Here is a 53985-nt window from a genome sequence, read left to right on the forward strand (position 1 = left end):
TCAGATGCGCGCTCATCGGCAGATCCGTATACCTGCCCGGAGGCAAGCGGTCGCGACCGCTTCTACGGAGAGTGATTGACGCCGCGTCTGGTGTCGGCATTAGGACCCGAGTGAGGCGCGGAAGGCGGCGGTCTCACGGAGTCCACGCGGAGCACGCGAGGCCCGTTTGGGAAGGTGTAGACGACCGGGCGTTCCGGCGCCTTGCCGATGATGGGCGATACTTCCCCGATCCGGTCGTCCGCTCGATGGGATCGTCGTCGGCCTCGTGGACGCCGCGCCGGTGGTGATTTTCAGCGTCGCCCAACAACCGGTGTAGGCAGCGGTATCAACAGCGTGACGATCATCAGAGTTCGCGCTTGTCGTGATCAGGAGTCTCCAGCGGGACGGACTCGGCGGTGGCCGGCGGTTCGGTCAAGGACGGGCAAAGCCGATTCGGGTCTGCGAAGGGTGTGGGGTCCGGTGGGGTCGACCAGTCGAAGACCTCAAGCAGGTAGCTCTGGTCGGCGTCGCCGTCGAACAGCACGTAGGCGCAGTCGTGCTCGCGGGCCAGCTTCATGATCGGCAGCAGTTCGGGTGGCCAGTCGTGGGCGCGGGCGAGGCCGGTTGCGTCCTGTGGGGCGTACATGAGCCAGCCGTAGGTGGTCTGGTACGCGATGACGCCGGGGTAGCTGTCGAGTTCGTCGCAGGTCTGCGGTTGCAGGTGCGCGGTGGACAGGTCCAGGAAGGTTCGGATCGTCGGGTCCGCGGGCCGATAGTGCCGCGGCGCGGTGCGCGTCAGCCGCGGCCAGCGCCGGGCCCATGCTTGTGCTGCGTGCCGAAGCCGCCGGCGTGGCCGGTTCACGAGCGCCTCCGGCGGCCAAGGCAGCTCGCACATCTCATCAGCGTCAGGTCGACCGCGGGCAGGTCCCAGCATCCCTCGCACAGCGGTGCGGTGTCCCACCCCTGGCCGTAGGTCATCTCGCCGGCGTTGTTGACCTCGACCGAAAGGGGCAGCGTCTGCTGGTCGCGGTCGTCGCGGATGTCCTCGACGTGCACGAACAGATCGCGGCTGCGGCCGCGGACGCTGACGTCGACCCCGTGCACGGTGACGACGACCTGTTCCCGTGTGTCATCGCCGTCGAGCGGGAATGCCCGCAGGTCGAGCAGGGTGATCAGTGCGGCGGCGTCGAGCAACGCCTCGCGGGTGGCCTGGGGGTCGAGCGTGCCGGCCCGGGCTCGCTCGGCGGCGTCGCGGACGGCGGCGAGGGCCTCGGTGATGCTTCTGTTGGTCGTGGTCATCGTTTCTCCGAAGGGTTGGTCATGGGACTGGGTTGCGTGGTGAGGTGATCCGGTGATGGCGTCGGTCGTGGCGGGCGGGACAGCGGGGTTTTGCGCAGGAGCGAGGTGCGCCAGCGCAGGGCGAAGCGGCGGCAGTTGCCGCAGTGGCCGCGGTGGGTGCAGCCGGGCAGCGGTGGCTGGTGGCGGGCCGTTCGTGACCAGGCGAGGGAGTCGCTGGAGGTGATGCGGTCGGCGAACCGGGCGAGCCCGAGCGTTTTGACGCCGTAGGTGTGCAGCCGGAGCAGACCGTGCCGGTGCAGCAGGTCGACGATGGTCTCGGCCTCGGCGGTGCCCTGCCGGCGGCAGAGGGAGCCGACCGCAACCAGGGGCAGCGTGCGCAGATCGACGTCGTAGCGGGCGTAGAGGTCGACGCAGTCGAGGTAGTCGCCTGGTCGCCAGCCCTGCACGGCGGGCACGATCGGAAGTCCCGGGTCGATCGTCGTGAGCTCGAGATAGTTGATGACGGTCAGGTGCTGGTGGCTGCGGATGTCGAGGCCGGTGCGGGCGAGCATCGGTGGTTCGCACATCCAGTCCTGCGCGGACGCCCAGTCCAGACCGCCGATCTCGTCGGCGTAGCGGCGGATCCGGGCGGCGTACTGGCGTGGGGTCGGCCCGTCGGCCCAGCTACCGGAGCGGGTCAGCTGGCTGAAACCGCCGGAGTCCAGCGCCCACCGGCAGACCGCCCGGGGCAGCCGCCGGCGCTGGCGCAGGGTGGTGTCGGAGACGAACAGCGGCACCGGGCAGTCACCCAGCCATGCGGGGCGGTGGGTGCCCAGGTAGAAGACCTCCACCTGCTCACCCCGTGAGCCCGCAGCCCGATCCGGCGGTCAGAGCCGGGGGAAGGCCGGCGGGCAGCGGCTGGAACGCACCGTTCACCGGTCGGCTCTCTGCGCGCGGAGGGTGCAGTAAACGTCAGCGAGGCCGGCGACGGCGCCGACGACCGTGGCGAGCAGGAACTCGACCGGTTCGATGTCAGAGGGCGCAACCAGTGGCACCGACATCGGTGCGGAGCAGAGCGTGAACGTGTCGGCGAAGGTGACCAGCAACAGCAAGCCGCCGTCACGGTCCGCGCCGGCGCTGGTCGCCACGAGACGCACCTCGGTCACCGGTTCGTGCAGTCGCAGGACACGATGGGTCACGCAGGCGGCGACCAGGTCGGCTGCGGCGCTGCCGAGCGTCGAGGACTGCGGATCGAAGCGTTCCGCGAGTTCCGTCAGCCCCCGAGCGGGCCCCGCGCCTGATTCGGGGACGGTGGTGAGCCGATGCAGCAGGTTCGTGTCGATCTCGATGACCGGTGCTGCGCTCGGCCGGTCGCGTAGCCGCGGACCGTGCCGGTCCTCAGCGGCCGGGTAGGTCATACCAGGCCGGAAGATCACCGCCGGCAACCCGTGGTGCCGCGCGTAGTGCAGGGCGATGTCCGCCGCCCGCAACGGCCGGTCGGACAGTCCGGCTGGCGGCAATGATGCGCCGAAGACCGCGCTGAGCTCCACCTGACCGGCCCCCTCGGGAAGGGGCGTAGGCACGGCAAGTGCCCGCTCGACATCGGCGATCACAACGGCTAGATCAACAGCGGTGGCGGTCGGTAGGAGCAGGGCGAATTCGTCGCCGCCGAGCCGGGCGGCCACCCCGGCGTGCCGCGCGGCGATCCGGTCGAGCCGGGCGGCGACCTGCCGCAGGAGTTCGTCGCCGGCGTGGTAGCCGTAGCGGTCGTTGACCTCTTTGAACCGGCGCAGATCCAGCAACAGCACCGCCAGCGGTGCCACGCGGCGGGCGAAGGCGGCGCTCAGCCCACGCCGATTCGCCAGCCCGGTGAGCTCGTCGGTGCGCGTCGCCCGGGTCAGCGCGGCAATGCGGCGGCGCAGCCGCACCAACGTGACCAGGGCGGCGCCGATCTGCAGGACCTCCAATGCTGCCCACGCAGCGGTAGACGAAGACACGATGGATACCTCCAAAGCACACGGAAAAGGGGCTCACCTGGCGGTGATCCCCTTCGGGATGGGGCGGATGATCACGGGGTGCTGTGGGCGCAGCGTGATCCGGGCAGATCACGGCCGGGGTCGAGCGATCCGGCGGGTAGACGATCCTGGGGCCGCGCCTGGTGGTGTTGTGGTGCTCGGGTACGGACGACCGGCGTAGGCGATCACGGTCTTACGCCGCTGCCGTGGCCCGCCGACCTTGATCAGGTATCGGTGATTGCCGGGGTGGCGGAGCCGGATGGCGCCGATCTCGGCCAGGGCATGCGGCAGCCATGCCGCCGGGTGTTGGCCAGGAGGTGGCGGCGGCGCGCCGAGCGCGAGGAGGCGGGCCGTCACGCCGCGTGCCCCGCGCTCACCGGCGGTCAGCTTCGCGGCAGCGCGGGCAGTGAGCACCGTGGCGTCGGGCAGCATGATCAGCGTGCGGGGCGTGGCGAGTCCGGTATAGAGCGCGGAACAGGCCTGATACAGCACCCCGATATGCCCTGGCTTGACCAGAACCCACCCGTGGGGAGTTTCCCGCCACCGGGGTACCGGGTCGGCGAAGGCGACAACGCCGCGTACCCCGAACTCGGCGGCGCGTCGCAAAGCCTGGGTGATGAACCAGCTCTCCCCGTTGGGCGCGACCGTATCGAGCAAGGTCACCCGCGACAGCTCCAGGCTTTGCCGGTACGGCTCCAGCAGCGGAAACGGCCCGGTCAGCACGGCGGAGTGCATCGGGATACCGAGCACGATCAGCCCGCAAAGTCCACCGGTGTCGCGGTCGATCATGCCGTACCTCAGCCGTGTCGCCGGCCACGATCGGGCGTAGTGGTGGGTCAGGCAGAACGCTTTCGCGTCCGCCTCAGGTAGAGCCACCACCGCGTATCGGTTCCGGTCGAACCCACCGTCGCGGCGACGGATCCACCGCTGCCGGCCGGCCTGGGAACGCTGGCAGACCGACGCCGCGTGGGGAAGGACGCGAGCGACGGCGGTCACGGCGTGGGCTCGGCCGGTGCCGGCCGTATCCCGGGGGCGGCCTCGGTGTCGAGGCCGCTGAACGCGGCAACCGCCGCAGGGTTACCTCGCTGCGCGGCACCGTGCAGGGCGTCCAGAACCGCAGAGGGGCCGGTGACCAGTTGCGCGGCGCCGTCGGCAATCAGCTGATGGCAGCCCGACCACAAACCACTGCGGACCGGGCCGGGAGCCGCGCAGACCAGCCGTCCCGACTCGGTCGCGGCGCGCGCCGTCAAGAGGCCCTGCGGCGTCGACGATGCCTCGATGACAACGGTGGCCGCGCTGAGCATTCCCAGCAGCACACTGCGGTAGTCCCACCGCCGTGAGATGCGGTCACAGCCGGGCGGGAACGGGCTGATCAGCGCCGACATGCTGGCCGCGCGGTCGGCCAGGTTCCGCAGGGTGAGGCCGGCAGGCTGGTCCAGGCCGCCGGGGTGTACCAGCACCGGCGGTGTCGTGGAGTCGAAGGCGGCCGCGGCCACGGCGGCGTCGACGCCGGCCGACAGCCCGGTCACGACGGTCAGCCCCGCGTTGCCGAGGCCGAGCCCGACCTCGGCGGCGAGCATGCGTCCGTCGTCACTGGCCGCGCGGCTGCCGGTAACGGTCACGGACCGGATGAGGGCGGCATGCAGGTTGGGGTTGCCGCGTACCCACAGACAGGGCACCTGGCCAAGGTCCGCGTGACCCGGCCACCCCGTGTCGCCGCGGATCAGCAAGGCGATGCCTGCCTCGTCGGCCCGCTCCCGCAGCGAGCGCCCCAGCGTCAGCAGCGCCGCCGCGCGCTGTCCCGCACCGATCACCTTCAGGACTCGCGTCCGGTAGGCGCGCGGCGCCTCTCCCGGCCGGTAGTGGTGCAGTTTTTCCAGGTCTGCAAGATGTTCCGGTGGGTGTTTGCCCAGGTAGTAGGACAGGGCCGCCAGGACGTTACGAACAGGGTCATCGTCGACGGTCATCGTGGACCTCCGAGTCTCGGACGAGTCCCGGCGGCGCGTCGGTTCGGGGCGCCGCCGGGGTGGACGGCACGATCCGGCCCACCCGGGGCCGAGCCCGGGGCAAGCCCCGGGCTCGCGGCGCCCGATGAACGCGCAACTGCGGCCTTCGCGGCCCTGCCCTGACGCAATGCCGGGTGGCTTGCCCCTGGCCGGCCCGGATGGGACCGTGTCCGGTCCTCTCCCGGGCGGTGCCCAGCCGAGCCCCCCAGCCTGGGTGTGACACCCCGGCTAGCGGCGGGCCCGTCCGGCACCTATTCGGATGTCTGGCCGGCCGGTTGGTGTAGCTGGCCAGCCCGACCGTCGGTCACCTCAGTGTTCGCCAGCACGGGGCGCCCTCGACAGACCGACAGGTGACCGGCGCGTCGCGGCCACGGCGGCTGCATCTCCTACGTGGTAGGAGTTTTCCCGGGCGCCGCATCGATGACCTGGGCCCGCTGGTCCGACACCGGCCCTGGCTCACGCGGCAGGTCGGCAGCTGAAGCCTCGTCGCGGCTGAGGGTTTCGAGGACCTGCGCCGGACCGGTCACCAGCGTCGTCTCGGTGTGCGAGCGCAGCAGCTCGTGGCAGCCCACCGACATGGCCGAGGTGACAGGCCCGGGGACCACCATCGCGGGCCGGTGAAGCGCCAAAACCCGGTCCATCATCTGGAGGCTGCCGCTGCGCGGCGCCGCTTCGACGAGGACGGCGCCCGCAGCCACGGCCGCGACGATGCGATTGCGGATCAAGAAGCGGTGTTTCAGGGGCTCGGATCGAAGGGGCCACTCGCTGATCAGAACTCCGGAACCGGAGTCGACGATCTGCTCGAACAAGGCGGCGTTGCCGGCTGGGTAGGGCCGATCGACGCCGCACGCCAGCACCACCGCGGTACGGCCGCCCACGGCCAGTGCTGCCCGGTGAGCTGCCGCGTCAACACCAAACGCTCCGCCAGCGACGATCGTCCAGTCGTTTTCGGCCAGTGCTGCCGCTATGTCGGAGGCGACCTGCCGGCCGTACTGCGTCGCGGCACGCGCGCCGACCACCGCGACCGACCGCCGTGTCAGTTCTCCCAACTGGGGCTGCCCGCGCACCCACAAACACAACGGCGGCACCTGCACGTAAGCGGCGAGAGGATCGCTGCCGACAGCGGCCAGATCATCGACCTGTGCGGGCCACTCGTCATCGCCGGGTACGACCAGACGGGCGCCAAGCCGTTCGGCGTGCAGCAGCATCGCCTCAGCGTGCCGTCGCGGGTCGCCACCGGCGACAATCTTGGCGGTCACCGAGCCGTGCAACGACCGGTCCGCGATGTCGTCGCGCAGCAACCGTTGCAGTGTCAGCGTCGCCCCATCGGCCTGCACCATGGCCCAGATCAGTGGGTTGCCGGGCTCAGCAATCCAGGTGAGGGCAACCCGGGCGGCACGGTCTTGTTGCTGGTTGCTCGGACGCTCAGGCATGGGTCTCTCCCATGCGCAGCCGCGGTTCGTTGCCTGCACAGCCGGATAGACGCGCACGCACGTCGTGACGTGTTCTCTTCTCCATGGTCATCGTGGGCCCCTGAGTCTCGAACGAGTCCCGGCGGCCGCGCTGGTCGGGCGCCGCCGGGTAGGACGGCACGAACCGGCCCACCCGAGGCCGAGCCGGGACAAGCCCCGGCCGGCGGCGCTGACGAGGTCAACCATGGGAGCCCCGGTGGCCGTTTGCCGGGTGGTCGGGCCGGTTGGCTTGTCCCGGCCGGCCCCTGGTGGGATCGTGTCCGGCCCCATCCCGGCGGGCGCGCTGGCGCTGCCTTGGCCGGCGAAGTGGGCTGGGCTCGCGGATCGTCGCTATGACGTGGTAGGTCTGCGCGCTGGGTTTGGCCGCCGAATGGTTGCGGCGATGCTGCGCTGCTCCGTGGCGAGTCCTAGCTGGTACGTCTGTCGACGGCAACCGCCAAGCCCCGCACCTCGCTCGTGGTACTGCAGCGGGCAACCGGGCTGAACTCGTCGTCGACCCGAGGCTTGTTACGCAAGGACTTGCGCCGTGTCGTGCGGTCTGAGTGATCCGGCACGTCGTGGGCAGCAATGGCAAGCGCTGATCGCCAGCCGGCCGGTGTCATGCGGAGCAGGCACGACGTATGCGTTATTGGCACGTCGATCACTGCGGCCGGGGCGCACGCGTTCTGCTTGAGCAGAGCACGACCGTGTGCTTGCCGGTGATCTCTTGTCGGCTCAACCCCGTTGATGCGAGGTGATCCCCATGATGCTTCCGACTTCACAGACACCGATCCACCGTCCGAGGCGACGGAGGAGGTTCCTGCGTGATGCGCCCAGAACCACCGTGCCTCCCGTCGACCAGTGCAGGCGCTCGCCACGCAGCTCGCAGGCGGCGCGGCCAGGAGGAGGCCCGTCGTGCGGGTCCTGATGCTGAGCACGAACTACCACCCGGTTGTCGGCGGCGCGGAAAGCTACTGCCGTGACCTCGCGACCGGGCTGGTGCGGCGGGGACACGACGTGACGGTCTTCACCGACGGCCGTGCCTGCTCCCAGCCGCCGGACTCGACGGAGTACGGCGTGCGGGTGCTGCGGGAGCGGTCGTATCTGCCGCGCCTATCGGATCCGGACGTCTCGGCCTGGGAGCAGATGGCGTTCGGCCTGCTGCCGGCAGTGTCGAGCATGTTCGACGTGACGAGGGTTGACGTGCTGCACGCCAACAGCCAGGACACCGCGCTGTTGGGGACGGTGCTGAAACTCCAGTACGGCATTCCCTTGGTGGTCACGTCGCATGAGGTGCATCGTGAGCGTGGACCCGCCGGTGCGGGCAGATGCCGGCTGGTGTTCGGATCGTTGCCCGTTGATGCGCATATCACGGTCAGCGGCTATTACGAACGGGTGGCCCGCAGTTTCGGCGCAGTGAATCTGCACCGCATCGATCTCGGTGTCGACCTCGGACGCTTCGCGCCAGACGATGGCCGGGCGGCGCGGTCGCTGTTGGGCATCGCCGACGACGAGGCGGTAGTCACGTGTGTGGCTCGGTTCAAGCCGCGTAAGGGCCTGCTGGAGTTGATCGACGCTGCCGGCGACGTGGCACAGCGGGTGCCGCGGCTACGCCTGCTGCTGGTCGGCACAACCAGTTCCGGCTCCGAGGAGTACGCCCAGTTGATGCGGCAGCGGATCGAGGAGCGGGGACTCACCGGCCGGGTCCAAGTGATCGAGACGTACGGACACGAGCAGATCGCTACGGTGATGCACGCGAGTGACGTCTACGTGCAGCCCAGTCATGTGGAGGGGTTGGGGTTGGCGGTGCTGGAGGCGATGGCCTGCGGCGTGCCGGTGGTGGCCAGCGACACCGACGGTCTGCGGGAGGTCGTGGTCCCGCAGGATTCCGGCCTGCTGGTGCCGGTGGGTGATTGCTCTGCGCTCGCCGGGGGCATCGTGCGGCTGCTGTCCGAGCAGCCGCTGCGTCAACGGCTGATCAGCGGCGGGCTCGCCCGAGCCCGCGGACGCGGCATGGACGCGATGGTCGCCCGGACGGAGAGTCTCTACCGGTCGTTGCAGGTGGCGGCACCGTCAGCGCCTAAGGTCGGGTCGGTGGGTTCCGGCTTGGTAGCGGCAGGAGAGGGGCGGGCATGACCGAGGCGATGGATCGTGGCCGCTTCTCCAAACCGGTCCGTAACGGCGACGTGGTCGAGCGGGTACTTGGCCCGGGCCGGAGCAACGTGCATGCCCTTCTCGAGCACCTGCACGAGCGCGGCTTCGACCTTGCGCCGAGGTTCCTCGGTGTGACCAGCGACGGATCCCGGGAACGCCTCAGTTTCCTTTCGGGTGACACCGGCTATCCACCGCTGGCCGCCGCGCTGCGCTCCGATGCGGCACTGGTCGACGTCGCGCGGGCGGCCCGAAAGCTGCACGACGCCAGCGAGGGTTTCGTCGCCCCTGAGCCCGGCCGCTGGAGCGGGCATGACTACGCCGGGCCGGTGCGACCTGACTGCGTCGGACACCTCGACCTGGCCCCGTGGAACATCACCTTCGACGGCGAGCAGGTGACCGGGATCATCGACTGGGACTTCGCCGCCCCGACCAGCCGCATGTGGGACCTGGCGTATGCGGCGCATCAGTTCGTGCCGTTGCACCCCAGCGAAGCCCTCGCAGCGTGGGGCTGGGACACCGAACCCGACCGGGTCGCCCGGCTGCGCATGTTCGCGCAGGCGTACGGGGAGCCAGCCACGCCGGCCGAACTCGTCGACCTGGCCGCGATGCGGCTGCTGAGCATCGGCGCCCACATCGAGGACCGTATCCGCGCCGGTGACCCCGCGTTCGCCGTGCATCGCGACGAGGACCACGGCAGCGGCTACCGCACCGCGGCCGCCTGGATCCTCACCCACCGCGCCGAGCTGCTCGGCTAACACCAGCAAGCAACCACTTTCACGTCTCGCCCTGTCGTAGGCGGGCCGGTAGATCCCTGCGCCCTGCCGCGGATCTCAAGCCGAGGCACGACATGCCCCGCACGCCCTTCTTCGTTCGAAAGTGAGGCTCCACCATGCGCCAAGCCACTTTCCGGCAGCCGGACCAGCATGACTGGGGACTGCCGCCCTTCACTAATGCCGACATCTGGCGCGACCTGCGCGACAGCGCCGTCCAGCTGGCCCACCACCTGTTCGTCCACCGCCGCGAAGCCCGCCGCCTACGCCGGCACCTCGCCGCCCGTCCGGGCCCGGTGCTGCTGTCGATCGGCTCGGGCCGCACCGTTCCTGCGGGCTGGGTCGGTATCGACCTCAAGAAGGGCGACCGGGTCTTCCGCTGCGACCTGCGCAAACCCCTTCCACTGGCCGACGCCAGCGTGGACGCCATCCTCGCCGAGCACGTCCTGGAGCACTTCTGCCCGGACGACCTGCCGAGCATGCTCGCCGAAATGCGGCGAGTGCTACGGCCGGGAGCGCCGCTGCGGATCGTGTGCCCGGACGCCGGTATAGTCGCCGAGCTGCTGCGCGGGCAGCAGTCGCCGCGAGTACGCGATCAGGTCGCCTTCGACACGCGCGTGCACGGCTGGGACCCTATGGAGCCCCTGCTGCCTTGGCGGATCGCGAACCGGCTGACCTACCAGTTCGGCCAGCACCAGGTCCTGCTCACCGCCGCCAGCACCACGGCGCTACTGGAGGCAGCCGGGTTTACCGGCGCCCGCAGCATGGCCATGACCGAGACGGCGTACTTCGACCAGGTCCCGGGCACCCACCTCGCCCGGTTCCCGGACAGCGCTCACGAGGCGTTCACCGTCGAAGCGACCTGCCCCACGACCGCGGCACCCGCCGCCGATGGCCGCGAACCGGCCACCGCCGCGAGCCAGCCATGATGATCATGTTCGTGGTCGATGACATCGACGCGGTCGGTGGTGTCCAAACGGTGACACATACGCTCGCCCAGCACCTCGCCCGCCGCGGTCATCCCGTGCACGTCGTCGGGCTCTACACCAACCCCGCCCCGGCCCCGGCGCCCGAGCAGCCCCTCTACCGGCGGACCGTCCTGGACGCTCCCGCGCCCGGCTCACCACCTGACCCCGCCAGAAACGCCGTCGCCAAACGACGGATGCGGCGACTGCTGGCGGCGACCGGCGCCGGTGTTCTGGTCATGGCGTCGGTGCACGTCAGCCTGTGGCTGGACGACCTCGACACCAGCCGGTGGGGACGCGTCGGGCACTACCACGGCTCCTACGAATACGCCCGCGGCCACTACCACCTGGGCATCATCTGCGCCCTGTGGGCCGGCTTCGACGCCTGCGTCTTCCTCAGCCCTGACGACGCCGCCGGTTTCGCCGCACACACCGCCCTGCCCGCCACCTGGATCCCGAACCCGCTGCCGGACCACGCCACAGCAGCGGCAACCCGCCCGGCGACCCCACCGCGCGTCCTCGCCGTCGGGCGACTCACGGCGATCAAACGATTCGACCTGGCCATCGACGCCTTCGCCCGGGCGGCGACCGCCGACTGGCAACTGCACCTGATCGGGCACGGCGACCAGGACCGGGCGCTCCGCCGGCACGCCGACCAGCACGGTCTCCTCGCACCTCGCCGAGGCCCAGAAGTAGTGCTCCGCGGCGGCCGGCCCACCGCGGCCATGCCGGCCGAATACGCCGCCGCACACCTGCTGATCGTCACCAGCGACCACGAAGGTTTCGGCATGGTCATCGCCGAAGCCGCCAGCGCGGGCATCCCCACCGTCGCGTTCGACGTCTCCGGCGGTGTCCGCTCGCTCGTCCGCCACGACCGCACCGGCCTGCTAGTCCCGCCGGGCGACACCACCGGCCTCACCCGAGCCATCCGGGCCTTGATGCTCGACGGTGATCGCTGCCGTGCGCTCGGCCACGCCGCCCGCGCGGCCGTTCATGTCCTGAACCCTCATGCCGTCACCGACCGGTGGGAGCAGTTACTCACCCACGTCGCCGAGCGTGTCGCGCACGAGGTCGCATCATGACGGCCGTCGTGCGTCTGGTGGTCAGCACCGACGAGCGGTACGCCATGCCGACCGCCGCGTGCATCCGGTCGGTCATCGACAGCCGCGATCGCACCGACCCGCTGCACATAACGGTGCTGGCCAACGCGGTCAGCGAGCGCACCCGGACGCGGCTGCTGCGATCCTGGCGCGCTGCCCGCTGCGCCATCACCATCACGCCAGTCGATCTCGGACGCTTCGCCAGTCTGCCCACCACCTCAGCGGTCGGCGCCACGGTCACCGCCGCTGTCTACGCGCCGCTGCTCATCGGTGAGCTTCTGCCCGCCGACTGGCAACGGGTGATCTACCTCGACTCGGACACCATCACTCGCCGCCCGCTGAACAGTCTGTGGAACACCGATCTTCGCGGCAGCAGCCTCGGTGCGGTCCGCGACGACTACGTCCCCACGGTCTCCAGCCCGTACGGGGTGCCCGGCTGGCGTGAGCTCGGCCTTGCCGCAGACCTGCCGTACTTCAACTCCGGTGTGCTGCTCATCGACCTCGACGCCTGGCGCCGCCAGCGTATCGGTGAGAAGGCCGTGCAATACCTGACCCAGCATGCCGGCGACATCCGCCTGTTCGATCAGGACGCCCTCAACGCGGTGTGCGCCGGCCGCTGGCATGAACTGGACACGCCCTGGAACGTCACCGGCTACTGGCGTAAACCCGAGCGTCGCACCGGCCGCTATCGCACCATCCTCGAGGATGCCCGGATCCGTCACTTCGCCGGCTACGGCAAGCCCTGGGACCCCGACCCACTGCCGGGTGTGACCGACGCCGGCCTGTTCTTCCACAGCCTGGCCCGCACTGCCTGGGCGTCCACCGACAGCCCGGAAGACGGTGACCGCCGATGAGGTGGGCCGCGGTGCTGGTCGACGCCGGACGCGTGCTCGTGCATCCCGACGACCAGCTCTTCCGCCAGGAGGCTCTGGCCGTCGGCTGCACCCTGGCCGCGGGAGCCGCCACTATCGCGCTCGGCCGCACCGTTTGGGAAGGTGCCGCGGCCAGCGACCCGATCGCTTTCTGGAACAGCACTGCCAAGATCGACGCCTGGTCGCGGCATGCCGGCCTGGCCACCCGCAGCGGACGTGCGGTCTGGGAGCGCGTGCACCGGCGCGATCGCGAAGACACGCCGCTGTGGTCGAAGCCTGACCCCGGCGCCGCAGTGGCTCTGCAACGCCTGCGGCAGGCCGGCTACCTCATCGCGGTCGTCAGCAACAACGACGGCCGACTGCACCATCAGCTCACCGCCAGCGGCCTGATCCACCACGTCAACGCGGTCGTGGACTCCGCCCAGGTCGGCCTCGCCAAGCCGTCACCCGAGATCTTCGACCACGCGGCAACACAACTCGGGGTGAGATTGGACCAATGCGTCATGATCGGCGACGACCCATACTTCGACATCCACGCCAGTCTGCACGCAGGCGCCGCCGCAGCCCTGCTGATCGACCCCGGCGACGACCGGCCCTGCACCTGGCCGACGATCGCCTACCCCGATCTGGGCGGCGCCGCCGACGCTGTACTCGATCGAGGGGCCGGACCCGCGGCATAGCCGTTTCGACGTCTGGTTGACGCCTGACCACCCCCGAACGCATCGACCCCTGCGCACGGTAGCCGTAGCCTGAACGCAGGAACCGACGCCGAAGAAAAGCGGCTGCCATGCACGGAACCGACTCGTTGTGGAACTCCAGACCAGCTCAAGAACTGGTCGCGGCCAAGGACATCGGTGGCCTCCTGCGATTCGCTCGCCGCGCCAAGCACCTGCGGCAGGCCGACGTCGGAGCCACCGTCGGCTATGACCCGTCAGCCATTTCACGCCTGGAGACCGGCCGTCGTCGCGCCAGCGATATGGACCTGCTGCGCCGCATCGCCGCTGCCCTGGAGATTCCCCCGCACGTGCTCGGCGCGCTACTGGACATCGCCCCCGCAGCTCCGGCTAAGGTGGCCGGAGCCACCGGCGACCAAGGGGACGATCCGATGCGCCGACGCACTGTGCTGGCCACCGTACCGGCCGGTCTGCTCGCCCGGCTCGACCACGCCCTCGCCGTGCCCGCCCCGCCCACGAGCACCGCTCAACAGCTCGGCGCCGCGGCGCGATACCAGCAGGCCCGCAAACTGTTCGACGCCGGCCGGCTCGCTCAGCTCATCGACGCGATGCCCGACCTGCTCGCCATCGCGCACGCCGACACCAATTCCCACGAGCCGGCCGCATACGCCCAGCTCACCGCCTGCTACACCCTGGCCAGCGAAACCCTGAACAAGGCCGGGGCACACGAAGCGAGCCGGCTGACCGCCGACCGAGCCGTCATCTTCGCCGACCTCGCCGAGTCGCCGCTGTCAAAGACCGTAGCCGCCCGCGCCCTGGGCATCGTGCTGCGCCACCAAGGCGACCACGCCCTCGCCGACGAAGTCGCGCTCACTGCGGCAACCACGCTCGAAGCGACCGGACTGCCGACACCCGAACACGCGGCCACCTACGCCCTGGCCCTGTGCACCTGCGCCTACAACGCCGCGCAGGCCGGGCGCCGCGACGCCGCGACCTCATTGATCAACGAAGCGCACCGCGCGGCAGCCGGCCTGACCGTGTCGACACGATCCGGGCACCCGGTTGCCCTAACCGCTGCCCAGGTCACCCTGTACCAGCTCGGTATCCACTGGGCACTCGGCGACGCCGGCGCTGGTCTTTACGCCGCCCGTGATCTGCGCCCGCAGCACTTTCCCAAACGCCGTGCCCGACTGCACACCGACCGGGCACGGGCCTGGTCGCAATGGGGTAAGCCCGCCGAAACGGCCCGGGCCCTGCTCAGCGCGCACGCGGAGGCCCCAGCCGAAGTACGCAACCGGCCGTCGATTCGCGGACTCGCGACGGACCTGATCCGCGGCAACCACGCCACCCCTGAGGTGCGCCTGCTCGCGGCCACGCTCGCGCGTTAAGGTGCCCGACGGCGGATGTTGGCGTCCGGGGCCGGAGCGGGCGCGCAGGATCGAAGCTGAGCCGTACTCCGCGCCGCGTGATGGGGTGGCGGAAGCCGGCTGGAAGCGATTGAAACGGCATAGCAGCGTGCCCGGCGAGTTCTCCCACAGGTTTCGGTAGTAACTTCCACCGAATTGTTCGCGTCGACGACGCACGGGTCGACCGCGCTAGCGAGACCCTCCTTAACAGGACTTTGAAGAGCGCCAGAGCCCATTGTGGTGACGCGCCGCCAATCTCCTCTGTGCGCTCAGCGTCTCTGAGGTTGCCGAATCACTCGGCCGCGCACGTCGCCCTGTAGCACTTCACGACAATTGACGGATAGGCGTTGCATCACAACCGGGCCGATCTTTGGGAATTCAGATCCGTTACGGCTATTCTTGTTAACAAGTATCGAGTCAGCTTGTTCTGACACGGAATTACTGGGAATGGGAGTGGCGTGGCTAAGCAAGTTATCACCAAACTGGTGGACGATCTGGATGGCGGCGAAGCCGATCGGACAGTGGAGTTCGGTCTGGATGGCGTGAACTACATCATCGATCTGTCCGAGAAGAACGCCGGCAAGCTGCGCAAGGCGCTGGATCCGTATCTCAGCGCAGGTACGCGGATCGGGCGTTCGGGTGTCGGCGGGGTCTTGCCTCGTGGCGCGCGCGGGAGTGGCTCTGCGAGCAACCGTGAGAAGAATCTGGCGATCCGCGAATGGGCTGTCAAGAACGGCCATGACGTGTCGGAGCGCGGCCGGATCCCGAGCAGTGTTGTGGATGCGTACAACGCGGCGCATTGAGCGGAGTACGGGGATGACATCCGTGGCGGCCCGACGACGGTGGCGGGCCTGCTGCGGACCCCCCGGAGGAAGCACGCGGCTGTGGTTTCGTTCGTAATAGCTGGGGCTCTGGCGCAAATTCCGTGATGGCGGCCGAATAGGCGTGTGCCTACCCCTCGCGGCAGGCGGCTGGCCTGCGCGAGCTTCGCGGCCACCGGCGCTCGATCAGGCCCGCAAAGATCATTCATGGAGTTAGCGCCAGAGCCAAAATCTAAGCCCCGATGTACGGCTGTTCCGGCACCGGGCATTGCGCCTTCTTCATGATCAACTTGCTTGAGGTTCGGTCCCACCTTGCAGACGTCGGCGGGTGGGCGCGAGCATTCGATCAGCCTGCCGGGTCCGTCTGTGATGTCCTGGGCGAGTAGGAGTGCGTCGAGCTCGAGGCAACCGGCCGGACCGGTCTTGGTGAAGTAGTCTTCGCGGATTGCACCGACATGCTGGCGCGCGAGTCCCGGCGTGGCTTAGTTTCGTGAGTACCGAACTCGCGTCGAAGCCATGCCGGTCGTCGAGGTGACCGGCCCAAGGTCGCCGTGTGATTCGCCGGGGGTCGAGTCGATCTTCCTCGGCTGGCAGCATGTGCCGAATGAGTAGCGACCTGATCACTTGGCTCCGCGCACGCCACGAAGCCGACCCCCTGCGGCTTACCACGCTCGCCTCTGAGCGCGCCGGTATGGGCCGGCCCGATGACCGAGTCATCAAGCGCATCGCCATGGACCAGGTTTCTACCTTCGCCGCGCAGAAGCAGGTCATTTGTGGCTGATGTGCGAACATGCCGGCCCTCCCCCGGAGCCGTCGGCGCGTGCATCCCACCGACGATGGTGCTGGTGGTCGGGTCTCTTCGGTCGATGGTGTGGGGCGTGTGGTGCTGCGTGGTCGGTGATGTCATGGCTGACCAGCACCGCGGAACCTGGCTGCATCGTCGATCTTGTCCCAGACGCCGGCCTTGCGCCATTGGTCGTACCAGCGCCTCACGGCGGTGGACGTAACATCGCGCAGGTCGATGTCGTTCCAGTCGCAGCGGGTGCGGACTTTCCACAGGACGGCGTCGATGACAGCGCGTTGGTCGGCGGCGTCCCAGGCGGGGTCCTCGGAGACGGGCAGCAGCGCGCGGATGTCGTGCCATGACGGGTCGGTGAGGCTGAGGTTGCGGCGGGTTCGGTAGCTGGTCAGCGCCGCGTGTAGGTCGTGCCAGAGCGGGTCGATCTCGGCGAGTTTCCTCGCCCGGTCAGAGCTGAGGGTGCCGTCGTCGAAGAGCTGGGCCTGGCGCCGGAACCAGAAGCGCAGGGAGCCGTGGGGCACGTTGATGTGACCGTGAGTCTTCTGGAAGGCGGCGAGTTCCTGCAGCTGGGTCTCCCACTGGGATTGCCGGTCTTCTTCCTGGCTGTTCCACCGGAACCCGATCTCGTCCAGCATTTCGATCTTGGCGTCGTCGAGGCGGCCGGCACGGCGCAGAGCCATCTGCCCTCGGATCCACGTGGTCGCCAGCGAGCCGGTGGGCGTGCGCAGGTCGGTGGGGACGCGGAGGTGGCCGTACTGGCCGTGGAATTGTTTGAGCTGTTCGTAGGTTCGTTGCCAATCGACGTCGCGGCGGTTTTCGGTGCTGATCCCGATCGCGGCGAGCAACGCGATCCGTTCGGTGCTTTGTTTGTCGGCTTTCAGCTGCTGCACCTGGGTTTTGAGCCAGGTCCAGGGCCGTCACCGCACGGGTGGGCGGACCTGCCCGGTCTGTTCGTAGAGGGCCTTGAGGATGTTGTAGTTGGTCATCCACGCCTCGTCACGGCGTTGATGGCTTAGTCCGAGTTTGTGCAACGCCTGGGAGCGCTCGTCGCCGTCCGGCGCGTTTTGCAGGTATTGCTTCTGCCGGTGCCACCAATAGCCGAGTGCCAGGCCGGTGTCGGTGACGTGGTCGATGGGGATGCGCAGGTGGCCGTGTTCGCGTTGGAATGCCTGGGCGGCGCCGTAGCATTCGTCCCAGGTGCTGGTGGTTGCCCGGACGGCCTGCACGGTGATCGCGGCGGCGAAGTCTGCGTCGACATTGACCCCGGTCACCGTCAACCAGGTCGGTAACTCGGCCTCGCGGCCAACGGCAGGGGTCTTGTTGTCGGCCAGGGCGCGGCGGCGTTCGCGGAGTTCGGTGTCGAGTCGCTCGTCGTGATCGCGTAGCGCGGATAGGACTTGCCAGACGGGTTCCCAGCTGCTGCCGGACAGGGCGTCTTGCGGGGTTTGCCCTTCGGCGAGCATCAACGGGACCACGATCGTGGCGACCTTGCCAGCTTTGCCGCCGGTGCGCAGGGCTCGGCCGACTGCCTGGACCGCGTCGATCTCGCCGCGTGGGTGGGTGAAGACGACCGCGTCGACGGCTGGTACGTCGATGCCTTCGGTGAGGACTTTGGCGTTGCTGACCAGGACCAGGTGGTCGCCGGGTTCGGCGAGCCGGCCGATCACCTGTTGCCGGGTGGCGGCGGGTTGGCTGCCGGAGACGTGCCCGGCCCATACCTCGGGTGCACGATCGGGCATCAGCCGGGCGGTGGCCGGGAGTGTCGCCGCCCAGGCTTGGGCGTCGGCGACCCGTGGGTGGTAGCTGATCGCCCGGCGGGCCCCGAATTGGGCCATGGTCTTGAGCACGGCGATCTGGGTCGCCACGACGGCGGCGGGCATCGGCCGGCCGCCGACCTGGACGGCCGCGTTGCGGTCGTGGGTGAGGCGGTGGACCTCGTCGCTGGTGACGACGGGGACCACGATCCGGTAGTCGGCCAGCAACCCCAGTTCGATCGCCTGGGCGAACGTCAACCGGTAGGACACTTTGCCGAAAACGGTGGGATCGTCCATGGAGACGTGGTCGTCTGACTTGCGTTTGGAGATCTTCGGCGTCGCGGTCATGTAGATCCGGCGGGCGGCCGGGATGTGCTTGTCGTCGTGCACGATTTGCCACGGGCCGCCGGCATGGCCGGCAGAGCGGTGGGCCTCGTCAACGACCGCCACGTCCCAGCCGGCCAGACCGAGGCGGTGGGCCTCGCCGACAACAGGCAAGGACATGTAGGTGGAGAACACCGCGGCGTTTTTGCGAGAGCCGGCCACGTCGGCGAGCAGCTGTGCGCTGGTCGACACGACGACCTGGTCCGCGACGTCGTGCAGCTCGTGCTGCTGGGTGACCGTCGCGTCGCAGCACATCGCGATCACGGTGAGGGCCGGGCCCGCTGCCGCGGCCAGGTAGACGGGCAGGGTTTGCCGGAGTAACTCGATCGTGGGCAGCACCACGAGGATGCGCCCGGAGCCCGGCAGCCGGCCGACGGTGGCAGCGCCGATACGCGTTTTGCCGGTGCCGCACGCGGCGACCATGGTCGTGCGGCCGCCACTACGGACCGCGGCCGCGAGCGCGTCGACCGCGTCGACCTGATGCGGCCACAGCGACGCCCCTTTAGCAGGACTCATGACGTGCTCCGTCCGTCCGCGAGGACGGACAGATCATCGGAGAAGGCATTCGGATCGGTCGCGAGCAGTGATGGAGCAGAACGCACGGGCAACTCCGCACAGGAAAGTGTGGTCGATGGGTTCGAGGTGCTCGGTTGACGGGGCGGCGGTACTCGACGATCCGGCCCCGGCCACCGGCCGTGAGTGAGCAAGCGGCCCGTAATGGTGAGTCGCACGTCTACCGTCGCGTCGCCGATGCCGGGAACGTGCCGTGCCGGTCGCTGTTGGCGTCGTCCTGGCCGTGCAACTGCACGGATCCCGGGTTTGCCCCGTCTGGTGCCGGTGCCTGCGGCGGGCCAAGGTGGCGGTGATCGTTCCGATCATCGCTACGACGATCGTGATCATGTCCAGCGCGATGCCGGTCGGGTCCGGGCCTGGGCCGGTCACGGTGGTGGTGGCAGTTGCGGCCACGGCGAAGGCGAGCCGACGCCACGCGGTTCGTACGGCCCGCCGCATCGTCCGGGTCGGGGTGGTGGCCGCGGACTATTCGGGCCAGCGCCGCTGCGGCGGCGAGATAGCCTGGCAGGCCCAGCAGTGAGCTACCGGCGAGGACCGCAAACGGCGCGGCGTCGGCGGCGCTCCCCCACCCGCGCAGGTATTCGTCGACGACTGCCGCACCGCGCGTGATCAGCGCGATGCCGCGGGCGAGCAGCATGACGCTGGCGCCGGCCATGGCGGACGCTTTCCACCGGTCCCGGCCGTTGACACCGCTCACCGAACCGCCTGCGGGGCCATATTGGGCGTCGGCAGGGCTGCTGGGTCGGGCTGGACCCGTCGTGCGGACGGGTTCGGCAGCATCTGGCGGGGCCGGTGAGAAGAGGCAGTCAGCCGACCGGTTGGCCGGCAGGTCCGCTGAGTCAGCCGCCTGGCGGAACAGAGCAGAAGGTGGCCGGGGCGGTGCAACCGCATGGCCGGTGAGGTGTTGCCGCATCCGACGGCGATCACTTTGGCGGCCCTTTGGCCGCAGCCGTGATCGGCACGTCTCCGGCGCTTGGGTTGGGTGGTCATGCGACGGTAGGCAGGTCGATGTCGGCAGTGACGAGGCGGTGGTCGGACGGCCAGCGGTCACCCTCGGGCAGGTGGACCTTGTAGCTGGCCGGGATCACGTACGGGCGCATAGCCTCGTTGGCGAGCAGGTAGTCGATAAGCAGGCCGCCGCCTTCGCCGGGCTTCGGGTTGACGGTCGGCAGCAGCTGCTGTTCGGGATGTTCGCGCCAGGCGAGTTCGGCTACAGCGTGGTAGCCGCTGCCGCCGACCCGGCGCTGCCGGGCGGGGTCCCAGCGGCCGATGAGGTGGTCGACGGCGTCGGTGTCGGGCACCCACCGGCCCTCGGGGGTGCCGTCGTCGGTCCATCGGCCTTTGTGGGTTTTTGCGTGCCAGTCCGCGGCGTGCCAGTCGCGTTGCGGGAGGTGGTCTCCACTGGCGCTTGAGTTCAGGTCGCCGCCGCCGATGACTGGCAGTGGGTCGGTGCCGTACCGGTCGAGCAGCCCGGCCTCCTGGCGGCGAATCTGCCCGGATCGTGGGTCGAAGTGCGCCACCCAGGCCAGGAACTCGAAGCGAACATCCGGCATGACGCTGCTAGCGGTGACCGCGAACCGGGCAACGTTGCGCTGGTCGTCGAAGACGTCCGGGTCGGACGGACAAGGCCAGCCACGCACGGTCAGCAGATCGGCGCGATAGAAAATCGCGGGTGGGATCGGCCCGCGGTCCAGGGTGCCGGGCAACCCGATGTACGGCACTCGCAGGACGTCGCTGAGCGCCTCAGCAGCCGCGAACAAACCCCTCTGCCCCTGGCCGCGATAGCCCTTGGCCTCGCAATACAGCACCACGGCGGGCGCGCGGTCGAGCAGGGCGAAGGCCTCCTGCAGGCCCTTCATGTCGAACCCGTGGCCGCTCCGGTTTCCGCCGGACTGGTAGTTGAACGTCGCCACCTTCAAGATCATTTGCGAGTTCCTTCGTGAAGGACCACCCAGCGGACTGGTCGGCTGGTGCGGTCGACTCCCCGTCGGATGGCAGAACGCAAAGGTGCCGGTCCTGACGCAGATCGCCTCGGACGGGCACAGGTGATCACGGTGCACCGGCCAAGTCGGCCAGCGCCTGGAGTGGCGGCGAGGTTTGCGCGGAGTACGCGATGGCGATGGCGGCCCGCAGCCGCACCGAAGGTCTTGGTGACCATCTGGTCCGGGAGAAGGGGTCGCGTGGCGTCCGGGGTCGTCATCGCTGCTGCACGGTGTCGGTGTGGCCGCGCGCGACGAACAGGGTGTAGGAGACGACGGCGGGCTTACTGATGCCTAGGGCGCCGGGATCGCGGAGCGCGGCTTGCTCGTGGGCGAGCAGATGACCGCTGGCTGGGTCGATGATCAGCAGTTCCCGCTCGACGCTGTTGTCGCTGGTGGCGGAGACCGCGACGCCGGTACGGCCGGCGCGGTCGACGACCGTGCCTTGGTAGGTGAGGCCGTTGGTGTCGGCCAAGGCGCGTAGGAGGGCGGCGCGGGAGGGCGGGGTGGGTGTCTGCCATTGGTTGAGGTCGGCGAGAGCGGTCAGCGCTGCCCGAGGGCCGCCGGCCGCAGTGTTCCTGGCCAGGCAGGTGGTCGCCTGGGTCGGGTCGGTGGCTGCTGGGTCGGGGGTGGCCGGGCTGGTGCCGGGCGGAAACGAGTCGTCGCTGGGCGGGTTGTCGGTGGCCGGGGTGCGGGTGGTGACCGCGATCGACCGGCCGGAGCCGTTGTCGGCCAGCCAATGCTCGTACTGCGTTACCGCTGGGGTCAGCTCGGTGCGGCCGCCACTCGCGTGGCTGTCGAGCGCCCATTGCCGCAGCTGTACGTACGCGTACCGGCCGGGGCCGTCGCAGAGCCCGGTGGTGATGCCCGCGGCGATGTCCCGAAGTTGGTCCCGAGCTGGCTGTGTAGGGGCGGCCAGCGCGGTGGGTGCCGCAGCGGGCCAGTCGGCGAGGTCTCGTAGGTGGTGCAGGGTGAGCGGATTCGGCGGTGCGCAGGCGCCGGGACCGGCTGGCACGGCGCCGGTTGGCGGGCCGAACACGGTGTCCTCAGCGGCGGCAGGCCGCGCGGTCAGGCTGAGCCGGGCTACAACCGCGGCCCCGAGCAGTACGAGCGCGACGGTGATCGCCAGGTAGAGCGCGGGGCGCCAGCGGCGCGGCCGCTGCTGCGGCTGCGGGGTTTCGGTCATCGTGTTCTCCGGGTCGTTACGGCGGGGCGGGGTTCGGTTGGGGCTGGCCGGCGGCCCGTGAGCACTCGTTCGGCCGGTTCGTCGCAGGTCGGCGCCGGGGCCGCCGGTCGCTGCGGGCTTGGCCGTTGTTGCAGGCGATCGTGGTAGTCGGCGACGGACAGGCCGTGGGCGTCGCGCACATGCCCGGCCAGCTGGGGTTGGGTGGTTTCGCAGAGCTGGCAGCGGCGGGCGTCGCGGGCGGTGGAGTGGACACCGAACGTGCGGCGCCAGTGTTTTACCTGGTCACCGGTCTGCCCGAGCAAAGCACCAACCTGTTTGATCGTCAGGTGCGTGGTGCGGCGGACCAGGTCTTCCAGGCCGGCGTAGCCGCGGGTTCGAGCGCGGGCGTCGAGGGCGGCACGGACAGCGTTGCCGCGGGCGCGGTTGCGGTCGGCGGTGGCTTCACTGAGCGCGGCCTCATACTGCGAGCGCGGGCGTTTACCGCCGACCATCGGGGTGTCCGGGGCGAGGCCGTGCCGCGTTCGGTAGGTGCGGCTGTCCATGCCGTGTGTCCGGGCAACGTGCTGGCGGAGGCTGGCACGTCGCCGCCCGCACTCGCGGCACACCAGCAACCCGTCGTCTGGCTCGCCACCCGCGGCTGCCCGTACCACCGCCAGCACCGCAGCGCCGGGCGGCACCGCTCCGCCGCCCGGCACTGCGACGTCGTACCGAGTCGTCGCGCCGGTGACCTGGCCGGTTGCGACGGTGTGCTCGCGGTGCGGCCAACCTCCGGCGTCGAGAGCCGGCCGAGCCGTCGTGGTGGCGACGCTCAGGTCGGACTGCCGACCGGTTGCCGGTGGCCGGATAGTGCCTGGCATCGCGGGGCGTCTCGTCGTCTCCCGCAGGCCGGTGGCCAGCGACGCGCGCCTCGCGGTGGACAGGATGTGGCCAGGCACCAGAGCCTCAATCATGAAAAGTCACCTCATATCCGGCTCGTTATGGACGCGCGGCGGCTATGGGTCAGGGCCGCTAGGCCCCGGTGTCGCGAATTGGTGTGCCGCGTCGCTGGTTACGGAGAGCTGGTCAGCTGGTTTTGCGGGCGAGACCGCCGTGCACGTTGACCTGTTCCTTCTTGGTCTGTTCGTCGGGTCGCCATTGGTTGACCTCGACGACCGGTTCGAGCAGGGTCAGACCGCCGACGGTCAGTAGCTCGTTGACCTCGGCGACGGTGCGGGCCGCGAACGGGCCGTGCGCGGCGCTGCCCGCCGCGTTGTCGATCGAGGCCTCGATCAGCGGATCGTCGATGCCGTCGCGGGTGAAGTGCGAGATCGCGACAACGCTGCCGGCAGGCAGTCCGGCAGCCAGTCGGGCGACGATCTGCTGCGCTTCGGCCAGGTCCTCGATGAAGTGCAGGACGGCGACGAGCAGCACGGCGACGGGCCGGGTGAAGTCGAGTGTTTCGCGGGCGGCGGCGAGGATGCGGTCGGTGTCGCGCATGTCCGCGTCGACGTAGGCGGTGGCGCCTTGCGCAGTGCTGGTCATCAGCGCGCGGGCGTGGGTCATAACGAGCGGATCGTTGTCGACGTACACGACTCGCGCCGCCGGGTTGAGCCGCTGGGCGACCTCATGGACGTTGGGTTCCATCGGTATACCGACACCGATGTCCACGATCTGGGTGATCCCCAGATCGGCGACCACATGCCGCACGCCGCGATGCATCCACTCCCGGTTGCCTCGGACATCCGGGATGATCTGCGGATAGATTTTCGTGATCGCGTCGCCGGATTCCCGGTCGACCGCGAAGTTGTCCTTGCCGCCGAGCCAGTAGTTGTACCGGCGGGCCGAGTGGACCACGCTGGTGTCGAGTTCGTTCATGGCGTGGCCTGTCCTGCCCCAGGGGCGGTCATCGTGGTGTGGTCGGGTAGCGGAGGGCGGCAGGTATGTCTGCCTGGCCGGGCGGTGACCCGCGAGCGCAGGTATCCGTACGCGGGGTGGTCGAGATCGGGGTGCAGCAGGCCACCGGGTGACGGCTGCAGCGCCCTGGTCAGCAAGGGGACGGCTTCGGAGGGCGTGCGGCAGCGGCTGCTCATCGCGGACGCGCCGGCGAGGAGCATCCCGGCGAACGTCGCCGCGGCCTGGTGGTGGGCGCTGGTGATCGTGTCGTCGAGCAGGTCGAGGGCGTGGGTGCAGCCGCCCGTCTGGTAGGCGTGTACGGCGGTGATCGCCTCGGCCAGCAGAACCCGCCGGTGGTCGCCACAGGCCGGGGCGAGGCTGGCGAACAGCACCACATCGTCCTCGGCGCCCGGATCGGTGGTGGTGCAGGCGATGTCGGCGGCGATCTGCGCGGCCAGCAGCAGCCTGTCGGCGTCGACGGGTCGTTCCTGGCGGGCCGCGTCGACGGCGGCGCGGGCGTGCGCGTGTGCGGTGGTGCGTTGGCCGAGGCGCAGATGCAGTTCTGCGCGCAGCGCGTTGCGCAGTACCGGGTCGACGACGCTGTTGGAGTGGATGACCCGCACGGCGAGCCGCGGCAGCTCGAGCAGCGAGCCGCGTAGCCGTTCCGGGATGCTTGTGCCGCCGTGGGGAAGGGGTAGTTGCCAGACGTCGCTGGGCGGCGTCGGAGATTGCCCGGTCAACCTGATCATCGGCGGTCCTCCGTCGTAGCCGATCCTGCGCTGCCGTGTTCGGGCCGATCCCGCGACGAGCGGGCAGGGGCGCTGCCGGCGGGGTCGAGCAGGCCGGCCCAGACCTGTTCCCGGTTGGCCTGATCAGCCAGGGGTGGGGGTGGTTGGTGCAGGCAGCGGGCGGGGTGGGTGGTTTCGGTCAGCGCCAGCCAGCGGGCTGCGGTCCGGCGTGCGTCGTCGTCCAGCCCGGCCAGCACGTCCGGGTAGGTGCACAGCAGCCGAACTGCTCGGCTGGTCTGTCCGCAGCCGGCGGCGATCACCGCCGAGGTCAGCACGACGATCTGATCCGCCCGGATGGTGCTGGCGCGGGACTCGGCTGCCCATGCAGCAAATATGTTCCGGGACTGTTGGTCGGCGAGGTCGCAGGATCCGTCGGTGTGTAAGGCCGCGGCGAGACTGCATTGGTGGATCAGGAGGTCGGCCGGGTCGCCGAGCTCGCGGGCGACGTCCACGCGTTGTTCGCAGACGCGGACCACGTCGGTGCTCAGCCCTTGCTCGGCCAGGACCCGCCGGTAGACGGTGGCGACCGTCCGCCACAGCGGATGCAGCCGTCCGGTGAGGGTTTCCGCGCTGCGGTACGCCCAGCGTCCCCAGAGCAGCCGTTCCTCCGGATCACCCGTCCCTCCGCGCAGCCACGTCAGGGCTGCGGCGATCAGGTCGTAGTCCGGGGCTGCGGTGATCGGATCGTGGCCGGCCAGAGTCGCGGCGATGTCGCCCAACGATGACGCGTGGGGGTCAGCGGCGGGTCCGGTCGGTCCGGTCCGCTGCGGCCCGGTCACCGCACGCCTCCGTGGCCTCGGACCGGCGCTGCGCGCCGATGGTGGCGGCGCCCGGGCGTGGGTGGCCGGGTGGTCATCGCCCCCCTCAGAACAATGACGCACCCGGCCAGCGGGACAGCCCCATGCCGAAGCCGTCCCACATCACGGCGGGCGGACCGCCGAGCGTGCCGCCGCTCGCCATCGCGCCGGTGGGGGGAGCCGGTCGGGGCGGGCAGCGGGTGTGCTGCCTGCCCCGACCGGGCCGGCCGCGCTATATCGGGGGGAACCAGCGGCCGGACAGGGCAAAGACTGGTGAGACCGGCGGTCGCCGGTGGCGTGCCCGCGGTCATGAGGCGGCCCTCGGTGTGCGGCGCTGGCGGGGGATACGGCGGCCGTGGGCAGCGGCGAGGTCGGTGGTGAACTCGTCGATCTGGGCTTGTTCGATGCCGGGCATGGTGATGATCCGGCCGGTGGTGTGGTCGCCGCCGAGGACCCAGGGCCGGGGCAGCGGCTGGGTGGGTTGGGCGAGCCGGATGGTGAACCCGGGATGTTTCCACTGGTGGGGCCAGCTCATCCGGGCGAGCCGGTCGTGGGTGTAGGCGGCCAGCTCGCGGGCGGCGGTCGCGCGGGCCTGGTGCTGTTGGAGGCTGAAGCTGGTGAGCGCCCAGTGCAGCAGCAGCGGGGTGTGCCCGGACCGGGAGCCGGTGATGGTGGTGTCGCTGGCGCCGATGTAGGACACCGGGTCGGCGGGGTGTGATGCCGGGCGTTGGGGGTAGATGAGCACGGCGCAGGGCATCAGCGTCGACAAGAATTTGTGGCCGCTGACGACGATGCTGGTGGCGCCGGCACGGAACCCGATATCGGGCCGGTCATGCTCGGGCAGCAACAGCAGGGGAAGGAAGGCCAGCGCGGCGTCGACGTGCAGCCGTAGCCGGGTGATCCCGAGGTCTTGGCAGAGGGTGGCGATCCCGGCGATGTCGTCGACGGCTTCGTGTTCTGTGGTGCCGGCCGTGGCGACGATGCAGATCGGCCGGTCTTGGAACTCGGTCAGCCGCTGGCGTAGGTCGTCGAGCATCATCCGGCCCTGGATGTCGGCGCGGACCAGCACCAGCGGCGCCCGGACCATGTTGGCGGCTTTGGCCACCGAGTAGTGCGCTGCGGTCGAGGCGAAGATCACCGCGTCTGGGTAGGCGCGGACCGCGTCGTCCACGGCGTGCAGGGTGCCTTCGGACGAGCCGGTGGTGACGTAGCCCCACACCTGCCCGCGATCGCCGCCGGCCAGGGCGCCGAGCTGCCTGATGATCGCGATTTCATACGACTTGGTGTTGTTACGGCCGTGCCCGGCCTCGAACGGGTCCCCGACGTTGACGAGTTGCTGGTGGGTCAGGATCGCGGCGAGGTCGGGATAGACCAGGTCGGTGGCGCCGGGGAAGGCTAGGTGCAGCCGCTGATCGGCGGCCAGTGCCGAGCCGAGCAGCGCCGCGTGCACATGCCGCGGCATTGCGGCCGCGGCGGCCGGATCGAACAGGCCGTCGAACCCGGACAGGGGCGTCGCCGTCAGTATCATCGCTGCCCCCTGCGCCCGGTGGGGCGTCCCGGCCGATCCGCGGACCCGGCCCGCTGGTTCTGCGGGGTGGCCGACTGCGCACGCCGGTTGGCGGCGGTGATGTCGGCGGCGCGCAGTGCCTGGTCGAGGCGCCACATCGCCTGCAGCACGCGCGCGTGCGGAGAGCGCTGATACAGGTCCTCGAGCCCGACCGGTGAGTACGGGTAGGGCGTCAGGATCTGTGGTCCGCTGAACGCCCCGTACGAGTGGATCGTCACGGTGTCGTGGTCACGCGACGCCAGCCGCTGCGCGGAGAACACACGGTGATCCGCGTTGTTGATGTCCGCGCTCGGGTTCGCCACGAAGCAGAAGTCACCGGGAATACCGATCTTGTCGCTGTCGGCGGGGTGTCCGGTGCGCGCGCTGTGGCAGAAGTCGGCGAAGCTGGCGGCCGCGGTGTCCAGGGTGGAGAAGCCGAGGCCGAAGTAGGCCGCATCGGCGGGCATCTCGTCGCGGCGGATGGCCAGCTCGGTGCGCGGGTCCCAGATCTTGTCCTCGTCGGCGCCTGCCGGGTTGTGACCGGCGGCGTCGGATGGCGGTGGGCTGAGGACGTCGCGGATCGTGTTGGTGAACGTGGTGATCAGCGGGATCGGATGCTCGGATTCCGGTGCGGCGTGCCAGAGCCGGGTGGCCGCCGTGACCACCGGAACCACTCGCTCTGTCGTTCCCGGTTGGGTGTGTACGTACAGGAAGGCGAGGGCGTACGGGGCGAGTGGCATCCGATACCGGTTCTCCCACGCGGCGTACGCATGTTTGAGGCTGAACGCGTGCAGCCGGAAGAACGCGTTCCAGTGCAGGCTGCGGTGGTACTCGTCCTGCGCGGCGTCAGCCCTGGCCTTCCACCAGTCGGAGGTCGCGTCGTTGTCACCGCCGCTGGGGAAGTACCCCTCAGCTGTGGCTGCCGGCGACGTTGCGCGACGCGAGCCGTAACCGGTGCCGGGTTGTGGTCTCATACGTCGATCGCCCCCAGCCGTGCATCGTGGGGCGTCGTCACCGGATTCGGCACGCCGTAGCTGATGCCGGCATAGACATCGGCCCGGGCGTGGCGCAGCCATGCGCCTGCGGCGACCGCGATCAGCGCGGCCAGCACGAGCAGACCGGGGATCAGCCACGGCAACCGCGAGCCCTCGTCGGTGCCCAGCAGCTTGCCGAGGTTGCCGAGCATGAACAGCAGCACCAGCAGGCCGGCGATGCCGCCCGCGAACGGCGCGATCTGCCGGATCCGGGCCGGCTCGGCCCCGCCCCGCCCGGCCTCGAAGAAACTCCGCGCGGACCAGCACGCCGCGGTCAGCAGCAGCACCATGCACACCGCGCCGATGCTGGACAGCCAGGTGAACATCGTCATCGGCGCGGCTCCGCCGATCAGGAACCCGGCGACCACCACCACCGCGAGGGCAGCCTGCACCATCGACCCGCCCAGCGGGGCGCCACCCTCGATGCCACGGCTGACCAGCCGCCAGCTCGCCGGCAGGACGTTCTCACGGGCCATCGCGCACACGTACCGGGCGACCGCGTTGTGGAACGCGGTCATCGCCGCGAGGATGCTGGTGAGCAGCAAGCCCGTTGCCAGGGCCGCGATCTCCGGCCCGAACATGCCATCCAGCAGCGCCAGCGGCTGACCCGCGTCCTTGGTGGCCAGATCGAGATGGTCCAGGCCGATCCACGAGATGTACGCCCAGGCCACCAGCGCGTACCCGACACCGCACGCCCACACCGCCGCACCCGATGCCCGGGACATCGGCCGGTCCCGGGACATCGGCCGGTCGCCGACCGCCTCTTCCCCGTAGGACAGGACGGAGTCGATGCCGGAGAAACACGCGAAGGCGAATACCAGTGCCCCGGCGACCGCGCCCGGCACCAGCAGCCGCGACGGCGACCACACCGCCATGCTGATCACCCCGCCGGCCGGACGTGCGAAACCCGCGATGGTGAATAGGCCGAGCACGGTGATCTCCAACGCCAGCAGCACGCTGAGTACCTTCGCCACCCGCTCGCCGGAATAGTGGCCGAGCGCGAGGACCAGCAGCCACGCCACCGCCGCCCACCACCACCAGAACCCGCCGAGCAGCCCGACCGCGACGTTGCCGATCAACCCGTACAGGCTGATCTGCAACGCGTTGTAGCCGACCAGGACCCAGCCCGCCCCGACCAACCCTGCCGTCGGCCCCAGGCCGCGGGTGAGTTGGGCATAGAACGGGGCGGCGTGCTTCACGTGCCGGCCGACCGCCGTGTACGGCGTGATCATCAGACGCAGCAGGAACATCACCAGCAGGAACGCCAACGGCGTTCCGCCCACCCCGAGGACTCCGAGCATCACCGTGATGCCGCCGGTAAGGACCGCGAACGGCGAACTGGCCGCCACCGCGTTCGTGAAGAGTGCCCCGGTTCGCATCGTGTACCGCGGCAACGTCACATCGCTCACGCCGACACCACCACATCGACGACCGGGCAGTCCGGTGCCTTACAGTCCGGCCGATGCCTGGCGTGCAGCCAGAAGTCGCTCAGGCTGAGCTGCACCATCGACTGGTCCGGCCGGTACGGGAATCGCCGCCACTTCTTGACTTGGCGAGACAACAGCCCGGCCGCGGCCGGCAGATCGACTGCAGGACCAATGAACTCGTGTACGCCGTCCGGCCAATCCCACCGCACCGCCCACACCGCAACCATCGACGCAGCCGCAGGCGCAAGACGGGCCGCCGGCGCTGTTGGCACGCCGCGATCACGCAGGCCGGCCAGCAGACCGAGGAAGTGGCGCATCGCAGTAACTCCCCTCGAAGGATGTGGTTCTGACGGGCAGGTCGAACGCGGGGTCCGGCAGGCGAAACGCCAGGAAACGGGGGTCGGTGTGTCCGCGGCCGTTATGCGCGCGTCTGCCGATCCGTGCCTTGCACTCGCGGACGTGCAAGCGACACGTGCGTCCAATGTGGACATATGACTGACTGCGCAGGTCATCGTGGATTCCTCGGAGTGTCGGAAGTCAGATGAAGGAGGTGCCTAGCGGGCCTAGCCTGAGGTGTGCCGGTGGGGCCGCCGGTGCCGAGCCGGATCCAGGGGCGTGGCCCGGCGGCCGGGTGCAGGACGGCAGCCCCACCGGAGCCATTCCCGCTACGGCGGATCCACGACGCGGGCACCCGGGGGCAGCACCAGAGCATCGAGTACCCCGTGCGTGCCGCCACAGTGCAGGCACATCGGGCGCACCGCGTCCGGGAAGGTCTGGTCGGACTCCGCGTACTCGTGCGGCAGATACTGCACTTGCTCGACGACACCCACCGAGTGCTGGTGGGGCTGGAAGCCGTCGTGCCGCCGCCCGTTCGGATGCTCAAGGGCGATGTCAAGCGTGGCCGCCAGCGGGAACTGCCGATCCCGTACATGCGTGCAGCGCGGGTGATGCACGATCGGCGCCGGCGGATATTCGCGTTTCTCGGACATCACGCCACCGTCCTGGCAGGGCTGTCGCAGAAGGCGCCGAGGATGCAGAGCACGGCCTGCTCCTGACCGAATGTGCCGAGATGGTCGGCCTTTTTACCCACTCGCCGCACGTAGGCACCCCACTGTCCATCACAGCGGATATGGATGTAGCCGACGTAGACGCCCTGGTGGTGCACGCTGTAGCCGCCCGACGTTGACGCGACCAAACTGGCCTCGACGTATGTCAAAGCGGTAATCGCCTCTGTCAGCAAGTTCGTCACCTCCGCCCGGGGCACGCTCCGCTAGCGCAATAGTGTCGAGAGGGAACCTTTTACGCCCTGCAACATTGCGACCCCGTCGGGCAAACCAACGATGATCGCGTTGCGACTCGACGGTGCCAGGAATATCTACGTCGGTGAACTCGATAAACTGGTTCACTTCGCTGAATAGGGCAAGTGACTTCTCGGCACTAGTCCGTCTAGCGAGGGCAACAGATGTCTCCTCGCGGTCGCAAACCAAGGGTCGGCACTGCGTCTAGCGATACGGACACGGAGGGCGTCATCGTTGGACGAATGACTATCCATTCCGCAGCGGACACAACCAGGTCGTTGCGCTGTGCAAGTTCGGCACTTTAATCGGGCGCCTTCGACGGTTGTTTCGCTTCCACCCGCGGGCCGAGTTCATCGACGTTGACGTACCGGCGTCCGTCCCGACGGCCGACCACAGTCGCCGTGGAGAACAGGATTGGGGGGCGGCGCTGGCGCCGAACCCCCGCGTCTCTGCCCGTGTCGGCGTTACCCGCCCTCCGGGGTCGGGGCGGACGAGGAGTGCGCGAAACTCAAGGCCTAGGACAACGACGCCTCGCCGAATGAAAGGCGCCGAACTCGCCACTTGAGACAGACCATCGCGCACCAAGGCCGGACTCGAATGGCCACCAATAACCCGCCGACTGGCTTCCGATCAAGGTGCCGGTATCATCCCGTGTTCAGTGCCTGGTGGAAAGACGGAAGACAGGAGAGGTTTTGGGACGTAACGTGAAGTGCGTGCACATCGCTCTCTGCCTTCGGTCGGCTGCGGCTACCTATATCTACGCCAGACGGCATGTTGATCACCCGCTAGATAAGTGCGGAGCCTGTGGCTGAGCGTGTCGGCCACCTCGGGTCGGCCGAACAATCTATCCAGGACGCTTGTTACCAGTTGCAGCTCGCGAACATCGCGAAGCAGAGGCCATAAAGCCGAACTGCTCAAGTCGAAACCATAGGCGGCCGCAAAGTTTTCATATGGCTTGACCGGATCACCGAATCTGACCACGCTGTGTGCCAACGGCACCAGGTCCCATTCCCTGGGCCCGAGCGCAAGCGAGTCGAAGTCGCACAACCTTCCGGCGAGGAGATTCCCCACATGCGCGTCGCCGTGGATTACGCCCGGCCGGAGTTCCCAGATCGTTTCATTGACCCGGCCCTCAAGATCGTCGCAGCGACTTCTCAGAGTTTCAAGCAGTTCGTCAAGCGGCACTCCGACCCGCGTCCTCGACCAATTCTTTGTGAATACCATGCCTTCGCCGGAAAGCTTGCATACGGACTCCAAGCGTCGCCGCGCAGTTTCGATCGGAGTCCATGCCGGCAGAAATCCCGGCTTCTCCGCGATGGAGTGGAGCCGAAACAGCGGCGCTGCCAACTCGACTGGCTCGGGCCTGACCGTCGAGTGCGGCAGGTAATGCCACACCGTCGCGACCCAGTCGTTCACGGCAACAGGCTGAGCGATGTCATCGACTAATTCCACGGCTGGCACATCATGCCGGCTCAGCAGACCCATGCCGGCGACGACCTTCTCGGCCCGCTGCTGGGCCACCTCGCCGCGGGCGAGCCGAATCACCCGAGAGTCGAGGTGATAGACGGCATTGATGGTGAATCGCATCAGGCGCGCGTCTCCAGCGGTAAGTCCCGCACGCTGGCGAACTGCCGCGAGACCGCGAGCCAGTTCAGCGGCGGCCTCGGCCGTCAGGGTGGTCGACACACATTGATGCTAGGTCACGCATTGGCCAAGATCCTGATCTCGTGGACCAGTTCACCTAACTCGTCATCTTTTCCTTGCCCGTCCGCTACGTCGGCCACGTCGGCCACGTCGTTCAAACGATCCACTAGCCGTCGCGAATGAACCTTCGCGTTAGCAGCCTCAAGCGCCGCGGCCACGTGTGGGACGGCCGCCCTGCGTTGGCGGAGAAGTGCAAATCCCATTGCAGCGGTGACGTGGTCGAACGCGCTGCTTCTGCAGAGGGGACCTCTCCGCGAGAGTGCAGCGATCGCACGCTCGGTAGCCAGCTCAGCATGCTCCTGGCGGTACTCCTCATGCTGTGCGAGAGCTGCGTAAACGACCCCAGACATACCGTCGAGGTCGGCACCGAGGAAGAAGCGGGTCCACTCAGGAGCTGCCGCGACATCGGCGCGGCTCAGTTCGTCGGCAGCTCGTGACAGCGAGTCCCTGACCGCCGTGGCGTTACCGATCTTCGCGTAGGCCCAGCCGATGTTGGCGTGCAAGATCGCCACGGAGGTTAGGCAGCCTGAGTTGGCGGCTACGATCTGGCCAAGCTGAAAGAGATGAAGCGCCTCGACTGGGTTGTCGCGATGAATGCTCACGCGCCCGAGCCGGTAGTAGGAGTCGGCCATTAGCGTGTGGTCACCGGCCGTGGTTGCGAGAGCAAGCCCTTGAGCCAGATGCCGTCGTGCCGAGTTTTGCTCCCCAAGGTCGTGGCTCATCCAGCCGACCAGGTTGTGTAGGTCGGCCAGCGCGCGCCGAAGTTCGGCCAACAGGGCGTCGCTCGGGCAGCGGCTTCGGAGGAGGCATTGAGCCCAGCCGAGGTACCCAAGTGTCGAGTCGCGGCATGACCCACCGCCGTATTGTGAGTCCATCCTTCGATGTCGATCCGTGATGTCGCGAACGGTGGCCACAATTGCAGGAGTGACGACATTAGGTATCTGGCCGGGCCATTCTTCGACGATTGGAAGCCACTCGTCGATCACGGGCGCTCCCCCGACGGCGAATCCGGCCAACGTGGCAACGAACCGCTGACTGCTGGCCGAATCTTCCAGCGACGGTAACGGCGATGCCGGAACCGGGTTCAGCGCCTTCTCGTCGTCGTAGGCGAGACCCATGAGACCGCGCGGTATTCCGAGTCCTTCTGCGATTCTGACGAGAACGTCGTATGCCATGACCTGCCGTCCTCGCGTGATCGAGAATATCTCAGAATCGGCGAGGCCGGCCAACTCGGCGATGCGATGCTGCGTCATGTGGTGACGCTTGTTCAGCAATCTGAATATGTTGCCGACATCCCGACATGCGACGGCCTCAGCCATCGGACTTTCATGCCACCAACCGGGACTTGGCTCTGGCGGCCTATGCGGGTCCACGTTCAAAGCATCTCGCCCATCGATCGATTCGAGTCAAGCGGTTTGTCGGATAGTCACGAAGATCGGTACAAACGCCATTCGAGGTGAGTTGCCTAGTCTTAGACTTCGCGAATGATGCAATAGCTCGTCTTGATGCCGCGTCCTTATTAGCAGAGGGCGCGGCTGGGCCGAGGAGCATCGGCGATGGCGTCTCGGTGAGGAGCCCATCGGTGGCGAAGTTGTCTTTGTCACCCAGCGAGTAGCCATACATGTGGGCGAAGTGCACGGTGTCGCTGCGCAACTTCGATTCCTCCGCCATCACCTGGGCAGACACCGTGGCACCCCCTCCAGAACCCCGCAAACACGTCGTCCCGGCTAGGCAGCGCGACCCAAGTGATCTGTCTTCCGTGTACCAGACCGGCACCTTGATCACCCCTACGCCTACGATGTCCGAATTAACGGCACACGAGAAGGCCCATATGAGGACAGTAGGAGGACTTTTCTGTCAGGGAGGCGTCGCAAATCGTCCAGGAGTCCTAGTTAGGTCCTGCATGTTCTACGCTCGCGGAACGATCACCACGCTTGGAGGTGTGCCGTGGCCCCTCGACCGCCCGGAAATCAACGCCTGAAGGCCGCCCGTCAACACGCGGGTTACGCATCGCAAGCAGCTCTTGCCGACGCGATGACACGCGCCGCGCCTCGCATCGGACTAGGGCAGATCGAGGTCAGCGTCCGCCAGATCCGCCGCTGGGAGTCGCCCACTCCGCCCTGGCCGCGGTCCGGCCACCAGCGCCTGCTCACCGAGGTACTTAAAATGCCGATCGAGGAGCTGGGATTCACTCCGCCTTGGGAAGGGGCCCAAGGCGCGCCGGCTACGGACGGTTCACGGCCAATCCATGCCATGCCGTCGACGGGAATGCTTCTGCCGCAGGCCACGGCCTCCGTGCAACCGCCCACGATCGGCGCGGACTTCACCACCATCACGGTCGCCCACCGACGCCTCTACTGGAGCGTGAAGCCAGCTCAACTACACCCCACCGTTGTCGAGCACACCCGGCTTGGCCTCCACCTACTCACCGAGACGAACGGCGTTGCTCGCCGACTGCTCGCCTCTGCGCTCGCCGAGTCACTCCTGCTCGCGGGCCGCATCGAATTCTTCGACCTCCGCAAACCTGAGGAGGCCGACGCCTCCTTCGCCCGCGCACTCCAGGCCGCAGGCGAAGCCGACGACGCGCTGCTCGGGGCTGCGATCCTCTCCCACGCCGCATTCATCCCGGGCTGGGCCCAGCGTCGGACCGAAGCAGCCGAGCGCCTCCGAGCCGCTCGCACCTACGCGCGCCGGGGCAACGCCTCCGCTGACTTCCTCGCCTGGATCGAAGCCGTCGAAGCCGAATGCGACACCATTTGCGGACGCCCCAGCGACGCACTACGCGCCATCTCACACGCCGAAGAGATCCTCGCCGCCAGTTCCGATCACCACGTACCGGAGTGGTTTACCTGGTTCTCCCCAGCCCGGCTTGCCGCCTTCAAGGGCAACACGCAGTTACGCGCCGGTCGATACGCCCAAGCCCGCGACACGCTCATCTCCGCGCTGGCCGGCATGCTCGACGGCGAGGGCAAGCAGCGCACCGTCATCATGGCGGATCTCGCAGCAGTGGAGGTCGCACAGGACAAGCCTGAGGATGCCTGCCTCCGTCTCCACGAGGCCCTCGATCAACTCGCCACCACCTGGTACGCCACCGGCATGGAACGCATTCGCGAGGTCCGGCACACACTGCAGCCCTGGGCGGACACGGACTCCGTCCGCGAGGTCGACGACCGGCTCTACAGTTGGCGCACCACGCTCAGCGCTCTGCAGCGTTGAGCGCTGCTATCCGATCAGGCAGGTCCGCCAGGGAGTCGATCCGAAGAGTCGGCACCCGCTCGGCATCCGCATCATCACGCTGAATGGTCGCCCACGGCCCGCGCCGGATCAGCGCCGTCTTGAAGCCCGCGAGAGCCGCTGGACGGATGTCGTTGTCCAGCCGATCACCGACATAGACCGTCTCCTCCGGCATCGTGGGCATCTCCTTGGCTAACGCCTCGAAGAATCCCAGGTCCGGTTTCGACACGCCCCAGTCGTCCGAGGTTGCGATCAGATCAGCCGGCAGGTCGAGCGATCGCAGAAGGCCGCCGGCGCGAGCGGTCTGGTTGCCCGCGATGCCGACCCAGAAACCGGCAGCACGCAGCGCACTTAAGGCCGACCGGACGTCGGGGTAAAGATCGTCCTCGCCGAACCACTCCGGCTTTCCCGCTGCGGCGCGCTTATCCCTCTCCTCCGTTAGGTCGAAGCCGGGCTGGAATGCCTGGAAGGTCTCGCGATAGTCGCGGCCTTGGGCGATGACAGCGCCGAACATCGCGGAAAAGGTGTGGCGTGGTACGCCGAGCCAGTCGGCCCAGGTCCCGTACTCTCGGGTCTCGTTGACCAGACACTCACCCACGTCGAACGCCAGGCCACGGATCATGGGCTGAGTCTAACCGGGCAGGCTCCGATGGCTCGGCGGCCGGCGACCGGCGACCGGGCTTGATTGCTGGTTAATCGGTCAAGGCATGCTCAGCGCCCCCGGCATGCCCGATGATCCTCTGCATTCGCCGAAGCGGGCAAGGGGCCACTGTCCGAGGACTGGTCCACCTGGCGTGTGCCCGATGGCTGGATAAACGATCGCAGGTCATAGAGCGGCCGGGTCCCAGAGCAGGGGCTCACGGTGATGGCTGAAGCCGGTACGCAGGTAGAAGTCGACCGCGCGGCGGCCGGAGTGGACGGTCACGTGCGACAGGTCCCGGGTGCGGGCCTCGGACAGGATCGCGGCCATCAGTGCGGCGCCGATGCTCTGAGCACGATTTTCCTCGTGGACCATGACCGACTGGACATCGCCGTAGCGCCGGTCCAGCGAGCCGTTGCGGGGCACCCGCTCCGCGACGAGCAGCCATGCGGCACCGGCCACATGCCCGTCAACTTCCGCGACGAACGCGGGTGTGTCTCCTGGTGGGCGTCGACCCACTCGGCATACGCCGTGAGGTTGTCCGGATTCGAACTCTTGCAACTCCGCGACCACCGCAATATCCGCCGCGCCGGCCTTTCGCAAGATCACCCTGCGGAGTCTAGGCGAATACGAATCCCGCCACCGATCGCCGACCAGGCTCCCGGGCTCCGCAAGCTCTTGTCGATGACACCGTCACGGCGCGACCCCAGGATCGTGACCATCCGGCAGGAGCGCCGCCGGTCACGTGGTCGGCTGCTGGCCACATGTGACACACGTCGACGAACCGCGACAGCAGCAGGCCGACTCCGGACGAGAGGATGGCCGGCAGGGTCGGAGGCGCGCCCGTGGTCCGAGCATGTACACAGAGTTGCGCGATGACGGGCAGCGCATGATCGTTTTGCCTTGTCGGGCAGTTGTTCTAAGCGGGCGTGGGCCGCCTGGCGGCAGGATGAGTTTGCTAATTGCCCACGGTCGACGTGTCCTCATCAGCCAACGAGCCGGCCATGCCCTGGCTGACAACGACGGTACCGGGCGGCTAACTCACGCAACGCCAATAACGCTCTAGGCTTACGCCATGAGAGAGCCGCGCGCAGGCATGGTGTACGCCACGCCGGATAGTCTCCCCGCCTCATATGTGATGACCGAGTTGATCGCGGGGGCGAAGGCCGGACGGGTTGTCTATCTGGCGGAGCAGGGTGACCTGGTCGCCGCTGTTGTGCCGCTGGAGGTCGCCGAGGCCGGCCTCGCCGCGCTGGGCCGGGTTGACCAGCGATGACATTCGAACGGGCCGGCACCGAGTCGCCAGCGAGTCAGCCTGCTGCCGCTGGCCGGCGGGAGCAGCCCATCGCGGCCATCCCGGACGCGGTGCGCGCCGACGTCGAAGTGCTCTGGAGCTACCACGACATGAAGCACGAGCTGCATGCGTGCGACGTCGGGGTGGGATTGGGTAGCCACGATCTTGGGGTTGCCGTCATCGCGGTGCGGTTGTTCCGTGAGGGCGTGTTTCCCCGAGTTGTCTTCACCGGGGCCAATGCCCCGACAACGGTCGCGCGTTTCCCGAGGGGCGAGGCGGTGCACTACGCCGAGTACGCGCGGGAGAACGGCGTGCCCTCGACCGCGATTCTGGTAGAGCCGACCGCGAGGAACACCGCGGAGAACATCACGTTCACGCGGGAGTTGTTGGCGAAGAATGACGTCCGGGTGCAGTCCCTGGTGTTGATGTCGCGTCCTTATCAGCAGCGCCGCGCTTTTGCGACGTGTAAGAAGGTGTGGCCGGAGGTAGAGGTGCTGTGCGCCTCCCTGCCTCTCGGCTTGGACGAGTACGTCGTGAGCATCGGTGACGCGCGTCGCGTGATCGACATGCTGGTGGGTGACACTCAGCGGATCACGGTGTACGCCAAGCTGGGGTTCGCCATAGCGCAGGAGGTTCCGTCTGCGGTGCAGGCGGCGTTCGGTCGTCTGGTGCGGGCGGGATACACCAGTCGTCTGGTCCCCGACGATCCCGCGTGAACGGGTCACCAGCGCGGGAGCCGTTTCCCGATGCCCATTCGTTCACTTAGCGCGACGGCGAGTGACGGGGGTCGTGGCCGGGTGAGCATCTCGCGTACCAGGGTGCGTGACAAGCGGTGGTAGCGCACTTGATCGGGGCCGATGCGCTCTGCCGTGAGTAGGGCCTCAAGCGCGTCGTCTGTGCGGTTCCACCGGGCGTAGGCCCGTGCCGTCTCGATCCGGTGCCGCACCCGTCTTTCGACCGGTAGCGCCGAGGTGTCCAGGTGTGGCCCGAGTTCGATCGCGCGTTGGACATCGCCGAACTCGTTGGCGATGACCACATGATGGATCTTCACATTCGTGGGGCCGAATGCGGTCCATACGAAGTTGCCATCGGCGCCGAGCCGTATCGCGCAGGACTCCGCCTCGCCCATGTGTGAACCTGCGGACGCCCGATCGTCCTGCTGGGCGGCCGCGAGACCGCACATCAGGTGAAGACTCCCGTACACCGACAGCAACTGCGGTGTGGGGCGGGCAAGGTGCGGCTGAAGAAACTCGGCGGTCACGGATGCCAGGCCGAGTGCCTGGCCGTACTCGCCGATGGACCCCAGAGCATGGGCTGCGGCTCGGCTCAGTGATCCGATGACGATGTGATCGTTGCTCGCATTCGCGGCCGCCAGGCCCCGGCTCGCGGCGATCCATGCAAGGTCGAATTCACCGATCTTGGTCAAGAACAGGGCTACCACCTGATGCGCGAAAGCCATCAGCGCCTGCGCACGCTGAGCATCGTCGCCGTCGTAGAGCCGCACGGCGGATTGGCAATCGTGGATCAGCAGCGGCAGCCGCCGGGCAAGAGCCCCGTACCGTGACCTCTGGTAGTCGGCCCAGGCGCCATCCACGTCGCGCCCGATGGCGGACAGCAACGGAGGTTCGTCATCGGAAAGAGATCGGATGGCGGGAGTGAGATGGCGGAAGTCGTGCAAGGCGGCCCGCAACGCCGGAATTGTTTCATTCCCCGATTCGGCGGACCACGAGAAAAGACTGGGTTCGCCTATCAGGTCCCCCAACGACACGTCCAACACCTTGGCGAGCGCGCGGATCACCGAGAGACGATCCAGTTCGGCACGGTTGGTTTCGATCTTGCGTAGCCACTCGGCGGTTTTGCCGACCAGGCCGGCAAGAACCTCTTGTGACAGGCCGCGGCGGCGGCGATAGAACGCAACACGCTGCCCATTGGTCATGTCATCGGTCATGCCTCGCATCTGGCCATCCTGACCACCCACACCGGATCGACCGGTAAACAATTTCCCGGTTGCCGCTCCGCACCCACCCTACCGTCAGAGCTCAGCGCGAATCAGCGCCTCCGCCGCCCGGCAACCGGGCCGCGGACGCTCACGGTCCGGACATGGACCAGAAGCCACGTCCGCGCGGTCTGTCGGCTGATGAACCGGGAGGTGAATGGCTTGTCCAACGTGGCGTTGGCCGCCGCGTTGGTGACCGGGTTCCTCACCGACCTTCTCAGCTTCAAGGTCAAACAACGCTGGTGTCCAACCTGCGGGGAAACAACATTCACCTACGAAGAACCTCGGCGCCAGGCTGAGGGCAGCACGTGCTGATTACCGCCAGCCCGATCACGACGCTGTGCGTATCGGTCAGATGATCCTGGATCGCAGCGGGTTCACGGAGCCACCCGCAGTTCGGACCTGACCTCTCCCACAATCTGGAGGATGGAAATGTCCCTCACGATGTTGTTCGACAAGGCCATGGTCCGCGAGTTGCTGACCGTCTGGCCGGCCAAGCCGGCGCTTCACTCACCGCCCGTCGACAGCCGCATTGAGAGCATTGTCAATGCAGAACTAATCAACGGCTATCTCGCCGGCGGCACTGCGCCAGCAGAGCAACTCATCGTGATCAAGGACGGGACGGCGCTGCACTCCCGGGCTTACACAACGGACGGCTACCTCGACCCCGGCAAGATCGCGAAATGGCGCGGCCGGGGCTACACCGTCCAGCTACGCAACCTGCACCGCTGGTGTCCAGTTGTGAATGCGATGTGCTCGGCGATACAGAACGAGACCGGATATGGCACCTACGCCACCGGCTTCGTCACCCCGGCCGGGGCGCAAGGTCTCTATCACCACTGGGATCAGAACATGGGTCTGGTCTACCAGCTAGCCGGTAGGAAGACCTGGCAAATCTGGGAGCCTGGGGTCGAAGAACCTCACAATGGGCAGTTCGCTTCCAACACCTCGCCAGGCAGCGACGTCCTCAACCGCATGAAATCGATGCGACCCGACTTCGAGCTAGACCTCGAGCCCGGCCAGATCTTGATACTGCCGCGCGGCTGGATGCACAACCCGCACGCTCGTGGCCAGACGGAGGAAAGCATCCACGTGACCTTCGTGGCCCGCGAGCGCACCGGCTACTGGATCGCCGGAAAGCTGGCGCAGGCCGCGCTCACCTCGACCCCCCTACGGCGGGTCATCCCGCCCGCGAGCGTTGTCGACCCCGCTGCCTTCGCCGGACAGGTCGCCGCAGCGCGAGACCTGCTGACGCAGTGGCTGGCCGGCGCCGACGTCACCGCGCTGGCCGCCGAACTGCTCCACGAAGCACGCACCGAGCCGAACGTCGACTACATCTCCCACGCACCACGACACAACCCCAACGTCCATCACCGATAAACCATCCATTCGGGATTTCCCCGGCGCAACAGAACGCCGGCGATCCATACACCCAGGAGGAGCCATGACCCTCACGAACCCGTCGCTGGTCCAGGCAGACAAAGACCCCCAGACCCTCATCGACGCGGAGACCTTCGACAAACTGGCCGAGTTCTTCGCTGTACGGCAGGAGGTCACCAAGACCTACGCGCGGCGGGCCGTCGGGCAACTGCTGCTCATGCTGAAGGCCCACGCCGATTCGCAAAACGACCCCGACTTCGGCCGTCTACTGCCGGACGGCCGGTCCTACCGCGTCGTCCCGACCGAGCCCGTCGATGCCGCCTGGCACGCGGCGCTGCAACACACCGAGCCGTATCAAGCCGCCTGCCAGCAGGTCGCGGGAAGCTTCGTGCACCACGTACCGATCCTGACGGAGGGCATGGCGGACGGCTCTTCCATGGAGTACACCCGCCAGGCTCTGAAGGCGACCGGCTACTACATCGACCCCGAGTTCTGGGATGGCGAGGCGAAGTCCTGCTGCCCGCCGAACCCGGGAATCTGAAAGGCCAACTGATCGATGCGCATTGACTGGACCGCGTTGCCCGAGGCCGTCACCAAAGAGGTAGCCGACCGGGTCGGCGGATCTCACATCATCCCGGCCACGGCCGGTGACCACGCGGAGATAGCCGCAACCGTCACCGGGACGACCGGGAAGGTGTTCGTCAAGGCGGCGCGCACCGACTTCGGTGTCCGGTCACTGCGTTTCGAGCTGCGAGTGAGTGAGGCCGTCAGCCGGTCTCACTCACCAGCAGTCGAGTGGTACTTCGAGGCGGCCGGATGGTTGGTGGTGGGCTTCGAACACTGCGAAGGCCCGCGCGCTGACCTGTCCCCAGGAAGCCCCGACTTGGATCTTCTCGGTGAAGCACTGACAGTGCTCAGCAACACGCCAGCACCCGATGTGCCGCTGCTCAGTCCGAAGGGACGGCTCGGGTTCGAGCACCCCGCGATGGACGGCGACACCCTCGTTCATACCGACCTCGGCCCGGCTAACCTGATCGTGACTCCTCGCGGCCTGAGGATCGTCGACTGGGCCATGGCAGCCAAGGCCGCACCGTGGGTTGAGCCGGCCATGCTCGCCCCGTGGCTGATCGGCGCCGGACACGCCCCCGAGCAGGCCGAGCGATGGCTGGCACTACAGCCCGCGTGGCGGGAAGCCGATCCGGGGGTTTTGAACTACTTCGCGATGAGGAACGCGCAGAAGTGGGCATCGAAGTCGGCGGGATCGACCGCGGCTTGGATGCATGACCTAGCCGCCTGGACATCCCAGTTGGCGAGCTACCGAAACTCGAGATGAGAGGCCGGCTCGCCAAACCAAGTCCTATAGCTGGCATCCGCTGTAAAGACAGAGGCGTATCTGATCAGGACAAGCATGCCGCCGCGTGTGCCTCGTCCCCTGCGGTTCGTGCCCGGGAGCACGCACATGATGGCCTGACCAGAGTTTCGGACGGCTTCGTTTCCTAAGCCCTGATCGAAGGTCTACATGCGTTCGTTGCTGTGCCGTGGTCAGAGTCCGCGCTTCTACGAAGACACAGCTCATTGTCGGTCGCACGTCAAAGCTTGTCGCACCCTCTGGCGCCCGGCCCACGACGTCTCGATCCTGCGCCTGCTCATCGCCGACGGCCGCACCGTCCGCTGTGTCGTGCCCGAGAAGGGGACCGCCACCAAGGTTCACCCGTTCGTGGACCGGGTCATGCTCACCCACCGACACGTCCGGCCACCACCGACACACTGCCCACCCTCGGCAAGATCACCGATGCCTTGCCGGCCGCGGTCGGGCTGCACGACGGCGCCAGGCACGTCGAACTCCGCCTCGACGACGGCATCTGGTACTCCTCGACATCGGGATCCGCCCCGCCTCCGGGCTGGTCGCGCACTCCGTGCAGGCCCGCACCGGCGTCGACCCCGGCTGCTGCACCTACGCGCCTGTCTCGGCGATCCGGTCTCTACCGCCACCAGCACGGCAGCGCACGGGACCATGCTGGCCACCGCTATCGCCTGCTGCTACACCGTTCCCGAACGCCGACCGCAGGTCACGCTCGACCAGCACGCCGAACTCGCAGCCACCCTCACCACCCAGCCCAATGTGATCGGCTGGCACCTGAGCACCTCCGCCGTCACCGACGACGTCTACCTGCCCGACGCCGGGCTCTCGATAGGCGTCGGCGCGGCCGACGCGGGGTCGTGCCCTGGACCGCATCCGTTCGTTGACCGGCCCGTTCGACCTCACGACCACCTAAACAACCACAACACCGGCACGTCCCGAAGATTCTGCGAAAGGACCGATCACGATGCCTCTGATCCTGCACCACCTGGCCGTCACCGCAGCCGACCTTGAGACTGGCCGAGTCTGGTACGACGCCTTCCTCGGCGCCCTGGGCTATAAGCCCGGCACCGTCGACCCGGCGATCTGTACCTGGGGCGGGGTCGAGCCGGAGATCTTGCTCTACCCCGTCGAGGGCGACGACCGCGCTCTGCATACGCACGGCCGGCCCGGGAGTCAGCATTTCGCGTTCGCTGTCGACGGCCGCGATCTTGTCGACGCGGTTCACGACGCGGTCGTGAAGGTCGGTACTGGCCTCGTGGTGCATCCGCCGCAGGAGTACGACTACATGCCGGGCTACTACGCGGTCTTCGTGGAAGACCCGTCCGGCGTCCGCTGGGAGATCCTGACCATGGATAAAGCGTCGGCGTAGACGCTGAGGCGGCCCGATCGGGCGAGGACGGACATCGGTTCCGGCAGGCGTACGCCACAGCATGTGACACTGCGCCGGTATCGACGACGACCTCTCCCGGACGAGGTCGCATGGTCGGGATACGGGTGAGTCCTCCGGCTGGGCGACCTGAGGCCCCCGCCCCGGCGACCGGCCCTGCGCGTCGCATCGCGCCGGGTCTTCGGCGGCCGGTACCGATATGGCATGACCGGCCGCGACACCCGTCCATGCCCGTCACCAGCTGCCACTGCCCTGCGCGGACTCCAGGAGGCGAACACCGGTGAGCGCCACGACCGGAAAGACCACCATCGAGGATCCGATTCCGCCGCAACGCGGTGGCACCGGTGTGCTCGACTCCGTCCTTCCTGAACTGCGGGCCGCGGATTGGGAGGTGGGGATCCGCAGGCGGGCGGAGACCGGTGTGTTCGGGGTGTTCGCCGAGCTGCCCGGCTTGGTCCGCGAAGCATTGGCGATCAGCTGGCGCGCCGATCGCGTACGCACGCTGGTCGTGGCCGTGGCGACGCTGGTGGCCGGGTCGATGGCGACGTTCGGGCTGCTGTCGACGCAGCGGTTCCTCGTGCAGTTGTTCGCTGGTGGTCCGACCCCCGACCGGGTGAAGGCTGCGCTGCCCGCGCTGATCCTGCTGGCCATTGTCACCGCGGTTCGGGGTGGCCTGGGGATCGTGGTGGGGTATGCCCAGAACGGGTTGACCCCGCGGGTGACCCAGACGGCCGAACGCCGCCTGTTCGAGGTCACCACCGCGGTGGAACTGGCCGCCTTCGACCAGGACGCGTTCGCCGACGACATGGAGCGCGCCACCCGCGGCCCGGACAGCGCGGCGACCCTGGTGCAGGAGACGTCGAACATGTTCGCCGGGCTCGTGAACCTGACCGCGGTCGCTATCGCTGTTGCCCTGATCAACCCGCTGCTGCTGCTCGCTCTGCTGGTCGCGACGGTGCCGAATGCGTATGCGGCGTTACGGGCCGGGCACCTTCGCTACGCCACGTTCGTAGCCGGGTCGGTCCGCCGGCGCCGGTTGTGGGTCCTGCAAAGGCAGATGGCCGAACGAAACTCGGCACCGGAACTACGCGGCTACGGCCTGCGGCACTTCGTGCTGGGCCAGTTCGACCGGGTGATGCAGGCCCAGACTGACGTGGATCTGGATCTGGCCCGGCGTACGACCACGATGACCAGCATCGGCGCGACGATCAGCGGCCTCGGCCTCGGCGGGGTGTGGGTGCTGCTCGGCTGGCTGCTACTGGCCGGCCACGTCCCCCTCGCGGCGTCGGTGACCTGCGTGGTTGCCATCCAGGCCGCGCAGCGTGCCCTGGCGTCGGTGACGTTCCAGCTCGACCGGGTGTTCACCAATGGCCAGTTCCTCAAGCAGTATGTCGACTTCCTCGCCCGAGCTGCCGCCTACCTTCGTACGCCGGCCGCGGCGGCCGAGAAACCAGGGCCGTTGCGGGAGCTGACGGTCCGCGGGGTCAGCCTGCGATACCCTGACCGCGATATTGCGGCGGTCGACGACGTCAGCCTCACCATCGCTGCCGGGCAGACGGTCGCGTTCGTCGGCGAGAACGGCTCCGGCAAGTCGACCCTGGCCGCCATGATCGCCGGTCTGCGCACCCCGACCGGCGGGGTGATCGAGTGGAACGGCCGCCCGTACGGCGACTGGGACACCGGCGGCCTGCGGGCGCGGACCGCGGTCGTCATGCAGGACCACCACCGGTGGCCGTACACGGCGGCGACGAACATCGCCATGGGTGACCTGGACGCGGAACCGGTGCAGGAGCGGATCGAGGCCGCGGCCCGGCAGGCCGCCGCCCACGACCCGATCACCGCCCTGCCCCACGGCTACGAAACCCTCCTCGATCGCACGTTCAAGGACGGGCAGGAACTGTCCGGCGGGCAATGGCAGCGCATCACCGCCGGACGTGGCTTCTACCGTGACGCCGAGCTGCTGCTCATGGACGAGCCGTCGTCGGCGCTCGACCCGCGCGCCGAGCACGCTCTGTTCCAGTCGATCCGCTCCCGCCAAGGCGACAAGACCACCGTCCTGATCACCCACCGGCTGGCCAACGTCATCGACGCCGACCGGATCTACGTCCTGCACGACGGGCGACTCGATGAGCAGGGAACGCACAACGAGCTGATGGCAGCCGGCGGCCGCTACGCGACCCTGTTCGCGTTGCAAGCTTCCGGCTACCAGACCCGTGCGGACCGTTCGACCGTCAGCGAGGAGCTGGGGTGACCAGCGACTCCGAGCCGACGAAAGCAACAGCCCGACCGCCGGCCAGCGCCGAGGTACTCGGGCGCGTTGTCACCGCGCGCGGCAGGTGGTTGGACGAGGCCGTCGAGGTGCTGTCGGACAACCCGCTGGCCGCGGGGGTGTGGTTGGTCGGCTCCCTGGGCCGGGCAGACGGCGACGGTTTCAGCGACGTGGATCTGATCGTCGCCATCGAAGGCCCCGTCCCGGCCGCCCTGCGCACCCACCCGTTCGGGGGGCTCGGACTGCCGGGCACGGTGCTGTTCGTCCGGCCGAAGCCGAGGAACGCGCCGGACGGCGGCGCGTTCCTCTCGGTGTGTCTGGAGATGGCCGGTCTTCCGGTTCTGGTCGACATGTATCTGTGGCCGTCGATCACGGTCGCGGTGCCCACGGGGAGCCGCGTGCTGATGGAACGCGGCCGCATGCCGCGCTCGAAGCTGGGCCTGTTGGACCTGCTCGCCCTATGTCCGCCGACAGACACCAGCGGCTCGGACCCGGACGACCCGGCCACCCTGCTCCTGCTGGTCCAGCTGGCCGCCAAATATCACGCGCGCGGCGACCGGTCGCGCCGGGCCGCGATTTGCAACCAGCTGAACATCCCCGACATCACCATCGTCGAACAGTTGCGTCACCTGCTCGACGACCGTCTGCCCACGCTGTGGCCGGCGTCGACGGCAGCCCGCACGGCGGTGGACCGGCTGTTCGAACTCGTATCCACCCTCGGAGAAGGTAGGTGAGCGTGTCCCTGGCGCCGACGCTCGTGATCATCCGGGGGAACAGTGGCAGTGGAAAGTCAACCGTCGCCGCTGAGGTCCGGCGCCGCTACGGCCGCGGGTGTGCCCTGATCGAGCAGGACTACCTGCGCCGGGTCGTGCTGCGCGAGCACGGCAGCGACCACGCACCACGGGTTGCGCCCGGCTTCATTACGACCGTGGTCCGCGCGGCCCTGGACTCCGGCTATCACGTGGTGCTGGAAGGAATTCTGCACACGCGGCAGTACGGGCCGGCCCTGCGTGAGCTGATAGCCGACCACCGTGGGCCAACGTTCGCGTTCTGGCTCGAGGTGTCGTTCGACGAGACGCTGCACCGGCACGCCGGCCGCCCGGACCTCGCCCACGTCACCGCCGAGACGATGCGCGGCTGGTACACCCCGATGGATCTACTCGGACTGCCCGGCGAGCAGATCATCACCGAGGAATCCACGGTTGAGGACAGCGTGGCGCGGATCCTGCACGACAGCGACCTCACCGAAACAGCCGCGCTGACCCCCTGCCCCCTGCTCTGCCGGCGCTGCGCCCAGAAAAACCACGCCGGCCAACCCCGGGAACGCCACACACCGAACGGAGGCCAACTTCCGTGAACGACCACCACACCGGGGACCCGGAGGCCGGCGCCGCAAATCGCCGACGGCCACGACACCGCGATCTGGGAGGCGATCGAGCTGGCCCGGGACTGGCTGGACGAGCACAACGGCACCGGCGACGCCGAGCTGGGCCTGCGGATCCTGAAGATCGTGGAGGAGGCGGGCGAAGCCGCGGCCGCGTGGATCGGCACGATAGGGCAGAACCCCCGCAAAGGATTCACCCACGGTCGGCAGGACGTGGCCGACGAGCTCGGCGATGTCGCCTTCACCGCGCTGGTCGCGGCGGCCAGCCTCGGCTACGACCCGCTGACGGTTCTGGGCCGGGTGGCGGACAAGGTCCGCCCACGCCTGAACAGTCCATCACCGACGACCGTCACGGCGACCCGGCCGCCCACCGCCACCGCATTGCAGAGCGGCGGCACGGCTCGCGACCGGGGAGAGCCCGTTGACTGATGTCACCGTGATCCCTGCCCCGCCACGAGGGCGGGACCGCCTACCTGGAAGACGGGCGCCGCTGAACCCGGTTGCCGTCGCCGCACACGAGGAGGAACTTCGTGGAGAACGTTCTGGCCGATCTGATCCGGTCCAGTCCGTGGCTGATGAACGTGTTCGGTGCGGTCCGCGACGAGGGCCTGGCCGACGCGTGGATCGGTGCCGGGGTCTTGCGGGACCTGGTGTGGGGTGAACGCTACGGCTCTGGTTTCCGGCCCGAGAACGTGCGGGACGTCGACGTGGCGTTCTTCGACCCCGCTGATCTGAGCCGCGACAACGACCTGCGCGCGACCGGCCGGCTCGCCGGACGGTTGTCGGGTGTGCTGTGGGAGGCGAAGAACCAGGCGGCCGTGCACACCTGGTACCCGGGCAGGTTCGGCGGCGGCCCGGTCGAGGCGTTGACCTCGATCCGCGACGCGGTCGCGACGTGGCCCGAGACCGCGACCGCCGTCGCCGCCCGCCTGACCGGCGACGACACGATCGAGGTGTGCGCGCCGTTAGGTCTCGAGGACCTGCTCGACGGGGTTTGGCGACGTAACGCCCGCCGGGTCAGCGTCGAGCAGTCCTTGGCCCGGCTGGCCCGGCACGATCCGGGTACGCGGTGGCCGGGAGTGAAGGTCGTGCCTCCCGGACAACCTGGCCCCGCGGCATGAGCACGGGCGGTGGGATGTTGCGGCTGCTGGTCACCGGTGGCGGGACGGGCGGGCACACCTATCCGGCGTTGACCACGATCCGGGCGGTGCAGGCCCGCGCCGCCTCCGGCCGGCACGTGCAGGTGCTATGGGTCGGCGTCGGCGACGGCCTGGAAGCCCGGGTGGCTGCCGCCGAGCAGATACCGTTCGCGCAGGTCAGCACCGGCCGGTTCCGGCGGTCGCCGAACCGCCGCGAACGGTGGGCGAACCTGACCGATCTGCCACGCGTCCCGGTGGGGATCGGCCAGGCGACCCGGATCGTGGCCGGGTTCCGCCCGGACGTGGTCTTCGCGACCGGCGGATACGTGGCGCTGCCGGTCGGTGTCGCCGCCTGGCTGCTACGCCGCCGCCTCGTCGTGCACGAGCAGACCCTCGCCGTCGGCGCGGCGAACCGGGTCCTGGCCCGGCTGGCCGACCGGGTCCTGCTCAGCCACCGGTCCTCGATGCGGCATCTACCGGTCCGGGCACAGCGGCGGGCGGTGGTGACCGGCAACCCGATCCGCCCGCAACTCCTGTCCGGCAACCCCGAACGGGCCCGGATGACGCTGAACCTCGACGGCGGGGTGCCGGTGGTGCTGGTCAGCGGCGGCGCGCAGGGCGCCCAGCAGATCAACCAGCTGGTCGCTGAGGTCCTGCCGCAGTTGCTGCCGGTCTGTCAGCTGGTCCACCAGACCGGCCCCGCCAACATCGAACAGGCCCGGCAGGTGGCGGCCGGGCTGCCCGCGTCGCTGGCGGCCCGGTACCGGCCGGTCGCCTACTTGCACGACGAGTTACCGGATCTGCTGGCCGCCGCCGACCTCGTGGTCGCCCGAGCCGGGGCGGGTACGGTCGCCGAGCTGACCGCGCTGGGCAAACCGATGGTGCTGATTCCCCTGGTGCCGACCGGCGGGGACGAGCAACGCCGTACCGCCCGGCATCTGGCCGAGCACAACGCCGCGGTCATGCTCGACAGCCCGAACCCGCATCGGCTGTGCGAGGTGGTGCTCGACCTGCTGGCCGATACCGGCAGGCGAGCGGCGATGGCCGTCAACGCACGGCTGCTCGGTCACCCGGACGCCGCCGACCGTGTCGCCGACCACCTCCTCGACCCACCGGCCGGCACCCGACCCGGCGACGGCGAGCGAGCGGGCCGGCGATGACCCGGACCCCGGGCGGCCGCACACCGACTACCGCAGAGATTCCGGCGCAGGCACGCGCGGGCGCCGGGTTGTTCACCGGGCGGCTCGGGGGATCGGACGTGGGGCGGGCGTGGGCCGCGTACGCGGTCAGCCAGGCCGGCAGCGGAATCGGGACCGGTGCCCTGCCGCTCGTCGCGATCCTGCTGCTCGACGCTACGGACTGGCAGATTTCGCTACTCGCCGCCGTGGCCGGCATCGCCGGGGCCGCAACGATTGTGCCGCTCGGGCCGTGGGTGGAGTTTCACCGCAAACGCCCGACGATGATCGGCGCGGACCTGCTGCGCTGCATCACCTTGGCGAGCGTCCCGGTCGCAGCCCTGCTACATGTCCTGAGCTTCGCTCAGCTCTGTGTCGTCGGGGCCGTGCAGACGATCGGGGCGATCCTGTCCACTGCGGCGAGCACCCCGTTCGTGAAAGGGCTCGTGCCCCCAGAGCGGCTCGTGGTGATCAACAGCCGCTGGGAGACCACGTTCTGGACGGCGAACACGGTCGGCCCACCTACCGGTGGGCTGCTGGCGGGCTGGCTGGGCGCCCTGACCGCGATCACCGTCGACGCGGCCAGCTTCCTGCTCTCCGCGCTCGGTCTGGCCCGGATCCGGCATCACGAACCCGCCCCGCCCACGCCGTCAGCCGACCGTCACCCGATAGCGGAGATGACCGCTGGGTGGCGGCACATCGCCGCCCGTCCCGTTCTGCGGGCTTTGTTCCTGCACGCCATGATCTTCGGTGGCCTGATCATGGCGTCCAGCCCGCTACTCGCGATCTGGATGCTGCGCGACCTCGCCTTCACTCCCGAGCAGTACGGCCTCGCCCTCGGCCTACCGTGCGCCGCCGGTGTCCTCGGCTCCCTGCTCGCACCGAGGATCATGCGGCGGGTCGGGATGATGCGCACGCTGCTGATCGCCGGGGCCGCCCGCTGCGTGTGGATGGGCCTGGTACCCCTCGCCGGACCCTCCACCGGTGGCCTCGCCCTGATCGTCGCCGCGGACTCGGCGTTGCTGCTGTGCGCGGGGATCTTCAACCCTGCCTTCGCCACCTACCGCATGCAGGCCGTCGGCGACGGCTACCTGAGCCGGGTCACCGCCGCCTGGGCAGTCAGCAGCAAAACCATCCAACCGATAGTGATCGCCGCCGCCGGGCTGACGGCCGCGTTCCTCAGCGCCCGCACCACGTTGCTGCTGCTCGCCGGCCTGCTACTGGCCAGCGTCATCCTGCTGCCTTGGATGACATGGCACCCGGTGGCAGAACCTCGGCCGGACACCGTGCCGCAGCTGCCGACCGTGAGTGCCGTGACCAATGAACGGTGCTGCGCGATCGATGTCCACGGTGGTTCGGGATCGTCGGCTGCTTGGCTGGCATGGCCGTCGGTGTCCTTACCAGCCGGTCGGCATCCGCTGAGCGGACCAGGAAATCAGGTGGAGGAGAACGGGTGCAACGGATCGCCATTGTCGGGGCGGGGGGAGCCGGGAAGACCGTCCTGGCCAACTGGTTCGGGTCGCTGCTCGACATCCCGGTGACCCACCTCGACGTGCTGCGCTACACCCCGGAATGGCGCCTCGTTTCCGAAGAAGACTTCGCGGCCCGCCAGCGCGACGTCGTGGCCCGAGACCGGTGGGTCATCGACGGGAACAGCCTCGCGTCTCTCCCGCTCAGGGCTGCGGCGGCGGACACGATCATCGTGCTCGACCCGCACCCGCTGGTGGGCCTGACCGGCATCCTGCACCGCAGCTTGCGCTACCGCGGCGGTCAGCACGCCGACGGCGTCTACGACTGCATATCTGCAGAGGTCGTCAGATACGTCCTGTTGTATCGGCGGGCGGCACCTGTCCCGGGTACTGGCCGGTGTGCGGGAGCACGGCGGCCACGCCGAACTTCTCCACCTGACCAGCCGCCGCGCCGCCGGCCAGCTGGTCCGCCAGATCCGCACCAACCAAGGCCAAGACCTGCCGTGACAAGCCTCGACCGGTACCTTCGCGACCCCGCGTTCGCGAACATCGGCTTCGTGATCCTCGACTTCGAGGGCACCACGCCCGCAGGCTTTCCACCGGAACCGATCGAGGTCGGCGCCGTCATCCTGCGGACACGCCCGGAGGGTCTGGACTGTGTCGCCCGATACGAGGCGCTGATCCATCCACCGGCACACGCGCCGTTGACACCGGCCGACACCCGGCAGACCGGCATTGCCGCAGCAATGCTCACCGGCCGACCGCTTGCGGCTGCGGTACTCGCCGGTCTCGACGTCCTCCTGACGCGGCCGCCGTATCTGACGGTCGCGCATCATGCTCCGACCGAAGCCGGCATCCTGCGCCGCTACGCCCACGCCTGCCCTACCCTGGCCGCAACGCCGATGCTGGACACCCTGCGCCTGGCCCGCGCCTGCTACCCCGAACTCGGCTCACACCGCCTCGACGACCTCCTGCACCACCTGAACATTCCGGTCCCGGCCGAACGGCACCGTGCCCTCGCCGACGCTGCGGTCACCGCCAAGGTCTTGCGCCGGCTCCTGGAGGACGGCAGCACCCGCTACCGCTGGTCGCACCTGGCCCAACTACGCCACCTCGCCGGACTACCCCCACCGGCGACCGGCTCCGGGCAGGAAACCCTGTTCTGACCACACCCACCCATCCCGCCCCACCCTGCCGCCGCCAATCCTGCGAAAGAGAGCCTCGTTGGACACCATCGACGCCGCGTTCAGCGCCGTACCGGAACGCTTCTACACCCACCACGACCAGCGCGGAGAGACCCTGCATCGCTCCGACGCGGCCTCGATCCGCCGCGAGCTGACCGCTTTGCGCGTCTTCGAAGGCGCCCGGGTGCTGGAGATCGGGACGGGCTCTGGCTACTCCGGTGCGCTACTCGCCACCCTCGCCGGCGCCGACGGGCAGGTGGCCAGTCTCGATATCAGCGAGCACCTGGCCGGGTGGGCGAATCTGCTACATCATCAACGAGGGGTGACCGGCGTGACCTGCCACGTCGCCGACGGTGCTACCGGCCACCCAGCGTCGGCCCCGTTCGATCGGATCATCGCGTGGTGTGCCTTCCCGCGGCTCCCGCAGACGTGGACAGACCAGCTCGCCCCCGGCTGCCGGCTGGTGGCCTGCCTGCCGATCGCGGCGCAGCCGTCGACCACTCTGGTCGCCACGATCACCCACGCGGGCGGACGGCCGCAGGTCGAGGCGGTCGTCTTCGGCGGGTACGCGCAGAGCACACCCACCGCGGTCGAGGACGCCTTGAGCGTGCCGGGCCGGTGGGTCGACTGGAGCACCCGCGGCCCGGCACCATCGTGGGTCTCGATCGGCTGGCGAAACACCGACGACCCGCTGCGCAGCGGCGCCCGCACCACCCTGGACCGGCTGCTCAACCACCAGCACACCGAACCCTACGAGCGCGGCCCGCTGGACTGGCAGTCCTGGAACATCTACACGGCGATCACCGGCGGCCCACACCGCACCGTCGCCTCACTACGCGCCCAGGCCCGCGGTATCGGCCACAGCACTGCTAGTTCCGCTGCCGTGATCCTCACCGACGGCACAATCATCGCCGACCGCAGCGACTCGGCATCGCTCACCACAGTCAGGGCCTGGCTGCGCGGATGGGAGAACGCCGGACGCCCGGACGCATCCCGGTACACGGCGGTGCTACCCCGCACCAGAGCGCGGATCTGCCCGGCTGGGACTTGCAAGCCCATCTACCCGAGCACACGCAGGCGGCACGGTGACGCCGGACGAATTGGTTCGGGCCACGATCACCGCCGCCGAGGACGGCATGGCGGCCGGCGAGATGCCGATCGGCGCGGTCGTCGAGTACGGCGGCGAGATCATCGCCACCGCGTATACCCAGGACCGCCGGCGGCAGCAGCGGCTCGTGCACGCCGATCTGCTCGCCATGACCGACGCCGACGGGCAGCTCGGCTGGCGGCCCCGGACCCACCCGGTCCGGCTCGCGGTCAACCTCGAGCCGTGCCTGATGTGCATGGGCGCCGCAATGGCCTTGAGAGTCGACGAAGTCTATTTCGGGCTCGAGTCCCCGGCCGACGGCGCCGCCGACCTAGGGAGTGTTTGGAATGTT

The 53985-nt window shown here is 68.7% G+C and carries 54 protein-coding genes and 1 pseudogene; 28 read left to right on the forward strand and 27 right to left on the reverse strand.

The annotated features are described in order from the left end of the window. Positions 1-343: 343 nt before the first annotated feature. The 7 genes from Ato02nite_RS30755 to dprA all read right to left on the reverse strand — a co-directional run bounded on the left by Ato02nite_RS30755 (position 344) and on the right by dprA (position 6711). Positions 344-874, reverse strand: a complete 531-nt coding sequence (locus Ato02nite_RS30755) for a DUF5983 family protein (protein WP_213010163.1) — start codon at positions 872-874, stop codon at positions 344-346. Next, positions 838-1278: a hypothetical protein gene (locus Ato02nite_RS30760; RefSeq protein WP_213010164.1), complete on the reverse strand. Its 441-nt coding sequence runs from the start codon at positions 1276-1278 to the stop codon at positions 838-840. The genes Ato02nite_RS30755 and Ato02nite_RS30760 overlap by 37 nt, the downstream gene beginning before the upstream one ends. Next, positions 1275-2108, reverse strand: coding sequence for a deazapurine DNA modification protein DpdA family protein (locus Ato02nite_RS30765; protein ID WP_213010165.1), 834 nt, complete (start codon positions 2106-2108; stop codon positions 1275-1277). The genes Ato02nite_RS30760 and Ato02nite_RS30765 overlap by 4 nt, the downstream gene beginning before the upstream one ends. 81 nt (positions 2109-2189) lie before the next feature. Then, positions 2190-3254, reverse strand: coding sequence for a GGDEF domain-containing protein (locus tag Ato02nite_RS30770; protein WP_213010166.1), 1065 nt, complete (start codon positions 3252-3254; stop codon positions 2190-2192). A 108-nt stretch (positions 3255-3362) separates the two neighbouring features. Beyond that, entirely contained in the window at positions 3363-4268 is a 906-nt protein-coding gene (locus Ato02nite_RS30775) for a Mom family adenine methylcarbamoylation protein (protein ID WP_498371287.1), read from the reverse strand. Continuing rightward, positions 4265-5239, reverse strand: coding sequence for a DNA-processing protein DprA (locus Ato02nite_RS30780; protein WP_213010168.1), 975 nt, complete (start codon positions 5237-5239; stop codon positions 4265-4267). The genes Ato02nite_RS30775 and Ato02nite_RS30780 overlap by 4 nt, the downstream gene beginning before the upstream one ends. Positions 5240-5664: 425 nt before the next feature. Beyond that, the gene (gene dprA, locus Ato02nite_RS30785) at positions 5665-6711 is read right to left on the reverse strand and encodes a DNA-processing protein DprA (protein WP_213010169.1); all 1047 of its coding nucleotides are present in this window, start codon (positions 6709-6711) and stop codon (positions 5665-5667) included. A 933-nt stretch (positions 6712-7644) separates the two neighbouring features. Between dprA and Ato02nite_RS30790 the strand changes: the two genes are divergently transcribed. The 9 genes from Ato02nite_RS30790 to Ato02nite_RS30830 all read left to right on the forward strand — a co-directional run bounded on the left by Ato02nite_RS30790 (position 7645) and on the right by Ato02nite_RS30830 (position 16272). Then, on the forward strand, positions 7645-8865 hold the full coding sequence (locus tag Ato02nite_RS30790; RefSeq protein WP_213010170.1) for a glycosyltransferase family 4 protein: 1221 nt from the start codon (positions 7645-7647) through the stop codon (positions 8863-8865). Beyond that, positions 8862-9638, forward strand: a complete 777-nt coding sequence (locus Ato02nite_RS30795) for a phosphotransferase enzyme family protein (RefSeq protein ID WP_213010171.1) — start codon at positions 8862-8864, stop codon at positions 9636-9638. Before Ato02nite_RS30790 ends, Ato02nite_RS30795 begins: the two co-directional genes overlap by 4 nt. A gap of 134 nt (positions 9639-9772) precedes the next feature. Then, positions 9773-10582, forward strand: a complete 810-nt coding sequence (locus Ato02nite_RS30800; protein ID WP_213010172.1) for a class I SAM-dependent methyltransferase — start codon at positions 9773-9775, stop codon at positions 10580-10582. 5 nt (positions 10583-10587) lie between these two features. After that, positions 10588-11700, forward strand: a complete 1113-nt coding sequence (locus Ato02nite_RS30805; RefSeq protein ID WP_213010173.1) for a glycosyltransferase — start codon at positions 10588-10590, stop codon at positions 11698-11700. After that, complete coding sequence (locus Ato02nite_RS30810; protein ID WP_213010174.1) at positions 11697-12572, forward strand: glycosyltransferase family 8 protein; 876 nt, start codon at positions 11697-11699, stop codon at positions 12570-12572. Before Ato02nite_RS30805 ends, Ato02nite_RS30810 begins: the two co-directional genes overlap by 4 nt. Positions 12573-12583: 11 nt before the next feature. After that, a complete protein-coding gene (locus Ato02nite_RS30815; RefSeq protein ID WP_213010175.1) occupies positions 12584-13270 on the forward strand; it encodes an HAD family hydrolase in 687 nt (228 codons plus the stop codon). Between the two features lie 107 nt (positions 13271-13377). Then, a complete protein-coding gene (locus tag Ato02nite_RS30820) occupies positions 13378-14652 on the forward strand; it encodes a helix-turn-helix domain-containing protein (RefSeq protein ID WP_213010176.1) in 1275 nt (424 codons plus the stop codon). A 476-nt stretch (positions 14653-15128) separates the two neighbouring features. After that, positions 15129-15473 carry a histone-like nucleoid-structuring protein Lsr2 gene (locus Ato02nite_RS30825; RefSeq protein ID WP_213010177.1) on the forward strand — a complete coding sequence of 115 codons (345 nt, stop codon included), beginning with the start codon at positions 15129-15131 and terminating at the stop codon, positions 15471-15473. Between the two features lie 622 nt (positions 15474-16095). Next, the gene (locus tag Ato02nite_RS30830; protein ID WP_213010178.1) at positions 16096-16272 is read left to right on the forward strand and encodes a hypothetical protein; all 177 of its coding nucleotides are present in this window, start codon (positions 16096-16098) and stop codon (positions 16270-16272) included. A 122-nt stretch (positions 16273-16394) separates the two neighbouring features. Here Ato02nite_RS30830 and Ato02nite_RS30835 read toward each other — a convergent pair whose 3' ends face one another. Both Ato02nite_RS30835 and Ato02nite_RS30840 read right to left on the reverse strand, forming a co-directional pair. Next, the gene (locus Ato02nite_RS30835) at positions 16395-17135 is read right to left on the reverse strand and encodes a Helicase associated domain protein (RefSeq protein WP_213010179.1); all 741 of its coding nucleotides are present in this window, start codon (positions 17133-17135) and stop codon (positions 16395-16397) included. 72 nt (positions 17136-17207) lie between these two features. Next, positions 17208-18944, reverse strand: coding sequence for a DEAD/DEAH box helicase (locus Ato02nite_RS30840; RefSeq protein ID WP_213010180.1), 1737 nt, complete (start codon positions 18942-18944; stop codon positions 17208-17210). 250 nt (positions 18945-19194) lie between these two features. On the opposite strand from Ato02nite_RS30840, the gene Ato02nite_RS30845 reads away from it, so the two are divergent. Beyond that, the gene (locus tag Ato02nite_RS30845; RefSeq protein WP_213010181.1) at positions 19195-19521 is read left to right on the forward strand and encodes a hypothetical protein; all 327 of its coding nucleotides are present in this window, start codon (positions 19195-19197) and stop codon (positions 19519-19521) included. Between the two features lie 466 nt (positions 19522-19987). On the opposite strand, the gene Ato02nite_RS30850 is transcribed toward Ato02nite_RS30845, so the two are convergent. The 14 genes from Ato02nite_RS30850 to Ato02nite_RS30915 all read right to left on the reverse strand — a co-directional run bounded on the left by Ato02nite_RS30850 (position 19988) and on the right by Ato02nite_RS30915 (position 33951). Continuing rightward, on the reverse strand, positions 19988-20926 hold the full coding sequence (locus Ato02nite_RS30850; protein WP_213010182.1) for an endonuclease/exonuclease/phosphatase family protein: 939 nt from the start codon (positions 20924-20926) through the stop codon (positions 19988-19990). Between the two features lie 271 nt (positions 20927-21197). Next, complete coding sequence (locus Ato02nite_RS30855) at positions 21198-22166, reverse strand: hypothetical protein (protein WP_213010183.1); 969 nt, start codon at positions 22164-22166, stop codon at positions 21198-21200. Further along, entirely contained in the window at positions 22163-23116 is a 954-nt protein-coding gene (locus tag Ato02nite_RS30860; RefSeq protein ID WP_213010184.1) for a MucR family transcriptional regulator, read from the reverse strand. The genes Ato02nite_RS30855 and Ato02nite_RS30860 overlap by 4 nt, the downstream gene beginning before the upstream one ends. Before the next feature lie 112 nt (positions 23117-23228). Beyond that, positions 23229-24020, reverse strand: a complete 792-nt coding sequence (locus Ato02nite_RS30865) for an SAM-dependent methyltransferase (RefSeq protein ID WP_213010185.1) — start codon at positions 24018-24020, stop codon at positions 23229-23231. Continuing rightward, on the reverse strand, positions 24017-24787 hold the full coding sequence (locus Ato02nite_RS30870; protein ID WP_213010186.1) for a hypothetical protein: 771 nt from the start codon (positions 24785-24787) through the stop codon (positions 24017-24019). The genes Ato02nite_RS30865 and Ato02nite_RS30870 overlap by 4 nt, the downstream gene beginning before the upstream one ends. Next, positions 24784-25545, reverse strand: a complete 762-nt coding sequence (locus Ato02nite_RS30875) for a hypothetical protein (protein WP_213010187.1) — start codon at positions 25543-25545, stop codon at positions 24784-24786. Before Ato02nite_RS30875 ends, Ato02nite_RS30870 begins: the two co-directional genes overlap by 4 nt. Before the next feature lie 385 nt (positions 25546-25930). After that, positions 25931-27151: a pyridoxal-dependent decarboxylase gene (locus Ato02nite_RS30880; protein ID WP_213010188.1), complete on the reverse strand. Its 1221-nt coding sequence runs from the start codon at positions 27149-27151 to the stop codon at positions 25931-25933. After that, positions 27148-28143 carry a hypothetical protein gene (locus tag Ato02nite_RS30885; protein WP_213010189.1) on the reverse strand — a complete coding sequence of 332 codons (996 nt, stop codon included), beginning with the start codon at positions 28141-28143 and terminating at the stop codon, positions 27148-27150. Before Ato02nite_RS30885 ends, Ato02nite_RS30880 begins: the two co-directional genes overlap by 4 nt. Continuing rightward, positions 28140-29612 carry an APC family permease gene (locus Ato02nite_RS30890; RefSeq protein ID WP_213010190.1) on the reverse strand — a complete coding sequence of 491 codons (1473 nt, stop codon included), beginning with the start codon at positions 29610-29612 and terminating at the stop codon, positions 28140-28142. The genes Ato02nite_RS30885 and Ato02nite_RS30890 overlap by 4 nt, the downstream gene beginning before the upstream one ends. Beyond that, a complete protein-coding gene (locus tag Ato02nite_RS30895; protein ID WP_213010191.1) occupies positions 29609-29947 on the reverse strand; it encodes a hypothetical protein in 339 nt (112 codons plus the stop codon). Before Ato02nite_RS30895 ends, Ato02nite_RS30890 begins: the two co-directional genes overlap by 4 nt. A 348-nt stretch (positions 29948-30295) precedes the next feature. Then, positions 30296-30619, reverse strand: a complete 324-nt coding sequence (locus tag Ato02nite_RS30900) for a hypothetical protein (protein ID WP_213010192.1) — start codon at positions 30617-30619, stop codon at positions 30296-30298. Then, positions 30619-30870, reverse strand: a complete 252-nt coding sequence (locus Ato02nite_RS30905; protein ID WP_213010193.1) for a hypothetical protein — start codon at positions 30868-30870, stop codon at positions 30619-30621. Before Ato02nite_RS30905 ends, Ato02nite_RS30900 begins: the two co-directional genes overlap by 1 nt. 805 nt (positions 30871-31675) lie before the next feature. Beyond that, a complete protein-coding gene (locus tag Ato02nite_RS30910) occupies positions 31676-32614 on the reverse strand; it encodes an aminoglycoside phosphotransferase family protein (protein WP_213010194.1) in 939 nt (312 codons plus the stop codon). Positions 32615-32628: 14 nt separating this feature from the next. Continuing rightward, a complete protein-coding gene (locus Ato02nite_RS30915) occupies positions 32629-33951 on the reverse strand; it encodes a helix-turn-helix transcriptional regulator (protein WP_213010195.1) in 1323 nt (440 codons plus the stop codon). Between the two features lie 628 nt (positions 33952-34579). On the opposite strand from Ato02nite_RS30915, the gene Ato02nite_RS30920 reads away from it, so the two are divergent. Then, a complete protein-coding gene (locus tag Ato02nite_RS30920) occupies positions 34580-35848 on the forward strand; it encodes an NsdA family TPR-like regulatory protein (protein WP_498371288.1) in 1269 nt (422 codons plus the stop codon). Here Ato02nite_RS30920 and Ato02nite_RS30925 read toward each other — a convergent pair. Together Ato02nite_RS30925 and Ato02nite_RS30930 are read right to left on the reverse strand one after the other, a co-directional pair. Then, on the reverse strand, positions 35829-36488 hold the full coding sequence (locus Ato02nite_RS30925; protein ID WP_213010197.1) for an HAD family hydrolase: 660 nt from the start codon (positions 36486-36488) through the stop codon (positions 35829-35831). The two genes, Ato02nite_RS30920 and Ato02nite_RS30925, sit on opposite strands and share 20 nt — an antisense overlap. A gap of 204 nt (positions 36489-36692) precedes the next feature. Continuing rightward, a complete protein-coding gene (locus Ato02nite_RS30930) occupies positions 36693-37115 on the reverse strand; it encodes a GNAT family N-acetyltransferase (RefSeq protein ID WP_438873083.1) in 423 nt (140 codons plus the stop codon). A 466-nt stretch (positions 37116-37581) separates the two neighbouring features. Between Ato02nite_RS30930 and Ato02nite_RS30935 the strand changes: the two genes are divergently transcribed. After that, complete coding sequence (locus Ato02nite_RS30935; protein ID WP_213010198.1) at positions 37582-37782, forward strand: hypothetical protein; 201 nt, start codon at positions 37582-37584, stop codon at positions 37780-37782. Then, on the forward strand, positions 37779-38516 hold the full coding sequence (locus tag Ato02nite_RS30940; protein WP_213010199.1) for a YdcF family protein: 738 nt from the start codon (positions 37779-37781) through the stop codon (positions 38514-38516). Before Ato02nite_RS30935 ends, Ato02nite_RS30940 begins: the two co-directional genes overlap by 4 nt. A gap of 5 nt (positions 38517-38521) precedes the next feature. On the opposite strand, the gene Ato02nite_RS30945 is transcribed toward Ato02nite_RS30940, so the two are convergent. Beyond that, complete coding sequence (locus tag Ato02nite_RS30945; protein WP_213010200.1) at positions 38522-39748, reverse strand: helix-turn-helix domain-containing protein; 1227 nt, start codon at positions 39746-39748, stop codon at positions 38522-38524. A 474-nt stretch (positions 39749-40222) separates the two neighbouring features. On the opposite strand from Ato02nite_RS30945, the gene Ato02nite_RS30950 reads away from it, so the two are divergent. From Ato02nite_RS30950 to Ato02nite_RS51935, 14 genes and pseudogenes are all read left to right on the forward strand, one after another. Continuing rightward, positions 40223-41176: a JmjC domain-containing protein gene (locus Ato02nite_RS30950; RefSeq protein ID WP_213010201.1), complete on the forward strand. Its 954-nt coding sequence runs from the start codon at positions 40223-40225 to the stop codon at positions 41174-41176. Positions 41177-41240: 64 nt separating this feature from the next. Then, on the forward strand, positions 41241-41717 hold the full coding sequence (locus Ato02nite_RS30955) for a glycine-rich domain-containing protein (RefSeq protein ID WP_213010202.1): 477 nt from the start codon (positions 41241-41243) through the stop codon (positions 41715-41717). 15 nt (positions 41718-41732) lie between these two features. Beyond that, complete coding sequence (locus Ato02nite_RS30960; RefSeq protein WP_213010203.1) at positions 41733-42509, forward strand: phosphotransferase; 777 nt, start codon at positions 41733-41735, stop codon at positions 42507-42509. Between the two features lie 681 nt (positions 42510-43190). Further along, positions 43191-43550: a hypothetical protein gene (locus Ato02nite_RS30965; RefSeq protein ID WP_213010204.1), complete on the forward strand. Its 360-nt coding sequence runs from the start codon at positions 43191-43193 to the stop codon at positions 43548-43550. Further along, a complete protein-coding gene (locus Ato02nite_RS30970; RefSeq protein ID WP_213010205.1) occupies positions 43504-43908 on the forward strand; it encodes a VOC family protein in 405 nt (134 codons plus the stop codon). Before Ato02nite_RS30965 ends, Ato02nite_RS30970 begins: the two co-directional genes overlap by 47 nt. A 298-nt stretch (positions 43909-44206) precedes the next feature. Then, positions 44207-46177, forward strand: a complete 1971-nt coding sequence (locus tag Ato02nite_RS30975; protein WP_213010206.1) for an ABC transporter ATP-binding protein — start codon at positions 44207-44209, stop codon at positions 46175-46177. Positions 46178-46266: 89 nt separating this feature from the next. Next, positions 46267-46929: a nucleotidyltransferase family protein gene (locus tag Ato02nite_RS30980; RefSeq protein ID WP_213010207.1), complete on the forward strand. Its 663-nt coding sequence runs from the start codon at positions 46267-46269 to the stop codon at positions 46927-46929. Next, positions 46926-47552: an AAA family ATPase gene (locus Ato02nite_RS30985; RefSeq protein ID WP_246607606.1), complete on the forward strand. Its 627-nt coding sequence runs from the start codon at positions 46926-46928 to the stop codon at positions 47550-47552. Before Ato02nite_RS30980 ends, Ato02nite_RS30985 begins: the two co-directional genes overlap by 4 nt. 153 nt (positions 47553-47705) lie before the next feature. Further along, positions 47706-48008, forward strand: a complete 303-nt coding sequence (locus Ato02nite_RS51930; protein ID WP_246607608.1) for a nucleoside triphosphate pyrophosphohydrolase family protein — start codon at positions 47706-47708, stop codon at positions 48006-48008. Positions 48009-48109: 101 nt separating this feature from the next. Further along, a complete protein-coding gene (locus tag Ato02nite_RS30995; protein WP_246607610.1) occupies positions 48110-48700 on the forward strand; it encodes a nucleotidyltransferase family protein in 591 nt (196 codons plus the stop codon). Continuing rightward, positions 48697-49878, forward strand: a complete 1182-nt coding sequence (locus tag Ato02nite_RS31000) for a UDP-N-acetylglucosamine--N-acetylmuramyl-(pentapeptide) pyrophosphoryl-undecaprenol N-acetylglucosamine transferase (RefSeq protein ID WP_213010208.1) — start codon at positions 48697-48699, stop codon at positions 49876-49878. The genes Ato02nite_RS30995 and Ato02nite_RS31000 overlap by 4 nt, the downstream gene beginning before the upstream one ends. Before the next feature lie 98 nt (positions 49879-49976). Then, positions 49977-51434 carry an MFS transporter gene (locus Ato02nite_RS31005; RefSeq protein WP_213010209.1) on the forward strand — a complete coding sequence of 486 codons (1458 nt, stop codon included), beginning with the start codon at positions 49977-49979 and terminating at the stop codon, positions 51432-51434. After that, on the forward strand, positions 51347-52528 hold the full coding sequence (locus Ato02nite_RS31010; protein WP_213010210.1) for an exonuclease domain-containing protein: 1182 nt from the start codon (positions 51347-51349) through the stop codon (positions 52526-52528). The genes Ato02nite_RS31005 and Ato02nite_RS31010 overlap by 88 nt, the downstream gene beginning before the upstream one ends. Before the next feature lie 202 nt (positions 52529-52730). Next, positions 52731-52970, forward strand: a pseudogene (locus Ato02nite_RS51935) (protein-L-isoaspartate O-methyltransferase family protein); the annotation flags it as partial. Here Ato02nite_RS51935 and Ato02nite_RS51940 read toward each other — a convergent pair. Next, on the reverse strand, positions 52859-53278 hold the full coding sequence (locus Ato02nite_RS51940) for a hypothetical protein (protein WP_246607611.1): 420 nt from the start codon (positions 53276-53278) through the stop codon (positions 52859-52861). The pseudogene Ato02nite_RS51935 and the gene Ato02nite_RS51940 sit on opposite strands and share 112 nt — an antisense overlap. 353 nt (positions 53279-53631) lie before the next feature. Here Ato02nite_RS51940 and Ato02nite_RS31020 point away from each other — a divergent pair. Next, positions 53632-53985 (forward strand): deaminase (locus tag Ato02nite_RS31020; protein WP_213010211.1); only part of this gene is annotated, 354 nt, incomplete at its 3' end.

The organism is Paractinoplanes toevensis, from assembly GCF_018332695.1.
GTDB lineage: Bacteria > Actinomycetota > Actinomycetes > Mycobacteriales > Micromonosporaceae > Actinoplanes > Actinoplanes toevensis.

Bases quoted from the DNA above. Each gene is read 5' to 3' on its own strand.
- Ato02nite_RS30755 (WP_213010163.1), bottom strand. From the start codon at position 874: ATGTGCGAGCTGCCTTGGCCGCCGGAGGCGCTCGTGAACCGGCCACGC.
- Ato02nite_RS30760 (WP_213010164.1), bottom strand. From the start codon at position 1,278: ATGACCACGACCAACAGAAGCATCACCGAGGCCCTCGCCGCCGTCCGC.
- Ato02nite_RS30780 (WP_213010168.1), bottom strand. From the start codon at position 5,239: ATGACCGTCGACGATGACCCTGTTCGTAACGTCCTGGCGGCCCTGTCC.
- dprA (WP_213010169.1), bottom strand. From the start codon at position 6,711: ATGCCTGAGCGTCCGAGCAACCAGCAACAAGACCGTGCCGCCCGGGTT.
- Ato02nite_RS30795 (WP_213010171.1), top strand. From the start codon at position 8,862: ATGACCGAGGCGATGGATCGTGGCCGCTTCTCCAAACCGGTCCGTAAC.
- Ato02nite_RS30800 (WP_213010172.1), top strand. From the start codon at position 9,773: ATGCGCCAAGCCACTTTCCGGCAGCCGGACCAGCATGACTGGGGACTG.
- Ato02nite_RS30805 (WP_213010173.1), top strand. From the start codon at position 10,588: ATGTTCGTGGTCGATGACATCGACGCGGTCGGTGGTGTCCAAACGGTG.
- Ato02nite_RS30810 (WP_213010174.1), top strand. From the start codon at position 11,697: ATGACGGCCGTCGTGCGTCTGGTGGTCAGCACCGACGAGCGGTACGCC.
- Ato02nite_RS30820 (WP_213010176.1), top strand. From the start codon at position 13,378: ATGCACGGAACCGACTCGTTGTGGAACTCCAGACCAGCTCAAGAACTG.
- Ato02nite_RS30830 (WP_213010178.1), top strand. From the start codon at position 16,096: ATGAGTAGCGACCTGATCACTTGGCTCCGCGCACGCCACGAAGCCGAC.
- Ato02nite_RS30840 (WP_213010180.1), bottom strand. From the start codon at position 18,944: ATGAGTCCTGCTAAAGGGGCGTCGCTGTGGCCGCATCAGGTCGACGCG.
- Ato02nite_RS30850 (WP_213010182.1), bottom strand. From the start codon at position 20,926: ATGATCTTGAAGGTGGCGACGTTCAACTACCAGTCCGGCGGAAACCGG.
- Ato02nite_RS30855 (WP_213010183.1), bottom strand. From the start codon at position 22,166: ATGACCGAAACCCCGCAGCCGCAGCAGCGGCCGCGCCGCTGGCGCCCC.
- Ato02nite_RS30860 (WP_213010184.1), bottom strand. From the start codon at position 23,116: ATGATTGAGGCTCTGGTGCCTGGCCACATCCTGTCCACCGCGAGGCGC.
- Ato02nite_RS30865 (WP_213010185.1), bottom strand. From the start codon at position 24,020: ATGAACGAACTCGACACCAGCGTGGTCCACTCGGCCCGCCGGTACAAC.
- Ato02nite_RS30870 (WP_213010186.1), bottom strand. From the start codon at position 24,787: ATGATCAGGTTGACCGGGCAATCTCCGACGCCGCCCAGCGACGTCTGG.
- Ato02nite_RS30880 (WP_213010188.1), bottom strand. From the start codon at position 27,151: ATGATACTGACGGCGACGCCCCTGTCCGGGTTCGACGGCCTGTTCGAT.
- Ato02nite_RS30885 (WP_213010189.1), bottom strand. From the start codon at position 28,143: ATGAGACCACAACCCGGCACCGGTTACGGCTCGCGTCGCGCAACGTCG.
- Ato02nite_RS30895 (WP_213010191.1), bottom strand. From the start codon at position 29,947: ATGCGCCACTTCCTCGGTCTGCTGGCCGGCCTGCGTGATCGCGGCGTG.
- Ato02nite_RS30900 (WP_213010192.1), bottom strand. From the start codon at position 30,619: ATGTCCGAGAAACGCGAATATCCGCCGGCGCCGATCGTGCATCACCCG.
- Ato02nite_RS30915 (WP_213010195.1), bottom strand. From the start codon at position 33,951: ATGGCTGAGGCCGTCGCATGTCGGGATGTCGGCAACATATTCAGATTG.
- Ato02nite_RS30925 (WP_213010197.1), bottom strand. From the start codon at position 36,488: ATGATCCGTGGCCTGGCGTTCGACGTGGGTGAGTGTCTGGTCAACGAG.
- Ato02nite_RS30935 (WP_213010198.1), top strand. From the start codon at position 37,582: ATGAGAGAGCCGCGCGCAGGCATGGTGTACGCCACGCCGGATAGTCTC.
- Ato02nite_RS30940 (WP_213010199.1), top strand. From the start codon at position 37,779: ATGACATTCGAACGGGCCGGCACCGAGTCGCCAGCGAGTCAGCCTGCT.
- Ato02nite_RS30945 (WP_213010200.1), bottom strand. From the start codon at position 39,748: ATGACCGATGACATGACCAATGGGCAGCGTGTTGCGTTCTATCGCCGC.
- Ato02nite_RS30950 (WP_213010201.1), top strand. From the start codon at position 40,223: ATGGAAATGTCCCTCACGATGTTGTTCGACAAGGCCATGGTCCGCGAG.
- Ato02nite_RS30955 (WP_213010202.1), top strand. From the start codon at position 41,241: ATGACCCTCACGAACCCGTCGCTGGTCCAGGCAGACAAAGACCCCCAG.
- Ato02nite_RS30960 (WP_213010203.1), top strand. From the start codon at position 41,733: ATGCGCATTGACTGGACCGCGTTGCCCGAGGCCGTCACCAAAGAGGTA.
- Ato02nite_RS30965 (WP_213010204.1), top strand. From the start codon at position 43,191: ATGCTGGCCACCGCTATCGCCTGCTGCTACACCGTTCCCGAACGCCGA.
- Ato02nite_RS30970 (WP_213010205.1), top strand. From the start codon at position 43,504: ATGCCTCTGATCCTGCACCACCTGGCCGTCACCGCAGCCGACCTTGAG.
- Ato02nite_RS31000 (WP_213010208.1), top strand. From the start codon at position 48,697: ATGAGCACGGGCGGTGGGATGTTGCGGCTGCTGGTCACCGGTGGCGGG.